The sequence below is a fragment of the Paenibacillus sp. Soil750 genome, from assembly GCF_001428045.1.
Lineage (GTDB): Bacteria > Bacillota > Bacilli > Paenibacillales > NBRC-103111 > Paenibacillus_E > Paenibacillus_E allorhizoplanae.
Genome location: NZ_LMSD01000020.1, coordinates 1 through 55,245 on the forward strand (window position 1 = coordinate 1; position 55,245 = coordinate 55,245).

The following is a 55,245-nucleotide window of genomic DNA, read 5'->3' on the forward strand; positions in this document are numbered from 1 at the left end:
GAATAGCACAATTGGTTACATGTCACCTGAGCAATTTGAGCAGCTATACTACCAGCAAGTCGCATAACTTAGTGACGTCCACTTTCTTGACAGAAGAGCAAACCTCCAGTTAATTTAATACAGTTTAGTCAATCTGAACAAAAGAGATAGTTTTACCTACATTTTTTACAGTTAAATCGAGTTTTCGAAGAAAAACCTCGGAAATAGTTGTATATTTTCCAGTTGATGCAACTCTGTATGCGCCGTGATCCTCTAAACCTACAAACAGCAAACACCGAGATTTTGTTCAATAGGAGTATTGGTTATGTCCCTTAAAAACTTTGATACATCCCATGAGGATGGTGTAGCTACGCAGAACCAGCGACGTACGTTAGCCCATAGGAGAGCCAGACGAAATGATACACATTGACGGCTGCATAAACGATAACGGTGAGGGTCAGGCAGGGCTGGACCCATAATTTCTGGCGAATATAGGGATATATGAGCATGAGTGCGAGAGGGAATATGAGTTTCACGAGATAATACGCGATGATGTGCCATTCGTAGAGATGGCGGATGAACGGATTGGCCTCTTGAATGAAGGCTAGCTGCAAGCCGATATCGGTGAATAGCGCGTCGAAAAAGCAGAGAATGAGCAGCAATACCAGCAGTTTGCTCTTAAACATGGATCGAAAAACAAGCATACGGTTCCTCGCTTTCCGTGGCTTCATTCGGATGCGTTCCCGAGCATCAGGCAGGTCAGAGATGAGGTGGACGAATCCTGCTATTGATACATAACGTATCATCTTAAGGTCAGTTTGTCCAGTTCACAGCGTCGTAAGAGAAAATCCCCCTGCGATCCGATGAAGATCGAGGGGGATTCATTATAGGCCCGGTGGGGGTCGAACCCACAACCTACCGGTTAAGAGCCGGTTGCTCTGCCATTGAGCTACGGACCTAAGATCTATTGATTGTAACATGCTACGTAAGATTGGGTCAATCTATTTTCCAGAACCTGTCATGAAATAAAGAGCTTACCCGTTCGTGATAGGGTAAGCTCTTCAAAATACGTGTGGATTAGAATACTTTCGTCGTCCATGACTCACAGTTCCAAGTCTCTGTCACAACATCGCGATAGAAGTCAGGTTCATGGGAGATCAGGATGATGCTGCCTTTGTACGCTTTCAGTGCACGCTTCAGCTCTTCCTTCGCGTCGACGTCCAAATGGTTCGTCGGCTCATCGAGTACGAGTAGGTTCGTTTCGCGATTGATCAACTTACATAGGCGGACCTTCGCTTTCTCTCCACCGCTAAGCACGACAATCTTGCTCTCGATATGCTTGGTCGTTAGTCCACAGCGTGCAAGCGCCGCGCGAACCTCGAATTGGTTCAAGGAAGGGAACTCATTCCAAACCTCATCAATACACGTATTGTTGTTGGATTCCTTAATTTCCTGTTGGAAATAGCCAACTTGTTGGTTTTCACCCTTATGCACGGAACCTGACAACGCAGGGATTTCGCCTAAAATGCTGCGTAGCAACGTCGTCTTCCCGATGCCGTTGGCACCGACGAGTGCAATTTTCTGCCCACGCTCCATGCGCAGGTTAAGCGGACGGGATAACGGTGAGTCGTAACCGATAACCAGATCTGTCGCCTCAAAGATGAGCTTCCCGGCTGTACGTCCTTCTTTGAAGTTGAACTGTGGCTTCGGTTTCTCTTTGGCAAGCTCAATGACTTCCATCTTGTCGAGCTTCTTCTGTCGGGACATCGCCATATTACGAGTGGCGACACTCGCTTTGTTACGTTGAACGAAGTCCTTCAACTCCGAAATTTCCTGCTGTTGGCGTTTGTATGCGGACTCCAGCTGGGATTTTCTCATTTCGTGAACTTCTAGGAAATGATCGTAGTCGCCGACATAGCGGTTCAAGGCTTGATTTTCCATGTGATAAATCAAGTTGATTACGCTATTTAAGAACGGAATGTCATGGGAGATAAGGATGAAGGCATTCTCGTACTCATTCAGATAGCGTTTCAACCATTCGATATGCTGTTCATCCAAATAGTTCGTAGGCTCATCGAGGAGCAGGATGTCTGGCTTTTCCAAAAGAAGCTTCGCCAACAACACCTTCGTACGCTGCCCACCGCTCAAATCATTCACATCTTTATCTAAGCCGATATCTGTCAGACCCAGACCGCGGGCCGTTTCTTCGATTTTGGCATCGATCATGTAGAAATCTTGATTCGTTAACGTATCTTGAATCGTTCCTACATCCTCGAGCAAGCGCTCAAGCTCTTCAGGCGAAACGTCGCCCATGCGGCCATACATATCGTTCATTTCTTGTTCCATATCGAACAGATACTGGAAGGCACCTTTCAACACGTCGCGCATCGTCATGCCTTTGCTAAGTACCGCATGTTGATCGAGGTAACCAACGCGCATGCGCTTGGACCATTCGACTTTCCCGTCGTCTGGCTGCAGCTTGCCGGTAATGATGTTCATGAAGGTCGATTTCCCTTCACCATTTGCGCCAATAAGTCCGATGTGCTCGCCTTTCAACAGGCGGAAGGATACATCGTTGAAGATCGCGCGATCCCCAAATCCGTGACTAAGTCGTTCTACGTTTAATATGCTCATGAATGACACCTTTTCTATTGAACTTTTTTTGCTTCTTACATTTTATTATAAACGATAGGAAGCAAACAACTCCCCCAGGTGAATAAAAAAAGGAAATTAAGCTTCATCCATCAGGATATGCCCATAGCCTGGCTCAATTTCGACGAAGCCAGCCATATGGCGCATGTGGCGGGTGATCGGCTTATTTTGACCCATCAGGATCATATTCTGCAGATCGCGGCGTCCCTCAGAGGGGAGAGCGAATGCTTTAACATGATTAAACACTTCACTAAGTGTTGTGTGAATAGCGGCTAAGAGCGGGTCATGCTCACCTTTACCCATTAAGTTCAGAAGAATTGCGCCGCCCTCGTCGAGCTTTGTGAGAGCGATTTGGAAAAAGGTTAATGACGTTAATGACAGCGGTGTGCCCTTATCAGTAAAAGCATCAACAAGGATGTAATCATACGTTCGAGGAGGCTCGTTGCTTAGGAGCTCCCTGCCATCACCGATGTGCACATTGTCCTGGTTGTAACCGAAGTAGCGCCTGCTCAGCGCCACGACATGTTCATCCAACTCCGCAACGGTGAAGCGTTTCTCTCTCAGGTGGGAAGCGATCGTGCCGATCCCGTGACCGATGAGGAATACACGCTCAAAGCTAGGGGCATTAATCTGCATGAGATGAATCATAGCTCGTGGATATTCGAAAAGGATACGATCTGGATGCTCCAAATCCATCGCACCTTGCATGGCTTGATTGGAAAACTCCAAGACGCGAAAGCTCCCTTTTTCATCAGAAAAGGTGTTGGTGTCATATATGGAGATGTCATGGTGGGCGGTTTGTTCCTTGTATAGCACGTTCAACGATCGGATCTCCTTCGATAATAAGTATGTGGATAGTATATCATAGCGCGGCAAGCAGCAGAGCTGGAGCTCCATGTCAAAGATACGAAGGCCCTTCGGATCTATGTGCAAGGGGATAGAAGCATTGTAGGTGAGCCGATGTTAGGGAAATGATCGTTGATTGACGGGCAATGAATGGATATAGAATTAACCTCCTCAGCAGAATAGGCTGGGAGGTTTTTGGTCTGGGTTGTGTTCGATAGGGATGAAGTTGTGTTCAATCCTCTCATTTTCTTGGGGAGAGGGCTCTTTTATACTGATGATAGATGAAATTACTATTAGAAAAGGGTGAGCCCCAATATGCGCACACAACCTACGACAAATGCCAGTAAACAGGCTCAAAAGCGGTTCTCCGCCTTTAATTGGAAGGGCCGTTGGGAATCGCCTGTAGCAGGGTATTTGTTCATCTCCCCATGGCTGCTTGGCTTCTTGCTCTTAACCTTATGGCCGATGATCCGATCGGTTTATTATTCCTTTACCAAATTTACTTTGCTGGACGCTCCTGACTGGATCGGCTTGAGAAACTATGAACGCATCTTCGCCGACGATGAAACGTTCAGACAGTCTCTCACTGTCACGCTGTTGTTCGTTGTCATCTCTGTGCCAATCAAGCTGGTGACTGCCCTGTTGGTCGCTATGCTGCTTAACAAGAACATAAAGGGAATTTCCATTTACCGTACATTTATATATTTGCCATCTCTAATCGGAAGCAGTATCGCCGTTGCGGTTCTATGGAAAAACATTTTTGGGATCGACGGATTTATCAATAAGTTTTTGGGTATTTTCGGAGTGGAAGGGATCAGTTGGATCAGCAGCCCTGGTACGGCTCTGGGTACATTAATTATTTTGGTGGCTTGGCAGTTCGGCTCTTCGATGGTCATTTTCCTTGCAGGGTTAAAACAAATCCCTTCGGAGCTCTATGAAGCTTCATCTGTCGATGGCGCGTCGAAGCTCAGACAATTTTTCAACATTACGCTGCCAATGCTTTCCCCGGTGCTGCTGTTCAATCTGGTGCTGCAGACAATTGGTTCGTTCCAAATGTTCACACAGGCATTCATCATTACAAAAGGCGGTCCGATTAACTCTACGTATATGTATGCCCTATATTTGTATGAGAGAGCCTTTGCTCGCTATGATATGGGGTATGCTTCAGCATTAGCTTGGATTCTGCTTGTTATTATCGGGATCGCAACTGCCCTGATCTTCGCATCGTCCCGTTACTGGGTATTCTATGAGACTGAAGGAGGCCGTAAGAAATGACACTAACGCAACGCCGGACTCTCGGCTCCCATATTTTTTTAGCCCTATTCAGTATCGTGATGGTCTATCCCATTTTGTGGTGGGTTGGAGCGGCATTCAAATCCAATGATGAGATGAGCTCACCTAATTTGTTCCCGAAGGTATGGTTGTGGAGCAACTTCACCGACGGCTGGGTTGCGCTTCCGAAATTTACATTCACACACTTCTATATAAACTCCTTCGAGCTTATTGCAGGCGTGCTAATTACATCGGTGCTTTCTTGCAGTCTCGTCGCTTTCGGGTTTGCCCGACTGGATTTCCCGCTCAAAAATTTCTGGTTCTCTATCCTAATGGTCACGTTGATGCTGCCTAGTCAGGTGACGTTAGTCCCGCAGTATATTATGTTCAATACATTCGGCTGGATTAATACGTATCTGCCGTTCTATGTCCCGCATGCCTTAGCTGGCGGTATCGGCGGACCCTTCTTTATTTTCCTGCTTATTCAGTTCATTCGCGGACTTCCGAAGGATCTGGACGAATCGGCCAAAATCGATGGCTGCAGTTGGTTCGGCATTTATTGGCGCATCATCCTCCCACTGACCAAGCCTGCACTAGTCACGGTAGCCATCTACTGTTTCCTATGGAACTGGGATGATTTCTTCGGACACTTGTTGTATATCAACTCGGTAGATAAATATACGGTAGGGCTGGCACTCAAATTGTTTGTAGACAGTCAATCTGCCTTGCCTTGGGGTCAATTACTGGCGATGTCACTCGTATCCATTGTTCCTTCGTTAATTATCTTCTTTATGGCTCAGCGTCATTTTGTAGATGGCATTGCGTCAGGTGCAGTGAAGGGGTAAAATTTGATGAGTTGCTTGAAAAGCTGCGATATTGTGCAGCTTTTTTGGCTTTTAGGATTGCCGCCTGAGGGGAGGACCTTGATGAACTTATTCAAACGTGTGCGGATTGATCGGTTGTTTTTCAGTAGTTTCGCTTCTTTCTTATCGATCTTGCTTCTCGTCTTTACTTGGATCAGCTACAGTGTGACAGCTAGGGAACTTGCGGATACATCATCGTACTACCAGCAAGATATGCTTAATGAGCTGAATAAACAGATTGATATCCAGCTGAAATCGATTGAACAAATGTCGCTGGCTGCTTCCCGCAATATGAATACGATCGGCTATGATCCCTTTGAAAAGGATCCTTTCGAGTTATTTCATCGCAGGGACGATATGCTGCGGATGCTGGCAAGCATTACGTACAGCACGACGATGGTTCAGTCCATCTATTTATATATAGACAATCCAACTAAGACCGATCCGCAGGCTCCTGTGCAAATTCTGGATATGAAGCATGTTCGGGAGGAACCATGGTACCCGGAAATCCAGAATTCAGACTTCGCCTGGGTCGGGGAGCGGACGCTCCCCACTAATAAAGGGCCGCAACAATTTATCAGTTTCGCTCGTAAGCTATATAACAATTCGGATAAGTACTATGGGATGCTGATGCTGAACGTGAAGGCGACCGCAATCGAAAGTATGGTTCGCGGGGAGTCCGAGGGAAAAGAGAAGAACCGGCTGCTGTTGGATGCCAGCGGCAGGACGATTGCCACGATTGGAAAGCCGACATTGAGCGAAGAGGATCTTGGGCTGATCAGCAGTAAGGAGATCGCATCGAATTATATACATCTTCCTGACAAACAAGGCGAAGGGGCTCTGCTTGTATGGAGTAAGGTGCGATCGGATTGGATGTTGATTGAAATCACGCCATGGAATGACATTGTACACGGGAGTATCCGGTTGGCTTATATTCTAGTCACTGTCGGTCTGACGGCCATCTGCATCACGGCCTTCTTCACGCTGTTCCTGTCTAAGCAATTCACGAAGCCGATTCGCTTACTGCTTGCGCGAATGGGAAGAGTGCCTGCTGCAGGAGCTGCAATGGATCTGCCTACCGATTACGAGAACGAGTTCGGGAGTTTATTCAACGGTTACCGCCGGCAAATGGAGCGGATTGAAGAGTTGCTGCAATCGCTGCAATCTCAGCATAAGCGTAAGCGAGAAGCGGAGATATTGGCGCTGCAGGCGATGATAAATCCCCATTTTTTATACAATACCTTGGATCAGCTGAACTGGATCGCTATTGATTCTGGACAAGAGAAGATCAGTACAATCGTTTCCTTAATGGGCAAAATGTTCCGTATTGGTCTTTCCAATGGTGAGACGGTCATTCCAATTCGGGATGAGCTGACGCATGTAGAGTGCTACCTGCAAATTCAAAAAATTCGTTGGGGTGAGCGTCTTACTTACACCATTGAAATCGAAGAGGAGTTAAAAGAACTGTATATTTCGCGTTTAACGATACAGCCCTTTGTGGAGAATGCGTTCATTCATGGATTTCATGGCAGGAGGGCTGGGGAGGTTCATATCTCCATTAATCGTAAGGAAAACGAATTGGAAATTATCATTACCGATAATGGCGTAGGGCTGAGGCCAGAATGGGATGTACCGAAGCCGCGCAAAACCGGAGGCTATGGCGTTAGGAATGTGATGGACCGCATTGCTGCCTATTTCGGGGAGCCTTACGGAGTCACGATGCGAGGCAGAGAGGAAGGCGGAACGGAAGTGGTTCTGCGGCTCCCTGTTTTGCACGATAAATCCGAAGTGGAGGAGGCTTTTCATGTGGAGAGTACTTATAATTGATGATGATTTTCAAGTGCTGGAAGGGATGAAGAAATCCATCCCCTGGGAGCGGTTAGAGGCGGAATGGGTAGGAGAAGCGATGGATGGGCAGGAGGGGCTTCAAAAGGTTAAGGAAACGAGCCCAGACATTATCATTACCGACATCTATATGCCCGTGATGAATGGTCTCGAAATGATCGAGCAACTGAAGCAGGTAGGATTTGCGGGAGAAATCATTATTCTCAGTGGTTATTCTGATTTTCAGTATGCGCGCCAAGCGCTGCGATTGCAGGTAAGTGATTACTTATCAAAGCCAGTCACGATGGATGAGCTTAGTGGTGTGCTGGAGCGGGCGATCCATGAGTTGGAGACCAAGGAGCTGGCGAAGCTAGAGCAGGAGGAGACGCGGCGCAGGTTAATGATGTACGAGCCCTTCGTGCAGAAGGAATGGCTGAAGTCAGTCGTCACCGGTACGTTGGGTCGGGCTATCGCGGAGGAAAGCATGGAGCCGATCGACGAGAAATCGTGGCTCAAGCAGAAGCATCTCATCATGGGCATCGAGCTGATGGGGACAATCCGTGTATCGAACCTAACCTTAACGGACTGGAGCTTGTTCCGGTTCGCTCTGGCCAACATCATCTGCGAAGTGCTTGAGCGGGATTGGCCGCTTTCTGAGTTCATCGAGCTGCACAGCCATCATGCTGCTATCGTTTTTCATATCCCTTTGGAACAATCGGATGAAGAGGCCCGAGCGAGTATAAAGCGTATTGGAGCGTACATTTCGGAATGTACCCAGACCTATTTGAAATTAAGTATCCGTATCGGAATTGGAAGTGTGCAGGCGGACTGGAGACAACTCTCTGACTCAACAGAAGAGGCTTTCTTGGATCTCCTGCAGCAAACGCTGAACGAAGATCAGGGGACTCGCCTGTCCAATCCGGATGCTGCAGAGCCCGAGTTTACGATTCGCCCTATCAAGTTTTATCAAGAGCTAGCCGAGGCTATCGTCTATGCGAAGCAAGAGGAGACGCTTGCGATAGTGGATGCCTACTTGGCGCAGCTCCGCCAGATGCCTTCCGTAACGCCAGCGTATCTGCAATACTTATGTTCGGAGCTGTGGACGATTCTGGCCTATTCGCTATACAGCACCGGCGTGGTGCTCGACGATCTGTTCCCTGGTCTGCCGGCAAACCAGGAAATTACCAAGATTCAGACGATCGAGGAGCTCCGGGATTGGCTTGAAAATAAAATCTCCGGCATTTCCTCACAGCGTGGATGGAGCGAACACTCCAAACATAAGGAAGCCATTGATTTCATGATTCAATATGCGCATGAGCATTATGCCGAGGACATTGCTTTGGAGGATTTATCGAAACAGCTGTATCTAACCCGCAATTATTTGAACCGGATGTTTAAGAAAGCAACGGGAGAAACCTTTACGAACTATTTGATCCGTGTAAGGCTAGAGAAGGCCAAAGTACTTCTGACAGAAGGTAAGCACATGATTTACGAGATAGCAGAAAAGGTAGGCTACAAGAATGTGGCTTACTTCAGCTCCATTTTCAAAAAACATTATGGTATGAATCCCAGCGAGCTCGGAAAGAAATAGGTTGTGCTCGATTGTGGTAGAAATGTGTTCATTACCCTTATTTTGATTGTGTCCTTCGGTTTATATAATGAAGGTATAAGCGCGCTGCTGATGAATGGAGTTGCTACTGTACCTTCGTTCCTTTTATCGGAAAGGCGTTAACACATGGACCTGAATATGGAGTACAGGAAGGGGTTAGCAGAATGATGAACAAGCAGATAAAAAGATGGGGTTTACTGACAGTTACAGCACTTACAGCTGTAAGCTTGACCGCTTGCGGTGGCAATACCACAACCAGTACCAAAACAGGTGAAAGCGCACAACCAAGCAGTGGTACAGCAGCAACAGCAGCAGTGGTCGATAATAAGCCTGTGAAACTGCGCATTGTATGGTGGGGCTCACAAGCCAGACATGATGCGACCTTGAAGGCACTGGATGCTTACACGAAGAAACATCCAAACGTTACGTTTGAACCGGAATTTTCCGGGTTCGATGGCTATGCGGATAAGCTTGCCACTCAGGCTGCGGCGAAAAACGCACCAGACGTCATCCAAATGGACCCGGCTTGGTTAGCTGAATATAGCGGAAGAAACCAACTCGTGGATCTGTCCAAAGGCATCAATACGGCGGATATCGATAAATCACTAGTCGATTCCGGTAAATATAAAGACAAGTTGTATGCGATTCCACTAGGAAATAATGCTACGGGGATGTTATTCAACAAGAATGCAGTGGACAAACTGGGTATCACACCTCCGGCTAATGGCTGGACATGGGATCAATATTTCCAATTCGGCAGGGATGCGAAAGCAAAGCTAGAGAAGGACAAATATGCCTTAATGGATGCGACGAATGATTACACCGTTTACTCTTCCTACCAAAGCAGCCAAGGCAAGGGCTATCCGGTTACGGTAGATGGCAAATTCAATTTGGACAAAGATACGTACATCACGTATGCGAAGAAATATGCGGATCTTCGTAAAGAAGGCGTAGTTCCTCCACCTGATGTTGCAACGACAGATAAAGAATCCGATGCGAAGATGGATTTGATGAACAACGATACGGTCTTGATCAAGCGCAGCTTCGCGGCCCTATTGCCTGGCTTTGAGGGCGTGAAACCAGGTGCTTATAAGTTTGTTACACAGCCTAAAGGCGCTCAGGCTAGCGGCTTCCTGAAGCCGTCCATGTTCTGGTCCATTAGTGCGGATTCTAAGAACATTGAAGCGTCCAAAGCGTTTATCGACTGGTTTGTGAACGATACGGAAGCAGCGGACATTTTGACGACAACACGCGGTGTACCCGTTTCCAAAAAGGTTCTCGAGTATTTGACACCGAAGCTGACTCCTGCGGATAAACAACAAATCGAGCTGATCAAGAATGTCGCACCAGACGCTCAACCATTTAACCCTGGTGCTAAAGGCTGGAGTAACTACACAGCTAAGGATTTTAAGGATATTGGTGAAAAAGTGATGTTCGGCAAAATTACGCCGGAAGCGGCGTATGATGAACTGGTAAAGAAAGCGAAGGATTATCAATAAACTGCGGGATTAGAGCAATTCATGAAAACTCAGGTTGTCGGGACTTTCTCGATAACTTGAGTTTTTCGCGTTGGTAACGTTCCAACCTCGCTTCTGTCGCGAATTGGGTGATTCATACGGGTATCGTGTATAATCAATGGAAGAATCACATCATAGCTAATAAGGAATAGGTGAATAGTATGGTGGGGAAAGCAGTACTCCGGCAGATGGGCAGTTCGTCCTTAGCTTTATCGCCACTCGGACTTGGCTGCTGGCAATTCAGCAATGGTCAAGGAATGGTTGGCAAGTTTTGGCCAGTTCTGAAGAAAGCGGATGTGCGCAGCATCGTTCAGACCAGTCTCAAGGGTGGGATTAATTGGTTTGATACAGCGGAGGTTTATGGAAAAGGTCAATCCGAGCAAATGCTGGCGGAAGCGCTGCGCGAAGCGGGACCTTTGGCTGACGGAGCACATATTGCGACGAAGTGGTGGCCGTTCCTTCGCACGGCAAGCAGTATCACGAGTACGATTGATGAGCGCATACGGCTGCTGGAGAATCGGACGATCGACCTGCATCAGGTGCATCAGCCTTTTTCATTTTCATCTGTTCGAGAAGAAATGAACGCGATGGCAGGACTTGTGAAGTCAGGTAAAATCAAGAACGTAGGCGTCAGTAATTTTTCTGCTGATAAAATGCGTGAAGCCGACCGCGTCCTCCGCGAGCACGGACTTCGCCTCATTTCCAATCAAGTGAAGTATAGCTTGCTGGACCGCAGGATTGAGCACAATGGGATCATGAAGGCTGCCAAGGAGCTTGGTGTCGCGATTATCGCGTACTCACCGCTGGAGCAGGGGATTTTAAGCGGCAAGTTTCACAAGAACCCAGAGCTGGTGAAAGCGATCAAAGGCCCGCGTAAATTCACATCGGCTTTCCGTGCTTCGGGGCTGCAGAAGTCGAAGCCACTGATCGACAAGTTAGATGAACTTGCGCAGCTATATGATGCATCACCGACGCAGATCGCGCTGAATTGGCTGATTCATGCGCATGGGGAGACCGTGTTCGCCATTCCAGGTGCGTCGAAAACGCATCACGCAGAAGAGAATGTGAAAGCCATGCAATTCACACTGACAGATGAAGAACTGAAGCAAATCAGCGATGTATCGAACCGGGTGCTGAAGACATAAACGATCGGCAATAAGCCGTCATGTAAATGTAACAAGATTGAAATCTTATCTTCAGGTAGATTTAAGGAAACGAGCCTATACTTAATCTCGACCCCCTTTTTAAATATAGATAACTTGAGACCTGCGGCCCGTTGCTGTGGGTCATTTTTTTGTTAACCCTTGCGAACAGGCCTTGATTAGGTAAAATGGAACCATACATTTAGCATATCGGAAAAAGGTGAGAACATGGTGAAGACAAATGCTTGTCGAAAATTAGACTCGCTAAAAATTCCCTATACGTTGCATGAATACGAGTGGGATGAAAATCAATTAGATGTCCGCACGGTGGCCGAAAAGGTTCATTTGTTAGTTAGTCAACTTTATAAAACATTAGTTTTGAAAGGGGATAAGACGGGGGTGATCGTGGCCTGCATCCCTGGAGATCGAGAGCTTAATTTAAAAAGTTTGGCAATCCAAAGCGGTAATAAAAAGGTAGAAATGGTTCCTGTAAAGGATATTCAGAATCTTACGGGATATATAAGAGGCGGTGTCTCGCCGCTCGGTATGAAGAAAAAATATCCGTTCTTCTTGGATAGTTCCGTGACAAAGAAGGAGCTGGTCAGCATTAGTGCAGGCCGTCGTGGGCTGCAAATATTTATAAGCGGTGCTGATTTAGTTAAAGCTTCTGAGGCAAATCTTGTGGACATAACAAGTACATAGCTACCTGCAAAGAACCCGCAATTTGCGTAGTGCGAAATGGCGGGTTCTTTGTTCAACAGCTACGTTACCGCACGCCCATGTTCAACTCGCCTATACTCCTTCGGCACAATGCCCTTACTCTCTCGGAATATCCGCGAAAAGGTTTTGTACGAGCCATAGCCAACTTCCAAGGCGATCTCCGTGACGCTCATATCGGTGGAGACAAGCAGGCTGCAGGCATGGCGCAAACGCAGATCGTGAAGGAAATGGACGAAGGTTTGGCCAGTTGTTTGCTTAATCACTTCGCTGATACGCGACACGCTCATCGTGAAGCGAGCTGCCAGATCGGACAGTGCCAGGTCCTCTTGATAATTCCGATGGATATAATGAATAATCGGCCACACGGCGTGGCTGGACCTTGAAGGGGATTTGGCCAACGTTGCAGCTTCTTCCTCCTGGCCTGCGTGCTGGAAGCGATGCCGATCAAAGCGGATCAGAATTTCCTTCAGTTTGGCCTTCAGCAGAGTTTGCCTGTACCGCTCGTCGCCGTGATACTCTTTCACCATCTCTTCGATAAGAGATGACATCATCTCTTGCTCGGTCCCTTCGAACTGTACATATGCCGGCAATCCATTCGAATCATTAAACAGATCAGAAAGACCTTGATCGTTCCCAGTCTCCATAAGCAAATCCATACTGAACATGCCGTTGAGGAGAACTAGTTTTTGACCCGGATCCGTAAAAATCTCATGTACTTGATAGGGCAGCACAAAGGTGAACGTGCCAGGTGCCATCGTATGTTTTACATCATTTATCGATTCTGCGCCACGTCCTTCGACCACATAGGAGAACTCGAGGTAATCATGGCGGTGCGCGCGAAAACCGTGCTCCAATGTATTTCTACTAAGGTGGAACGGGAAGGGGGAATGCATATTTGGGTACGTTTTCAGATAATCTGGAAAATACGTCATGATCAGTCAGGGCTCCTTCGAAAAAATGGGACGTTTTCCGAATATACGGTACGACTTCTTAGTGATCTTATTTTATCATAAAAGCAGAGTCAACAGCGTGTACTTATGAGGAGGAACGAGTCGTGGAAAGCGTTAACAAAATTAGAATTGGGATTATTGGTGCAGGCAATATTGGCGGGGTTCATATTCGGGAGTTTTCAAAGCTGGCGGAACTCTGTGAGATTACGGCGATTACGGATGCGTACTTGCCTTTAGCTACAGCGAGGGCTCAAGAGCATGGCATTGCTCATGTGGCTGCTACACCAGAAGAGCTGATTCAAAGCACGAACGTCGACGCTGTCATTATTGGCGTGCCGAATCAATACCATGCTTCCCTTGCTGTACAAGCGATTGAAGCGGGCAAACATGTACTTATTGAGAAGCCAATGGGCATTAACGCCGAAGCGGCTAAACAAATATATGAAGCAAGTAAAGCATCGAATACGATCGTGATGATCGGTCACCAAATGCGTTGGGAATCCGTTCCTATGCAGATTAAAGAGCAAGTTGAAGCAGGCGAGCTAGGCAAAATCTACACAGCCAAAACGGGCTGGTTCCGCCGCAAAGGCATCCCAGGTTGGGGAACATGGTTCACGAGAATGGATGAGTCCGGTGGCGGTCCTTTGATCGATATCGGCGTTCATATGTTGGATCTTGCCCTCTATTTAATGGGGAATCCGAAACCAGTTTCTGTTGTTGGTGCAACGTATGCGGAATTCGGACCACGTCGCAAAGGGATTGGCACATGGGGCAAGCCGAATTGGAATGGTACGTATGATGTAGAGGATTTGGCGACTGCGCTGATTCGTATGGAAGATGGCAGCACGCTGACGCTTGAAGTGAGCTGGGCAGTTCACATGGACACGGATAACACGCCTTTCGTACATCTGATGGGCACGGATGGCGGAGCTAGTTACAAGGGACCTACGGGGAAATTGCTGACAGAGAAATTCAACCGTCCAATCGAGACTGAATTGAAAAAGCCTGAGAATGATGAAGGCGAGCGCCTACGTCTAAGCCTACATTTCCTAGATTGTATTCGTGAAGGCAAACAGCCGATTACATCGGCGCTTTCCGGTTATACGAACAATTTGATTCTCGATGCGATTTATGAGTCTTCGCGTACAGGTAGCGAAGTGAAGTTGAACTGGGATTAGTCGCGGATAGAGCGAAGAAAAGACTGCAAAAAAACTATAGCAGAAACCATTTGGAGGGATTATCAGATGCTTAGAGGGTTAACGAGAGCAGGGCTTGGCAAGATCGAGAGTAATGAGCAGTTCATCGAGTTAGCGGCAAAATATGGCTTCCAAGCGGTCGACATCGACGCTGTGGGCCTTGTAGAAACACACACCGTCGCTGGTGCTCGTGAGTTATTAGAGAAGAATGGACTCGTCATCGGGTCCATCGGTCTGCCCGTGGAATGGCGTTCCACGGAAGAAGTGTTCCGCGAAGGGCTGCCGAAGCTAGCCCAAGCCGCGGAAGCGGCAGCAGCGCTCGGCTGCACGAGCTGCTGCACGTATGTGCTGCCCTCGACGGACCTCGGGGCAGCGCACTTCATGGCGCTCGCGACGCGCAGATTGCGCACGTGCGCCCAAATCCTAGGCGCCTACGGCATCCGCCTAGGGCTGGAATTCGTCGGTCCGCATCATTTGCGGACACGTTGGCAGAATCCGTTCATCTGGACCATTGATGAAACTTTGGATTGGATCGATGCGATCGGCGAGCGCAACGTGGGCTTACTGTTCGATTCGTACCACTGGTACACGAATGGCGGGACTGTCGCGGATATCGAGAAGCTCCGCGTCGATCAGATCGTGCATGTGCACATCAACGATGCACCAGATGTGCCGGTTGAGGAAGTGCTCGACAACGGACGTGTGTATCCGGGCGAGGGTGTTATTGATTTGGCAGGCTTCCTGCAAGGCCTGCAGCGTATTGGCTACACCGGCGCCGTGGCGCAGGAGATCCTGACGGCCGAAGCGCCGACAGATTCTCCGGAGAGCCTGGCGGAGCGGTCCAAAGCTGGCTTCGACAAGGTGTATGCCGCGGCGGGACTGTAGGTTGTGTGTTGTGTGTTATGTGGAGAGTGAATCCTTCGGGATTCGCTTTTTTTGTTTCTGTGGGGCGGGATGGGTTGCCCGTGCTCCCAACCCCACCAGACCCCGTTTGATACAGGATTGGTCGAGGAGTGATAGGGGGGAAGGGGATTATTCTCTGGAAAATGCAAATAGGCAACCTTTTCTCCTCATTTATCCTCCAAATTGGCAAATGCGTGCAAATAGGCAACCTTTCTATCGGATTTCAAGGAAATCTCTTCAAATCACACTAAATTGATGCCTATTCGCATCAATTTCCAACATATGAGGGAATATCTCTGTCAAAACTGCAATTTTGCTTCCAACCCCAACCCCAACCCCAACCCCAACCCCAACCCCAACCCCAACCCCAACCCCAACTCGTACCTGCGCGTTCCTCCACGTCTAGAACTCGTCCACTTGTATGCTTAGCTGCTACCGTCACTAACCAGAACATAGTTCCATTGGACAACTCCAATGGATGGGGACTTAAAACTAGCTAAAAACAAATTTGAGTGGACAAATCCACTCAAAACGAACAAAAAGGGCCTTTTGGGCACGATATGGGGTTGCTTAAGTGGATAAATCCAATGTAGAAGAAAATTTGAGCCAATTGGATTGGAATACACTGTATTTGTCCAATGGGTAGGCCTACTTCGAGATTTTATCCAAATGCGCGGGGGAATCACGCGTGAGAGAAATAACTGGATTTCCTCCCGCTAATTCGGAGGAAATCCACGTCTTGGGACAAATAACTGGATTTCCTCCAGTTATTTTCCTCTCTTTTCCGCATCCACGCCGAAAAGCCGAAAATTAGCTGTAGGAAATCCATCTATTCGCAAATTCTCGGTGAATGCGCCAGAATTAGATGTAGTTTTTCCAGCTAAATGGAGCCACGCTAGTCACAAGCCACCTTCCGTGGCGATTCCCACCAACCAACGCATCCCATTCGACAAAAATTCCTACATTTCGTCCCTAAACTGTGACAAACTTCTCAGGGAAACTCGGGTACGATTTTAAAAAAGCGAAAAGGAGATAAGATCATGCAAATTAAGAATAAACAGGACATCAGCTTGATTTTGGACAACTTTTCAAACTTCGCAGAGTGGGACGCAGCAGGGAAGAAGCTTTACCTTGTTTTTGCTGATAAAAAACGTGGAGGTCAATGGACCTTAATGAGTTATGAAGACGAACGCATCAGTGTACATGGCGTGGGGAAAGATTATGAGGACGCAGAAGAGTTGTTCTTCGATGAGCGTAATCAGGTGCTCTCCTTCCTGTGGGACAACCGTGCCGCGCTTAAAGCTGCGGTTGAATCCAGCCAAGTGGTTTCCGCTTAATCGCGTAGAAACGCAGATCATATGGACAAGCCTCCTAGAGGCTGTCCAATAATCCCCGGTACACTAGCAAGACGAACAACAGCCTGCGAAACCACCAACAATCATGTGGTGGCTTCGCAGGCTGTTTGCTTTTCGCCTTATTCGCTCTTCGTCCTCGCTCCAGGCAACCTACCCCTACGTACTAGGCGGCAAGCCCTCCCTCTGCTTATCCCGGTACTGACCGGGTGTAAGCCCTTCCTGCTTCCGGAAGGAGCGGATGAAATTCTGTGAGTTGTTGTAACGCAGCTTCGAAGAGATATCCTTGATCGGCATATCGGTCTCAGAGAGCCATTTTTTCGCCATATTGAAACGATAGTTCGATAAGTAATCGCTGAAGGAGCAGTTCGTCTCTTTGCGGAAAATGCTGCTCAAATAATTGGCATTGTAATGCAGGCGAGAAGCGCATTCTTCGAGTGTCAGATCCGTATCGTAATAATGCTGCACGAGATCAATAATTTTCTCGGAAATGTTGTGGTACTGCGCGTCCTGCCTGTCACGATAAATACGGATCAGCGGATGGATGACCTCCGTCCAGAACCAGTCCTCGATCTCCGGGGTCGTATGCAGGCCGAGCACTTCCTCGAACAAAGAGCCTTGGTTCGGATGAATCTGATTCAAGGCGATGCCGGATTCCTGCATCATCATGAGCAAGTTGTTGAGCAGCCGTGCCAACGGGATTTGATACTCCTGCGGGGTGAGCTGCGCCGCGAAAACAGCATGCAGCAGCTGCTTCAACAGCTCGCGGGATTTATCCTTTTCGGCTAGCTTAATGCTGTCGATCAGTTCATTCTCAAGAGGCTTCGGATAGTTCAAATTCAAGTAATGCTTCCCTGAGTTGATATTCTCATACTGAATGATGATGCCCTCGCCAAGCTTGATACGATGCTTCAATGCCTCGAGTCCTTCTTTGTAGGCCAGCGACATCTGGGTGAACGCATGAATCGGCAAGGAGATCCCAATAGAGATGTGCAGCTTCAGGAAGTTATAAATATGTTGTTGAACCTGCTCGGTTAGGCCGTACACCATCGTACGGAAGTCACTGTCGACGCTGTCTGAACTCCCGATCATGGTCACAATGGTCTGGTCAATTAGGATCGGCGCTAAGCGCTGCTCGGAAGGGATGAGCTCCTCCATCATGTTGTGCACGGCGAAGAGCAGCAGCTCCATGTCCTTTTTCTCATAGCGAGTGTGGTCGATGGCGTCGATTTGGATGGTGATGACGGACATCGTTTTCCAAGCAGCAATATGGTCGGTGTAGCCGAATTGGGCAAGCTTCTCTAATAGCTCAGTCGGCTTAATATGCCCTTGAAAAGCCTTGATCAGAAAGAAGGTCCGCACCTGACCGATATGTTGATGGACTTCTTTTTCGAGCTGTGATTTCGATTGGAACAACGTGTGCACATGCTCACTGATCATCTGAAATTCATTCGCTTTGCGCTTCTGATTCCCGCTCACCAAGCCTCCGATTTGATTCAGAAGAAGCTGGATCGGTGAGTACATTTTACGCGAAACGAGCCATGCGAGTACCAATGCAAGAAGCAGCATCAGGACGCAAATATAGATCGTATAGGTTCCAATTTTACTGGATTCCTTGGTCAAGCTGTCAATCGAAGTCAGAGAAAGATAGGTCCAGTTGTTCAGATTCGAACGCAGATAAGTAACGGAATAAGGCTTATCGTGAATACTGGCGCGGAACTGTCCGCTCACGTCTTCTTCAAGGTGTGTCAGGTCGGTCAGGCCAGCAGCTGTGATTGATTTTCCGATGAGACCCGGATCTCGATTCATCACAATTCGCTTGTGTTCATCCATGATGACAATGTCATCGGGATGTTCGCTATCACTTTGAATCATATCCTTAAGGGAGCAGGCAGGAATATTAGCTAAAGCGAGGCCGAATTTATCGAGTCCAGTGGTCGGCAGCTTTTTAACTAGCGAAATACTATAATCACAGGTCACGCTTCGCGCATTTTCTTCGGTGTAAAACCACTCGGATGGATTCAAGATCCACGTGCTATTATCTTGCGTGTTCATCAGGGAAATCAATTTATCAGCAAACGGATAGTTGTCGAATTTGTACAGCCCTGAATTTTTGATCATCCAATTCTGTTTCGCATTAATTAAGAGCACATCTTCCAGTCTCGTGTCAAAAGATTGCATATACCGAATCTCACTTCGCAGATCATCGTACATCATGAAATCGGTTACAGTTAGCGGCATTTCCATGGCCTTTTTGAGAACGGTGGAATTGATGACCTGATTTAGTGTATGGTTGACAGTGGTTAATTTCTGCTCTACATTGGAGTTAATTTGGGTGATTAACTGCATTTTTCCTTCGTTTACATTTTTTTGGATTTCACTTGAGGACGTAAAGAAGGCGAAAGCGCCGATAAAGATTACAGGCAGCGTACTAAGCAAGAAGCTGAATATCGTCATTTTGCTAAGAAAACTTAAAGAGCGCATCGTATCCAACACCTTATCTGTTCAAAGAATCATTCGTCAGACTATCTATGTATTGTAGTCAAGAGTGCGGTTCAGATCAATAATCATCTGCAAATGGGATAATCATTATCTCATATTTGCCGCCAAAACACAGCTGTTGCAAGGAGGAGTTAGCATGAGAAGTAGGATTGTTGGCCAGCGGTTTAAGTGGACAGGACGTATGAGTATAGTCTTTATTGTCATCATGTTGATCAGTGCCTGTCAGAACGACAACACGCCAAAAGCAGAAAATGATAAAGGCGCAAGGCCTGTTATTTCTATTATGGCACCTCTTCATTTTCCGCATCCGCCGATACCAGAGCTTGTCCAAGCGATTGAAAATAAGACGCAAACGAAGTTGGAATTGAATTGGGTTCCGGATGGCATCTACACGGATAAAATGAATACGGCCCTTACGACGAACTCGTTGAAAAAGGCGACTTACGTGAAATATACGGACTACATGCTGATGAAAAATTCGATCCGTTCCGGCGCATTCTGGGATATTGGACCGTATTTGGCTGCGTATCCGAATTTGAAAAAGTTGAATAAAGAGATTTTGGGGCAAGCAGCAGTCGATGGCAAAATTTATGGCTTATATACCGAGCGCCCGTCCTCTCGGCAAGGCATTATTATTCGTGAGGATTGGCTGAATAATCTGAAGCTGAAAAAGCCAACGAATCTTGATGAACTATATGAAGTGCTCAAAGCGTTCACTTTTGGTGATCCTGATCGCGACGGGAAGGACGATACGATCGGATTAACGGACCGAAATGATCTGGTGTTCGGCTCTTTTAAGACGCTCAGCTCCTATTTTGGGACACCGAATAATTGGGGTGTTTCGGGAGGCAAGCTTGTACCGGAGTTTGAAACGCAGTCCTACGTAGATGCGATGAATTTCATGAAGAAACTGTATGATGAGAAGCTGATTAATTCGGATTTTGCCGTAACGAGTAAGGAAGTACAGCGAGATAAGCTGATTCGTGGCACGGCCGGCGTGTACATTGGCAGTATGCAGGATGTGCAGCGTCTTTCCGATGAGGCGCAGTTAGTGAATCCGGAGGCAAGACTGACGTTGGTGAATCATATTGAAGGGCCGCAAGGGTTTCATATTTGGTCCATTCCTAACTATAGTGCGCTATATCTCTTTTCGAAAAAGGCGATAAGAACTGAGGCGGAATTGAAGCAGATGCTGCAGTTTTTTGATCGGACGATGGATAAAGATGTCGCCAATCTCATGAAGTATGGCCTAGAGGGACGGCATTATACGGTTAAAGATGGGCAAATCCAGCTCTCCGAAGAGACATCGAAGATTCGTGTTAATGAAGTCAACGCGCTATATGCGCTAATGATCGCCGATTTGAACAATCCGAACGTTATTCCTGTTGTGGAAAGTGAATCTTTGTCCCAACTGGCCGATACGCTTAGCTTGGATAATGAGAAATACGTCGTCAAGGATCCGACATTAGGCGTTGAGTCGAAGACTTATGACGAGCGAGGCGTCGAGCTGTACAAAATCATTTCCGATGCGACATACAATTATATCCTGGGCAAGCTGGATAAAGCGGCTTTTCAGCAAGAAGTCGAGCGTTGGAAGCGCGGCGGCGGGAATCAGATGATACAAGAGTATAATGAGGCGTATGGGAAGAAGGGGTAAAATCGGGGAATCACCTGCAAACCCTGGGATATCGAGCGAATAACTGGATTTCCTACAGCTAATTTTGGCGGATTTCGTTGAAAAATACGATTAGATGGAAAAAGGGTAGTTAATTTGAGCTATTATCAGCCATATGAGTAATTTAGCTTAAATTAGATGGAGGTTTTCCATCTATCTCGGAAATTAGGCGCATGTCGGTGGAAATAGATGGAGGTTTTCCAGTTAAACTTTCGTGGAGGCAATCATCAAAGTACTTAATCAAAATAACGAGTCTACCAACCGGTAGGCTTTTTCTTTTGTCGTTTTAGGCCTAAAGACTCAACCCCACGGCCAGGAAAGCCTCCTCAATAATCATCTCCCCTCCCGATAATCATCATCTCACATCCCGCGTCATACGTGGGGTATATGAGTAAATGATTGTTTCGGTACCCATCCCGAACCGTGTAATGTGTGAGTTGTAGCACACAACATTTTCACGGAGGTCAAACCGATATGAAGAGAAATTTAGTTACGATTCCACTAAGCGTACTACTCGTTTCGAGCTTTGCTTTGGCAGCATGCGGAGATAAAGAAACACCTGCATCAACATCAGTAGCAGCATCAACAACGGCAGCAACGACAACAACAGCACCGAAGCCGACAGACAATACACCGACAGCAATCACAATCATGGCACCACTCAATACGGCACAAACACCACCAGATACGATTATTAAAGAACTTGAAAAGCTGACGAACACGAAACTGACGTATCAATTCTTCCCGGCAGACACGTATGAAGAGAAGTTGAATACGACGTTTGCAACAGGTGCGCTGCCACAAGCAACGTATTTGAAAAACCAAGCAACGTTCATTCAAATGAAATCGGCGATTCGTGACGGACAGTTCTGGGAGATCGGACCTCTATTGAAAGACTTCCCGAACCTTAGCAAATTGAAATCAACAACGAATGACAATACGAAAGTCGATGGCAAATTGTACTCCTTGTACCGCGGCGTAGACATCGCTCGTCAAGGTCTCATCTACCGTAAGGACTGGGCAGACAAGTTGGGGCTGAAACCTCCTGCTAATTTAGATGAATTGTTCGCAATGGCGAAAGCATTTACGGAGAACGATCCGGATGGCAATGGTAAAAAAGATACGATTGGATTAACAGATCGGAACGATCTCATCTACGGAGCGTTCAAAACCATTGCTGCTTGGCAGGGCACACCAAATAACTGGGGCGTAAAAGACGGCAAGCTAGCTCCTGAATTCATGTTCCCGCAATATGTAGCGACCATGGATTATTTCAAAAAAATGCGTGATGCCGGCTACATCAACAAAGATTTCGCTGCTACAAGTAAAACAGATCAACAAAAGCTGTTCACTAGCGGTGCAGCAGGTATGTATATTGGCGCGATGACAGACGTTTCGACATTGAACAAGGACTTGGTCAAAAACGTACCGACAGCTGTAGTTGATGTCCACAGTATGGTAGCTGGACCTGACGGCAAATTCGCAGCATGGGCACTGCCTGGCTATGCAAACGTTGTTCTATTCCCGAAATCCGCGAATAAAACGGAAGCTGATCTTCGCAAAGTACTCGCTTACTTCGACAAAATGATGACACCAGAAGTAGCTAACATGGCGAACTGGGGCATTAAAGATGTGAACTACAGCGTAACAGATAACAAAGCGAAGAAGCTGGATGAAGAAAAATGGACACGCGAAGTGAAACCATTCACAGATGCAGCAATTGGTGATGAGGATACGTCCGGCAGATTCTTGGGTATTCCAACGATCCCAGCGCAAGGAAAAGCAGATGAGTTGAAAATTGCTAACCTGAAGTTCGCAGTTCAAGATCCAGTAGCTGCACTTGATTCCAAAACAAACCTTGAAAAAGGTGTTCAAGCGCAAGCCGTTATCACGGATGCAACGAACAAATACATTTACGGAACAATCGATAAAGCAGGCTTTGATAAAGCAATTGAAGATTGGAAAGCTCGTGGCGGCAGCAAAATCATCGAAGAATACAACGCACTTAAAAAGTAATTCTGCAACAAGTGTCTGACAAGTCAAGGTGAGAGGGCTGCTGAAACCGCGGCGGCCTTCTCCTTTTAAGGAAAGGAAGAAGTCCTATGCAAGAAGTGAAAGTTGCGCAAAACATGGTCGCTAGGAAGTCAAAGTCAAGCAGTGAGCTGAGCAGACGTCTTTGGAAAAATAAATGGATCTATGTCATGTTGCTGCCGGGGATTTTGTACTTTATCGTTTTCAAATACATTCCGATGTACGGATTAATCATTTCCTTTCAGAACTACAAGCCTTTCAAAGGCGTTACCGGAAGTGAATGGGTTGGTTTGGAGCATTTTAAGCGCTTGTTTACAGAACCGGATTTTCTAAATATTTTGAGCAATACGTTAATCTTGTTCGTTATGAATCTCTTATTTTATTTTCCGATTCCGATCATTTTGGCGCTCATGTTGAATGAAGTCAGAGGGGATCTCTTTAAGAAAGTGTTTCAAACAATCGTGTACCTGCCTCACTTTATGTCTTGGGTAATTATCGTCTCGATCAGCTTCGTCATGTTGACTATGGATGGCGGGATTATTAATGAACTTATTTCATATTTTGGCCTTGAAAAGATTAATTTTTTACTAGCTCCAGAATGGTTCAGACCGATTTATATTTTGCAAGTCATTTGGCGTGAAGCAGGTTGGGGAACGATCATTTATTTAGCGGCGATTGCTTCCATCGATCCAGGTTTATATGAGGCTGCTCGTATGGATGGTGCAGGACGTCTTAGACAAGTGTGGCACATTACGCTGCCCGCGATTCGAAGTGTCATTATTGTTTTATTAATTTTGAAAATTGGTGCGGTTCTCGAGCTCGGTTTTGAACATGTGTATTTGCTTCTTAACTCCATGAACCGAGAAGTTGCTGAGATCATTGATACTTATGTATATACAGCGGGTCTTAAACAAGGGCAATTCAGTTACAGCGCAGCGATTGGTTTGTTCAAATCATTCATTGGACTTGTACTGGTGATGCTAGTGAATCGAATTGCGAAGAAAATGGGCGAAGAGGGCGTTTACTAGGCCCTGTAAGCGCAAAGCAGCTAGGAGGTTGAAGTCGTGGTAGAAGATAAATCATTAGCCGGCAGAATGTTCGGTATCATCAACTATTTGTTATTAACCATCATCGGATTGATTACAATCATCCCGTTCGTACACGTGGTGGCAGGATCTTTCACGACGAGTGCGGAGATGGCGACGAAGAAATTCGTCCTCATTCCAACGGATTGGAGTATTGAAGCCTATCGCTTTATTTTTTCAACGAACACCATATTTAAAGCCATGGCGGTCTCGATTGGGACGACGGCTATCGGCACAGTGATTAGTATGTTCATCACAGCGTTGATGGCTTACGGTTTGGCACGCAGAGATGTAGATGGGCGTAAAGTGATCATGTTCCTCGTTGTTTTTACAATGCTCTTTCATGGCGGCTTGATCCCGACGTTTCTCGTAGTAAAAGAGCTTGGTATGATCGACACCTACGCGGCGTTGATTCTTCCAACAGCAGTTAGTGCATTTAACTTAATTATTTTGAAAAACTTCTTTCAAAACATCCCGGAAGGGCTCGAAGAGTCGGCGAAAATCGACGGCTGCAGTGACTTCGGTATCCTATTCCGTATTGTTCTGCCATTATCAATGCCTGCGATTGCAACGATCTCGTTGTTCTACGCGGTAACCTATTGGAACACGTACTTGAGTGCGATTCTTTACATCAATGAAAGTGCCAAATGGCCGATTCAAGTCTTGCTGCGCCAAATTGTCGTTCTTGCCAGCGGTCTGGACGTGAGCTCTGACTTGGACAGCGCGACACCACCACCAGCGCAGTCGATCAAAATGGCCGTTATCGTCGTAGCTACGATTCCGATTCTGATTGTGTATCCGTTCTTGCAGAAGCACTTTGCTAAGGGCGCGATGATTGGATCCATTAAGGGGTAGTCTGTAAAAGGACAAGACATCACATTAAGCGGGGAAATGCGCATGACAGATGGGGAAAATCAGAGACAAGATAAGATACAAGATCAAAGTGTGGAGATCAGCAAACTCCTTGGCGAAATGGATCAATTGTTTGATGGTTTTGGAGCGTGGCTTGGTGGGCAAAAGGATGCAGAAAGCGGCGGGTTTTATTATGCTGCAAGCTCCAGACGCATACCAGGCGGCGCTCCAGACATTGAATCTACGGCGCAAGCACTGAACATTCTGGAGCGCTGCGATTGGCTGGATGCGATGTCGACAGACATGAAGCGCGGGTGTATCCGTTTCTTTCAAAGCAAGCAAGAGGCATCGTCAGGCTACTTCTATGATGACAATCCGCTGATGCGTGAAGATGAAGTGATGGTTGCCCGCGCCATCTCCTATAGCTTGAATGCGTTGCGCAAGCTAGGTGGGCAGCCGCTTCATGCACTGCCTTACGAAGCCCAGCAAGCGCCATCGTATATGTCCTCACCGGAGGACTATCTCGCGTGGCTGAAGTCGGTTGAGCTAACGAACAGCTGGCGAGGCTGTGATCGTCTTTCAACCTCCAGTGTGTATGTGAAGCAAGTGGAGCCGGCGAGCCGAAGAGCTGAGTTTGCCCAAAAAGCATTCGATTTCTTCGCTAATAAACAGGATCCTTTTACCGGTTTATGGGGAGAAGGGTCCTATTATGTGCGGATCTCGGGCACGTTCAAACTGCACATTTTCTATGACCACTTCAATGTTCCGTTACCAAGAGAGGAACGAATTTACCAAAGTATCCTCTATGCCTTGCGGCATGAGGAAGCCGTTGATATGTGCTATATTCGTAATCCGATTCACTTACTATCGTATATGAAGTTATCCATTCCGGCAGAAGAATTGCGAGAAATCATTTCGATTACAATGGCCAATATGAAGCGTTTGCTTCGTGCAGACGGGGGCTTCTCCCGTGAGCTGGCCCACTCGCCAACAGCACCTAACGTGGCTCAAGTGAAGGAAGACGAATATTACCCCGACATGCCGAAGGCAGTCCATATCGGGGGTGGCGAAGTGGAAGGCGATATGAACGCTGGTACACAAGCTTTGTTGATTCGTTCGGTTTGCTACCAGTTAGCTGGCAGAATGGCACCTCCTTTGATCAAAGCTCCGATGTTCACCGTGCTGGAAAACAATTGAAACGTTTAAATTCATTGTTTAAATGAAAGGGGACCTTTGTATGGCTTCTGTTCAGAGGAAAACACCACTAGAGTGGGCACAAGCTGCCTGCGACTCGATCATGGACACGCATACGCCGATGCAGCTTCCGCCCGCTGGGCGTTGGCATTATCATCAAGGCGTATTCTTGTGCGGCATGGAGATGCTCGCACAAGCAAATCCGGATACGCGCTATGACGCGTATATCCAAGGGTATGTCGACGGCTTAGTCGACGACAACGGCAATCTCTACTTCGCGCGCGACGAGCTCGACGCGATGCAAGCTGGGCTGTTGCTGTTTCGCATCGAACAGCGCACAGGCCAGCCCAAATACCGCGCAGCTGCGGATAAGCTGCGCAATCTGCTCAAAACCCTGAACCTCACCTCCGAAGGTGGGTTCTGGCACAAAGACAAATACGCCAACCAAATGTGGTTGGACGGTCTGTACATGGCCGGCGTATTCTCGCTGAAATACGCGAACGCCTTCGGTGAAACAAGCTTGCGCCAAACGGTGCTGCACCAAGAGCAGCTCATGCGCAAGTATATGAAAGATGAGCGCACAGGTCTACTGTACCATGCATGGGACGAAAGTCGTCGCATGCCGTGGGCGAACCCGGAAACCGGCTGCTCGCCGGAATTCTGGGGACGTTCGCTTGGCTGGTACGGCCTAGCCGTCGCGCAATTCCTCGATGAATTGCCTGCGGACGAGCCTGGGCGCGAAGCGTTGGTGAAGTCGCTGTGTGACTTCGTCTATACAATCATCCACTATCAGGACGCGAAAAGCGGTCTCTGGTATCAGGTGATCGACAAGGGTGATCAGCCGGACAACTGGCTTGAAAGCTCCTGTACTAGCCTGTTCGTCTACACGATTGCCAAAGCCGTAAATCTCGGCATTGTTGGCCGTGAATGCGCGGCAGCGGCGTTGAAAGGGTATGAAGGTCTGTTGCATACATTGAAATTTGATGAGCAAGGTAGGGTTATTCTGCCGCTGATCTGTATTGGAACATCGGCTGGAGATTACGAGAATTATGTAACGCGTCCAACGAGTGAGAATGATCTGCATGGTGTGGGAGCTTTTGTCATGGCATGCGTTGAAATTCAGGCATTGAATAAGTAAGGTACCGAAGGAGCTACCTATGGCGATAATTAACATAACAACATTCGGCGCTGTTGGTGACGGCGAAACGGATAATACGCAGGCCATCGCAGCAGCGATTGAGGCCTGCTCCCTGCAAGGGGGCGGTACAGTTTATGTACCTGCTGGGACGTATCTCACCGGCCGGATTGAGCTGCGCAGTTACATGACGTTGGAGCTTGAGACGGGCGCAAAGCTAATGTTTATCAACGAGTTCGCCAAGTATCCGCTTGTACAGACGCGCTGGTCCGGTTACGAATGCTACGGGTACTCTCCGCTTATTTATGGGAGAGGCTTGAAGAAGGTGTCTATCAAAGGTGATGGCATCATCGACGGTCAAGGCAGTGCTTGGTGGCAAGCGTACCGTGAGATTCGCAAAGGCGGCACGGTGGACTCGGCACAAACGCAAGAACTCAAGGTGAAGAATCAGACTTTGCTGGAAACGGTGAAGAGCAATATCGTGGAGTGGTCCTCCCAATTTCTAAGACCGCCGTTGCTGCAATTAATTGATTGTGAAGGCGTTAGACTGGAAGGTATAACCTTGCAGAACTCTCCTTTCTGGAATACACATTTGGTCTATTGCTCAGATGTTCAGCTTCACGGGGTTTCGATTAAGAACCCGAATGATACGCCTAATGGCGATGGGCTGGATATCGACTCGTGCCAAAATGTCCGTATTTCCGATTGCTTCTTCGATGTTGGCGATGACTGTTTGTGCATTAAATCCGGCATCGATGAAGATGGCCGACGGGTGGGCAAGCCATCCGAGAATATCGTGATTACCAACTGTACGATGTTGAGAGGACATGGCGGTGTCGTGCTCGGCAGCGAGATGGCTGGCGGTATTCGCAATGTGGTTATATCCAATTGTATTTTCACAGGGACGGATCGCGGCATACGGATGAAAACGAATCGCGCCCGCGGCGGGTATATCAAGAATGTTTTAGTTAGCAATATCTACATGGAAGATGTGTTCTGTCCATTAACGATCAACTCGTTCTATCGGCACGGGGTTGACGAAAGCGATCCGTTGATCAGCAGTCCAGACGCCGTTCCCGTAACGGAATGCACACCTGTGATCGAACACATTCGGATCCATCAAGTAACATCGAAAAGGACTCGCGCAGCTGCTGGTTTCCTCTATGGATTGCCAGAGATGCCGATTCGTGACGTGCAGTTATCTCATGTTCACATCGAGATGACGACGGATCCTGCGGAGCAGGGAGATGAGCCTGACATGGTGCGCGAGAAGTTAATCATGGCTGGCGACGGCATGTTGTGCAAGCATGTAGCGGATTTGGAGCTTCATCATGTGCGTATCGAAACGCGTCAAGGTCCTGCTCTTTGTTTGGAAGATGTGCGTGGCGTTGATGTTCATTCGCTTTCGATGAAGGAGAGGCATACGGCGACGCCGGTTGTACAAGCAACGCGAGCCGAGGGGTTGTTCCTATCTGGAAGGCAGTCGACAGAGTCAGGCTATCTGGGTTGAAGTGAGTGGGATCTGGAGGTAATGGGCGCTGGATGGCGTCCTTTTTCTCGCCAAAAAGTAAGCGCATACAAAGAATGTTGGAGGGATGTTACTTGAAACAACATAAACGGTTGTTGGCAATGGTTTTGTCACTTGTTTTAGTATTATCGATGATTCCTTTTGGCGGATCCGCTGCAGCAATTGGGGATTGGCAATTTAGCGCTTTCGGGAATAGTACAAGTGCAGCAAATAATCCTAGTCCTACTGTAAATCAAGATGGTTCCATCACGTTAGAAGCTAAAAACGGCAAATTTGCATCAGATAACGAAGGCTTATCTTTTTATTACAAGACATTAGACGTACCTGCGGATGCCAATTTTGAAATTTCGGCGAAAGCAAAAATAGTGAACTTTAACAGTAATGCTACCCCAAACTCTCCAACCCAAAAATCTTTTGGATTAATGCTGCGCGGCAGTGTGGGGTCTAGTAACAGCTCACAAACATCCAACTATGTAGCAGTGGGTGGTTTTGGTGTCACGGCTACGACAAGCATTATGCAGGCAGTTTATAAAAAAGGCGTTGTTGGAACATCAACTACCACAGGTACTCAAACAAAGCTTCCATTTAGCGATTTGAATGCTCCAACTGCAGATGAAGAGTATGTGCTGAAAATCAGAAAAACAGGGGATGCCTATGTCGTAACAGCTAACGGCAAAAGTGAAAAATTCAAGCTGGATAGTTTATTCGGCAGCCAAATCTATGTCGGTATGTATGCGGCAAGAGATGCAAAAATCACGTTCAGTGATTTCGACATTAAAGTAGATCCTAGAGCTCCAATTCAATTAAAACTAGACACGACTTCAATGAAAACGGAGTATTTGAAAGATACAAGTTTAGATACAAGCGGTTTAAAGGTGACAGCCGTATATACGGATAATAGTGAGGAAGTTCTTTCGACAAACGATTATGTGATTACGGGTTTTGATAGTAGTCAATTAAGAACAGTCCCGATTACGATTAGCTTTAACGGCGCGTTCCAAACGATTAATCTTACCATCGTGCCTTTAACAGCTACGGCATTGGGAATCAAATATTTTCCTGCCAAGACGGAATATTATGTAGGAGATCTATTTGATCCTGAAGGTTTCGTTGTTGCGGCAGCCTACAATTCAGGGGTCATGACAGATCTAACAAGTGATAAATACACGTTCTCCATTCCGGAAGCAACGGTAACAGGTTCCACGTATGCCTTCGATACTCCCGGAACAAAGATCGTTACAGTCAGATCAACGGAGACGCTTTCAACGATCACAACATTTAACGTAACTGTAAATGGCGCTCAAATGACTGGTTTGGAAGTTGCACAGCCTCCACAAAAAACACTTTACTATCTAGGCGATTCGTTTAAACCTAACGGGATGGTTGTGTATGCACGCTATAGTGACAATTCGAAAGTAAGACTTTTGTCCAAAGATTATACAACCGCACTCGACACAACCACTGCGGGTTCGAAGCCAGTTGTCATTTCGTACAGAGGACAACAAGCTAATGTCGCTGTTACGGTCAAACAAAAAGAATTAACGGGGATTCAAGTTACGCAATATCCTAAAACAACCTATCGAGTCGGTGAAGATGTAAACACTAGCGGATTAACGGTTTCAAAATTGTACGACAACAAAGATGAAGAAGTTCTAGCACCAGCTGACTATACAATCGATAGCTCGAATTATTCAAAGAACATAGCTGGCGTCTATGACATTAAGATCATTCCTACCGATGGAAGCATTGGGCATATCGTCTATAAAGTAACAGTTAGAGAGCAGATGGCCTATACATGGAATCCGATTAGATTCGGCCAATCTTCGTCTGCAGGCAGTAATATCATTACGCCTAAAGTAGATGGAAGCGTACAACTAGTTGCTTTAGACGGCGGTGGTAAGGTTACTGGCGATCATGATGGTATTTCCTTTTACTACGTAGAATTGGACGCTATGAAAGATAACTTTGTCTTATCGGCAGACATTAAAGTCAATGCTTATGCGAAAACACCTTACGACGGCCAAGAATCTTTCGGGATTATGGCGAGGGATGCCATTGGAACTGCAGGTGATTCTAGTGTATTCGCCTCCAACATTGCAGCTGTTGGTGGATACAGCGGTGGCACAACCAAAGACAATGGCACACAATTATTCGTAAGATCAGGTGTCGAATCTAGTGATGGCAAAGGCAGCAAGGGCATTCAAAACGTGATGTTAAGAAATGAAAGGCCTTCATCGAGTAACACACCTTATAAGCTCACGCTCACCAAAACGAATAGCGGATTCACTGGAAAGATTAACAATGAGCAGGAGCAAAAGATTTTTGTTCCAGACATTATGAGTGTTCAAGATTCCAAAATGTATGTAGGGTTTTATACGGCTCGTCTTGCAACAATTGATGTTAGTAATATCGAACTGAAAGTAACGGCAGCAGAAACGGATACGCCTAAGATTGAGGCTCCTAATCTGCCTGTTACACCTGATTTCCAGTTTGTCTCTCTAGATAAAACTTCAAAAATGGATTATTCCTTATCCGTAAAGTCGAATGCAAAAGGCACGGTAACGATTAAACAGGATCAACATGTCATCGCAACAGAATTGAACGTTGAAGCAGGTAAAATGATTACCTTACCTACAACAGTTACCCAGAATACATACACGAACTTTAGCGCTGTGTTTTTACCAAATGATACGCAGCTGTTGACGTCGTATGATAAACGGGTAGCCAACTTTTCAGTATCTATGAAGACGTTTGTTCCAGGCGGTGATATCTATGTATCGCCAACAGGTACAAGTGCTGGTACAGGTACAATAGATAGTCCACTTGATCTTGACACAGCTATTGCTTATGTGAGCACAGGGCAGAAGATCATCCTGCAAGATGGTAGATATGTACGAAATGCCAAGCTTGATATTAAGAAGGGCAATGACGGTACGCCTACAGCCAACAAATATCTCGAGGCAGCTCCAGGTGCGACGCCAATTATTGATTTTGATAAGAAATCCGAAGGTGTCGTGTTGAGCGGGAATTATTGGCATATTAAAGGCATTGATTTTACGCGCACAGGTCCTAACACGAAGGGTTTTACAGTAGGCGGCAATTATAACATCGTGGAGCAAAGCAGATTTTATGCTAATGGTGACACAGGGCTGCAAATTAGCAGTACGGACGGATCAACTGACAAAACAACATGGCCGTCTTATAACCTGATTTTGAACAGTGAATCCTTTGATAATATAGATCCATCCAATAACAATGCCGATGGTTTTGCAGCAAAACTGACAGCTGGTCCAGGCAATGTGTTCCGTGGTGATATTGCCCACAATAACATTGATGATGGTTGGGACCTTTATACCAAAGTGGGATCAGGTGCGATAGGCGCTGTAACCATTGAAGATAGTATTGCCTACAATAACGGGACGTTAACGAATGGCAGAGTAGGCGAAGGGGACAAGAATGGTTTCAAGCTAGGTGGCGAAGGCATTCACGTACCACATATGATTCGCAACAGTATTGCTTTTGGTAATGGTGCTAATGGTTTTACAAGTAATAGTAATCCTGGTGTCAGAGCTGAAAATAATATTGGCTTTAACAATGCCAAAGGCAACTTAAGTTTCACAACGTATTCAGGCATACCTACTGATTTCACAATTAATGGCTTTGTATCCTATCAAAAAACGGTATCTGTCAAAGATAGTTACCCAGCAGAATTAAAAGCCGACAATAACTATATGTTTGACGGTTCCAAATCTGTTAACAAATCAGGTATTCAACTTACAGATGCAAACTTTACAAGTCTAGAACCGGTTGAATCATACACGAGAAATGAAGACGGCAGCATAAACTTGGGGACATTCCTTCAACTTATCGCACCGCTTTCTGCTCCGACAAACCTGACTGCATCCGCAAGTGACGCAAAAGCGATATTAACATGGAGGACCGTTACTGGTGCTACTTACTATAACGTTTATCGTGGAATGGCTGAAAATGGTTCATATGATAAAATTGCAACAAACGTTACGAATGCAACGTATACAAATAGCGAATTAACTAACGGCCTAACTTATTATTACAAGGTAACTGGAGTAAATGATTTGGGGGAAGGTCAATATTCGAATTTAGCAAGTGTAGTGCCTTATAAATCAAATGGTAGCTCATCTGGAGGTTCGGCAGCACCTACTGAGGCTCTAACAAGCAACGATGGTGGTGTGCAAGTATTAATCCCTCCAGTGAATCAAACGATTAATGGAAAAATTGTTGCGGTCGTTACGGTAGATGGCGGCACATTGGGGAAAGCATTTGATGCACTCAAATCCAATGAATCCAAAAAAATTACGATTGATGTAAAAAGCAATGAAGGGACTGCTAAAGTTCAGATGGATGCTAACGCCTTATCGGCAGGTCTGAAAAACGCGCCAGATACAGTGTTGTCCATTAAAAGTAATGATGTTACTTACGATCTCCCTGCCAAATCGTTGGATCTTGGGAATATAGCGACAGCGCTTGGTACCGATGTAAGTCATGTGAAAATTAATATCTCTATCGAAAAGGTAACCGGCCCTACGGCTGAACTGATTAACGCTAAGGTGAAACAAGCTGGATTAATACTGCTTTCAGGTGCAGTTGATTTCACCATTACCGCAGAAGGCAACGAGAAGACGGTAAAGGTGGACAATTTTGGGAATACGTACGTGCCAAGAACGATTACCTTGGTTAAAACAGTACATTCCAATCAACTAACTGCGGTATTGTTCAACCCGGAAACCGGGGAGATGTCTTTCGTTCCTGCGATAGTAACAACCGTAAATGGTAAGGCCGAAGTCACGATCAAGCGTCAGGGTAACAGTATCTACACCGTTGTTCAAGCTTCGAAGACTTTTGACGACGTAAAGGGACATTGGGCGAAGAATGAGATCGAATTGTTGGCTTCCAAATTAGTGATCAAGGGTACTTCGGATACTACTTTTGGACCTAACAATCACATTACGCGTGCCGAATTTGCGGCTCTTCTGGTTAGATCACTTGGTTTAAAAGAAGAGGCATCAACACGTTTCACGGATGTACCTGCGAGCAGTTGGTTTGCGGGGACAGCGGGTGCATCGGCTAAAGCTGGTTTGATCGAAGGATTAGAAGATAGTACGTTCAGACCGAATGAAAGAATAACGAGAGAGCAGATGGCGGTCATGATCACGCGAGCGATGACATTTGCCGGGAAGTCAGCTGCAGTTGACCTCAAGCAATCAGACAAATTTACGGATAGCGTGGGTTTGAGTGCGTGGTCCAAAGATGCCGTAGCTAGGGCGGTGAGCGCTGGTATTGTAAACGGCGTAACCGAAACAGAATTTGTCCCTGCAGCTCCAGCGACTAGAGCGGAAGCAGCGGTCATGCTGAAGAGATTCTTACAATTTGTTCAGTTTATCAATTAGTTTCTTGTTGAAGGACGTCCTTTCAGGGCGTCCTTTTTAATGCTTCTATATGGATTTCCATAATTAAGGAAGCTCGTACGTGACGAAATATGCTAAAATAAGCTACATATACATGGGAGTTTTGACAAGAGAACATCAGGGGGAAACGTCTATGAAACGACTGCTAGCTGTTAGCGATATCCACGGCTGTGCTGAGGAATTTAAGGAATTACTAGATAAAGCAAAGTTTAATGCGGAAGAGGATCAGCTTATTTTGCTAGGAGATTATGTAGACCGGGGACCAGCGAGTCGGGAAACTGTGGAGCACGTGATGTTCCTTGTGCGTGAAAAGGGAGCAATTGCGCTCAAAGGGAATCATGATCAGCGCTTTTTGGAAGTCGTGAGCGGGACCGATGACTTGACGGAAATGAAGTTTTTTGAGCATGGCGGCATACAGACGTTCCAAAGCTTTAGCGGAGTCAGGGACTTTGATTTGAAAACGGCGAAAGAGCGCATTCGGGTGAATTGCAGTGAGCATCTGGCATTTTTACGTGAGCTGCCGCTTTATTACGAAAATGACACGCATATTTTTGTCCATGCCGGGCTGAATCCCGCGTATGTAGATTGGAAAACACAGCCGGAGCGGGACTTTATTTGGATTCGTGCACCCTTTGTGCAACAGAGAACTGTTGTGAAGAAGATTGTTGTGTTCGGACATACGACGACGAAGGATATTCATGGGAAAGCGGAAGTGTGGTTTGATACGGACAAAATCGGGATCGATGGCGGTTGTGCCTACGGTCTGCAGTTGAATCTTCTTGAAATTAAGGGGAAGAATCAATACAAGACGTATTCCGTTGTTTCCAAAGGAAGTTGGAAGTGAGGAGCAAGAAATATCAAGAAGCGTAGTTCCGAATGACGTAAACTGAGATTACGAAGTTGAAGGGGGCAGACGATGGACACCAATTATGAGACGCGGATTCAGAGGACGCTGGATCATATTGAGGAGCATCTGTCGGGTCCACTGTCTGTTGAATGCTTAGCCGAGGTCGCCTGCTTCTCTGCTTTTCATTTTCATCGGGTTTTTCAGACGATGGTAGGCGACGCGGTGATGGAGTATGTGCGCAAAAGGAGATTAGCGAGAGCTGCTTACCAAATCGCACACACGGAACAGAAGTTGATCGATATCGCCCTCGACAATGGCTTCCAATCCCCGGAGAATTTCTCGCGGGCATTCAAAAAGGTGTTTGAACGTACGCCGCTTGCCTACCGCAAGCAAGGCATACGACCGCCTAACTATCCCAGAGTGAATGTGCTGGATCGGAAATTTAATCCCTATTTAGGAGGAATACGTATGAACTACGCTTTGAAAACGAAACCTAGTTTCAAATTAATTGGTTATGAATTGAAGACTTCTTGCAAAGAGGGACAGAATCACCGCGATATCCCGTTGTTCTGGCAGAAATATATGCAAGAAGCGTTAGGGCAACATATTCCGAATCGTGTTCACACAGGTGTGCCCGTTGAAATTGGAGTTTGTGCGGATTTCGACTTGGAAAGCGGGGACTTGACCTACATTATCGGGATGGAGGCAACGAGCTTCGAGGACGTTCCGGCGAATATGGTATGCCGCGAGTTTCCAGAGGCGAATTACGCTGTATTTACGACACCGAAGGTGAAGCTGGAGCAGTTTGTGGCATCCATTCAAAGTACGTGGCAGACGATTTTCACAGAATGGTTTCCGCATTCAGGGTACGAGCACGCGGGGAGTGCCGAGTTTGAATATTATGATGAGCGCTGTCATTCGAACCTGCATGAGCTTCTAGAGATGGATATTTATATTCCCATCAAGTCCAAGTTGGCTGAGTAAACATACGAAGTGCAAGTTGTAATGAATAACGAATGAATTGTCACGCAAATGACATCTGAATTTCATCTAGCTTTAAGGTTCGGAACCTATAATGAAATTCGACCCCCTTTTAAATATATATACTTTAGACCTGCGGCCCGTTGCTGTGGGTCTCTTTTTTTTTATTGGTTGCTACGTTAGAGATAGTTGGAAATATAGTATTGACTCATATAATATGTGATGATATTATATGTATAAATACTATATAGGGAGTGTTAAATAATGTGGAAATTTGAGCACAGTGTAACGACAATGGCAAAAGCGGAGACAATTTGGAGTCTGTATAGCGATATCTCAACTTGGGTGGAGTGGGACAAGGGGATTGTACACGCTTCATTAGAGGGGGCGTTTGTCGCAGGTACACGCGGGTTGCTGCAGCCAGAAGGCCAGGACCGCCTGAATTTTGAATTGAAGGAGGTCAATCCTCTGAGCGGCTTTTCGGACGTTACCGATATCCCGGACGCAGGGATTCAAGTTCACTTCACGCATCATTTAGTGGAGACTGCAGAAGGGACGAGGGTTACGCACGAGGTGACGATCACGGGGCCAAATGCGGAACATTTAGGTCCGGTGATTGGAGCTGGTATGGCCGAAGGCATACCGCATACGATGGAGGGGCTTGTCGCATTAGCGTTGGAAAGAGAGCTTCGGCATGCTGTCTGAAATATTGAACGAACAAAGCCGTTATTGGATCGGTGTTGTGTCGGCTTCGCATGTGAGACGAGGTGTGCAGGGCGGTTTCGCTCAGCTCTGTCATGGAAAGGCAGCACCTTTAAGACGCATGCGATCCGGCGATTGGCTTATCTATTACTCGCCTCGAACGGAGATGAAGGATGGGGAGCCGCTGCAAGCCTTCACTGCTATCGGGCAGGTTTTGGATGACAGGGTATATGAATATCCGATGTCAGATTCTTTCATACCTTTTCGTCGTGACATTCGCTATACTGATTGTAAAGAAACGAAGATTAGCTCCCTGTTGGAGCAGCTTAGCTTCACACGCGGAGTGAAAAGTTGGGGTTACCCGTTTCGTTTTGGGCACTTTGAGATATCGCAGCAAGACTTTCGGGTCATTGCGAATGCCATGTTGAACAGCTTTGGAGGAAACGTAAATGAGTTCGAAATACAGTAATGCAGAGGAAAGCCCCGGCTTTATGCTGTGGCAGGTGACGAATATTTGGCAAAAGGCGATACGAAAGGCATTGGATCCTTTTGAGTTGACACACCCGCAATTCGTGCTGCTCTTTTCCTGTAAATGGCTAAATGAAAAGAATGACCACTCTGGCATTACACAAGTTCAATTAGCCCAGCATGCACAGATGGATGTCAATGTTACGTCACAGGTGCTCAGAACTCTGGAGAAAAAAGGATATATCGAACGCCGGCCTCACCCGACGGATTCTAGAGCGAACGTCATTTCGGTAACTAAGTCTGGAGATGTGATCGCTTCACAAGCCGTTCGGGCTGTAGAAGAGGAGGATCGGGCTTTCTTCTCCGACCTTGGTGATGATATCGGGCTTTTGAACCGAATTCTAAAACGACTTGCACACCATTGACATCTTCTGGCGATATAAGTGAGTTCGAGAAGATATCATGCACTAAGAAGTTTATAAAAAGCGTGCAGGCCCAGAGGCTTGCACGCTTTTTATAAACTTCTTAGTGCCACTCTCGTGCTCGTTCACGCGAGTTTCTGGCAACGAGGAATATCGCCATCGCAAGGAAGATCAAAGGCGGAATAGAGGTCCGCATCCCCTCATGGGAGCGGATGTGGGTCAGCATCGCGCTCGCCATAATCATGGCGATGACACCTGCGGAGAGCAGCGCAATTCGCGGGTGCCATAGGCCGATGATAAGCCCGATGCCGGTGATGAGTTCGACGACTCCGACGATGTACATGAAACCTACACTGTACCCGTAGGTCGAAGTGAAGATTTTCATTTGCAGGTCATGGGTAGACAGCTTCAAAATCCCGAACATGACAAATGCTGCTGCCAATAAGATTTGAATAGTGCGAGTCGTCCATGTCAATGCTTGAGCACCTCTGTTTGTTGAAATTAGTTATGGTTAGCATGTGCAACCTAACCAATTTCATACGGGGCGCTACACATGCAGCTCTAATTAGAATGAAACGGACAAATAGCTCAGCGATCCCACCTCGTAGCTACGGTGGATGATCTCGACTTGCCGCTCAGGATCGCCGCTCCCCATCGCGATGTAGAGCGGGATGAAATGCTCAGGGCGTGGCACGGCCATCTTCGCATTAGGGGCTTCCGCGGCGTAGTTGAACAACGCCTCAAGGTTCTTGGCTTGCATATTCGCAGCAAGCCAATCGTCAAAAGCTACCGCCCAAGCATCCGGCTCGGTCGCGTTCCAATTCAACGCGCGCAGGTTATGCACGGTGGCGCCGCTGCCAATGATCAGGATATCTTCCTGATCCAAACCGCGTAGGGCTTCGCCAATTCGGTACTGCTCGGCTGGCGGTAAATATGGATTCACCGAAATTTGAATGACGGGAACTTCAGGTGTAGGGAACATTCTCAGAAGCGGTACCCATGAGCCGTGGTCTAGGCCGCGTGTGCTATCGAGTTGAACAGGAATGCCCTTCGCTTGAAAGCGCTCCGCGATCGATTGAGCCAATGCAACATCCCCTTTGGCTGGGTATTTTAATTGAAAAAGCTCATCAGGAAAGCCGCGGAAATCATAGATAGTTTCATATGCATCATTCGTGGAGGAAATGGTAAGCACTTCGGTTTCCCAGTGCGCGGTGAAAATGACGATGGCTTTGGGTGACAGCTTTTTACCGTACTCGAGTAAAAATTGCGTACAAGCAGTATCCTGCAGTGCCATCATCGGTGAACCGTGCCCTACAAATATCGGTGAAATCATGGAAAAACATCTCCTTATTTATAATTAATGTACTTAAATATATTTAATTACTTTATGTAACTAATAATACGCCTTCACTGGTTCTCCGTCAAGTAAGTAAATTACTTTTTGTAAGCTAATTGGGAGTGGTGTAGGAGTTTTTTCCATCCATTCAATTTCGCCACCCATCACATCCGATCACAGCTCATCGCAACTCCAACGGCTCCGCAACGCAAAAGAGCCTCCCCAAATCGGAAGACTCTTCGCGCAATTCATCTATTTCTCTGGATCCACCACTTCAAGTGGGGTGAATGTGAGCTCAGCTGCATCATCATCCTGCTCAACGAAACGTTTGAGCACATTGAGTTTATTTTCCCAATAGCGCTCGTAATAGGAAAGCCAACGTTTGAGCTCCATCAGTGGCTCGGCCTCCAATCGGTAGCGGGTCTCGCGGCCGACTTTACGTTCTTTCACTAAACCGGCTTCGGCGAGAATGCGAAGATGCTTCGATACCGCTGTACGGCTCATAGGGAAATGGCCTGAGATGACAGTGACCGGCATTTCCTGATCACCCAGAAGCTGCAGCAGGTGTCGTCGTGTGGGATCGGCTATGGCCTGGAAGACGTCATGCTTTTGCGAGGGAATGGCCATCTTAAGCCTCGATGTAAGCAGATAGCCTTTGGACGATGCCTGCCCAGCCTTGTGACATCGTATCACGAACCGTATCATGCGGTTGGCCGAATTCGGTAACTTTGTCGATATCCCAACCGCCATGGATAAGGGTGAACTGTGTTCTGCCATCTAATTCGCTCAATTCAAAAGATAAGAACCAATCCTTGCCCCAAGAGAACCTTAGGCGATTCGGGGGATCTAATTCTGTAACCTTACAAGGGGAATTGCCGAAAGGGCCAGCTTCCAAATGAAATTCATAGCCGATTTCTGGCTTGAAATTATTCGGCATGAACCAAACCGCGATGCCTTCAGAAGTGGCTACAGCGTTCCACACTTTTTGTATAGGTGCGTTAAAAACCAGTGTCTGTTTAATATCAGGTAGTGATTGCATTTGATTTTCCATTGTCGAAAACCTCCATTGTTTAGTGTTGTTATTTACTTTTTACTTTACTCTTATGACGAAAACGCAGCGCTGACCATGTATCATCTACCGCGACATTGCTGACCGCTCGATAGTCTGTTGAATCGCCAACTAACCCGAATAAGCTATCGCGGTTAATATCCGTTTTGATCTTCGAGCTTTGTTTAGGATAGGTGATCCAGAATAGGGCATCCTCGTTCAAATGGGCAATCGCTTTAGGGGCCCATGTTTCTACTTCAGCAGCGTTATGAACAAAAAGCTGAACAAAATCATAAGTTCCATTCGGCTCCGAATTTTCCTCGACACCGAGTGCATAGCCTTCAGGTGCCTTCATAACGAGTGCTCGTCCCTGCTTGTATCGCAACTTTTTCAGTAATTCCTCTTGCATCAGGTAATCTCCTTTCGAATGGATACCCATCGACATCCACCTAGTTTTCCCGCAAAATTACTTTTCCATCGGACTCGCCAACGCGAAACCGTTTGGTTATATGTCTTATTATATGAAACCATTTGGTTTCGTGTCAAGGTGTGTGGCCAAGCGCAACTTTTGGGCGAAATGGAATATTTTAAGCGTAACTGCTCAGAATAATGGAAAGCTCTAGCTGGAGGGGATCATGCATGGCCATATGGGATCGTTTGTTGTTTTCCTTCTCACGGCAAGTAGACAGAGAGCCTACACGATTTGAGATACCGGCGTTTACGGAGACGGCCCAGACAGATGAGTCGATATCATTAGCTCATATTTTGGAGCAATTTGAGGATTGTATTGATGTGTTTCATCGAAACATACCCAGTATCCAGGTTGATATTGTTTATATTCCTCATATGATTGATCACACGCAATTGTCTAGGGAAGTCATGGATCCATTATCGAATGCACAAACGGATGATTTAAGCCCCATTTTGGATCAGTCGCAGTTTGAACAATCGGATGACCCTAAGAAAATTGTCGTTGGTATTTTGTCGGGGCAAGTGGCGATTTTTCATAATGAAAAGGTGTATTTATTTTTTGTTTATGGTCCTGAAGCAAGGAGTGTGCAGCAGTCTGAAACCGAGACTGTTATTACGGGGCCGCATGATGCGTTCACAGAGACAGCGGGCACGAACCTCTCTTTAGTGCGAAGACGGGTGAAAAGCTCACATTTAAAAGTCATTAAGCTAGAAGTTGGTGAAGTCACCAAAACCATTGTATTTGTCCTGTACATCAAAGGCATTGCGAATATGGATCTGGTAGATGAATTTGTTCGCCGTATTCGTGAAATTGAGATTGATGCCGTCTATGATGGCAACATGTTTTCTCAGTATATCGATGATTATCCGTACTCGTTATTCCCACAGTTCCTAATTACGGAGCGTCCAGATACAGCCGTTTCCAAATTGGTGGGAGGGCGCATTCTGGCAATTGTAGATGGGAGTCCGGCCGTGGTGAGTGCTCCGACAGCTTTCTTCGACTTCTTCTCTTCCGCGGATGATTATTATCAAAGATGGTCGATCGGGACTGCTACAAGGATGCTCCGGTTTATCGCCTTCTTGATAACCATTACGTTTACAGCCGTTTATGTATCCGTGACTACGTATCATTATGAGATGATCCCTGAAGCGTTGATTTTAACGTTGAGAGATTCACGAAGTAAGGTGCCTTTTCCCCCGGTTATTGAAGCGATGTTAATGGAAGTAACGATAGAACTACTGCGAGAAGCAGGGGCACGTCTGCCGACCAAAATCGGACAAACCATCGGCATCGTTGGCGGTATTGTTATTGGTCAAGCGGCTGTTCAAGCAGGGCTTACAAGTAACATTCTCATTATTGCAGTCGCTTCATCAGCGATATCGTCCTTTGTTATTCCGAGTTACGTGATGAGTGCATCGATTCGTCTTATCCGTTTTGGTTTGATATTGCTAGCGGGCATATGGGGGAATTTCGGGTTGATGGCGGGCATTGGTTTTATTGTCATCCATTTATGTGGGTTAACCAGTTTGGGGACGTCCTATCTTTCACCCTTTGCTCCTACAAAATGGGCTGATTGGAAGGATGTTTTCATTCGTAGTCCTTTCTCTATGCTGACAGCACGGCCGAGTCAGGTGAAAACGACCAATTCCAAGAAGAATAAAATGAGAAAATAAGGATGATCCGTGCGTGAATGAGAAACTGAACGGTTTCCATATCTTCATTTTGATTCATATGATACAAGTTGGGGTGGGGATCTTTGCTTTACCGCGTATTGCAGCTGAATATTTTGGCTATAACGGTTGGCTTATGTTAGTTATCATCGCTGCTATAGTTGCGTTCAATATCTACCTGATTGGGGTCGTTTGGAAGTTGGGGAACGGAGCAGATATATTCACAATTTTTGAAAGCTTCCTGCCCAAGTGGATCGTTTATCCATTATATGTCATTGTAGGGCTCACTTGGGCACTTACGGCTAGTCTGGTTGCTAAGGAATATGTCTTTATTTTCCAAGTTACCGCATTTCCAACGGCAAACCCGATGTCTTTCATGTTCGTTATCAGCCTGCTTGCGTATTTACTGCTCGTTAAAGGTGTGTATACGATTGTGAAGGCAGGTACCGTATTTTTCTTTTTGCTATTGTGGATGATGCCATTGGAAATTCCATTTTATAATGATTTGCAATTATCGCGATATACGCACTATATATTCCAAGAGGGGAAAGAGCACTGGACAGGTTTTTTTAATCTATATGGTTCTTTCTTGGGGTATGAGCTCTGCATGTTGTTGTTCCCCTATGTTCAGCAGAAAACGCGATTTATTACAGGAGTACAGCTATCTAGTGCGTTTAGCTTTATTATTTATGTGAGTGTGTGCCTAATTTGCTTCGGTTTCTATAGTTTGCAGCAGTTGAAATTAATTATGTTTCCTTTTATCGACTTACTTGCGTATATTAAATTTCCTTTTATCGAGCGAGCGGAGAATATCCTCTTTAGTTTTCTTGTCTTTCGGGTTCTCATTACGATTGTCATGTATCATTGGGCGGCGAGTTTATGTATGCAGCGAATTTTCATGAATTGTAAGCTTATGCGGATTACGCTATTTATGATGGTTATCACTTTTCTCATTTCGTTAATGCCAAGTGTGTTGGATGAAGTGGGTAAATGGTTGACTATTTGTACGTATTTGAATATTGCTTATTGCTTCGTCCTACCGATCTGTTTAATTGGTATTCTTTCTATTCAAAGGTGGCGAAAACAGCTTGCATAAGACGCGGTTTCAATGGCTGATTACTTGTATGCTACTGATGACGATCACAGGATGTGGGAATGACCAGCGGATCTTAGAGAAGATTGGACTAACCCATACCACAGCTTTCGACTTAATGCCTGGCGGTATGCTCAAGGTGACCAATAGCATTCCTCTGGCTGTGGGTGAAGGTCGCAGACCAAGGGAAGTGTTAACAACCATTTCAGATAGCAGCAAAGGTGCAAAAGTAGATCTCTCTAGGCAGACCCAGCTGGTTCTGGTTAGCGGTCAGATGCGTAATATTTTGTTCGGAACGACACTAGCTCAGCGAGGGTTTTGGGATGATATCGATACCTTGGTGAGGGATCCTTCTGTTTCACCGCGTGTCAAAGTGACTGTTGTAGATGGAGATGCCCATGACTTATTAGTCAAAAACTACAGCAATTACTTACGAACAGCACAGTATATTGATCGAATGATGGAATCTGAAATGAGGTTCCAGAGCATACCGAAGATTACTTTATACGAGTTCACTAGAGATTATTATGATGATGGTATTGACCCTGTTGCACCGATTATTAAAGATATTGGTGACCATGTGAAGGTGAATGGCATTGCCTTGTTTCAAGATGATCGCTACGTGATGAAAATAGCAGACAAGGAATCGATTTTTTTCGCCATGTTAAGCAAAAATTTCAAGTTAGGTTCCTTACCCATGCGTCTAAGTGAAGAGGGAGATAAGAAAGAGTTTGTGTTGTTCGATTCGTTAGTTAGCAAACGACAGGTTCACGCGGCACGGACGGACGGAAGCTCGTTTAGAGTGGATTTCGAGATTTCAGTAAGTGGTGTTATTTTGGAGTACATGGGAGGTTTGAAAATTAGCAAAGAAGAAGATCGGCATGCATTAGAGGGTAAAATTGGGGAGAAAATCACCTCGCACATGGAGACCATAGTGAAAGATATGCAGAAGCATAATGTAGATAGCCTCGGGCTGGGAAACGTGATTAAGAAAATCGTTCCCTATAAGGAATGGAAAGCGATGGACTGGCGTGAGGTATACCCCGAGATAGAGATTCATTGTCAAACGAAAGTAAGGATCAAGCATTACGGGAAGTTTCAATGATTGTGTGGAAATCAGAAAGGCGCTGAGATTGAATTCGGAGGGTGAATTTGGTAGGGTAGAGGTCAAAGAATATAGCTAGGATGAAGGAGTCATGGGGAAAATGATACGAATCGCAGTTATTGGTACGAACTGGATCACAGAGGAATTCATTCATGCGGCGCTCGAAACAGGAGAGTTCGAATTGACCGCTGTTTACTCACGCACGGCGGAAAAAGCCGCAGAATTCGCAGGGAAATTTGATGTGGTACATCAATTTACAGACTTAACGGCATTTGCGCAAAGTGATGCGTTTGATGCTGTTTATATTGCAAGCCCGAACTCCTTACATGCGGAGTATGCTGTTCATTGTATGAAGCATGGGAAACATGTGATTTGCGAAAAGCCTGCAGCTTCCAATAGTGTGGAGCTTGCCGCTATGATTGACACAGCGCGCAGCCATCAGGTTGTGTTCATGGAGGCTTTGAAGTCAACGCTTATGCCTAACTTCAAAGCGGTACAAGAGAATTTACATAAGCTTGGCAAAGTGCGACGTTATGTTGCGAGCTATGGTCAATACTCGTCCAGATATGATGCTTATAAGCAAGGTACTGTGTTGAATGCGTTTAATCCGGAGTTTTCAAATGGTTCGATGATGGATTTAGGTGTGTATTGTATTTATCCATTGGTTGTGTTGTTTGGTGCGCCTGAGCAGGTGCAAGCGAGTGCGGTGATGCTGGAATCAGGTGTTGATGGCGAGGGGAGTTTGTTACTAAGCTACAAAGAGATGGATGCTGTGATTCATCATTCCAAAATCGCTAGCTCTTACCTGCCGACCGAAATTCAAGGCGAATTGGCGACCATGGTCATTGATAAGATTAACCAACCAGAGAAAGTGCAAATTCGTTACCGCGATGGCTCCGTAGAGGATTTGACGCGTGAGCAAAGCACAAGGACGATGCGCTACGAGGCGGAGGAGTTTAGCCGGCTGATTAAGGCGGGCGACCTGGAGTCTCCGACGAACTCACATGCGAATTCCAGCGCGGCGATGGCTATTATGGATGAGGCGCGGAGACAGATCGGGTTGGTGTATCCAGCGGATCGGAAGTAACTTGGCTAGGATGAATCAAGTGAAGGTGAGCCAAGCCGGGCTAGCTGAACCCACCCAGGCCAAGCTGAGCCAAACCACGTCAAGCCAAGCCGAACTCACCCAGGCCGGGACTTTCTCACGACCGGCTGGCCGTTCTTAACTGGAAATGATGTAGTTAATTGCACGCGTTTAGCCCATTTCGCTAGAAAAGGTTGGAATTAATTGGAGGTTTTACAGTTAATGTTCGTGAGAGCTGAATATGAAAGAAAATAGCTGGGGTTTTTCCAGCTATTTTTTTGCGTTGCGTTGCAGTGGGGCAATGACTTGCTAGTTGGAGATGGAAATGGAGTGGAGAAGGTGGAGAGTGAAGTAGCGGGGTTGTCGGGGACAAAGTAGTGAATCTCTGCATAAGAAAAGAAGAACCTGAGGAAATTCTCAGGTTCTTCCTAGTTCTGTGCTAGCTAGTTTAGAGGTGTAGACCGTGCAGCACGCATGGCCAATGCAGCATCTTTGGTTTGAGCGGTACGCTTTTGAACGAGATGGTAGACCACCCCAACCAGCAGCCATGTTACGCCCATCCATATCGCGTCCTTATCCAGCAACGACAATAGATAGCCGATGAATCCGGCGCCTAGCAACGGAAGTACGAGATACAAGATCGTTTGCTTCGGCGAGCGTTGGCGTTCTTTCATATACTTTTGTGCGATGACAGATACATTTACGAAGAAGAAGGCGGAAAGGGCGCCGAAATTAACGAATTTCACGGCGTTATCCAGAGAAATCACAAGCGCGAGCAGCGAGACGACGCTAACGATCACAATGTTGATAACTGGTGTATTGAACTTTGGATGAAGGAACGCAAACACTCGCTTCGGCAGCACGTTATCTCGACCTAACACGAAGAGGAGGCGCGACACGCTGGTAACGGACGATAATCCTTGTGTGAAGATCGCAAGAATCAAGACGGTGAGAAACACGGAACTCAATGCGGCTCCGCCTACCATTTTCACAATTTCAAAGCCTGCAGAGTCAATATGAACAAAAGTTAAATGCGGATACACGAGCTGTGTTAGGAATGATGGCACTAAGTAAAGAACGCTGGCCGTAATGATGATGATCATGATAGCGCGCGGAATGGTTTTCTCCGAATTGACCGTTTCTTCGGCCATTGTTGTCACTGTATCAAAGCCTAAGAAAGAGAAACATATAATGGAAGCGCCAGCGAGAATAGTGGAGAAGGGCACATCTGTTTGCAGAAAAGGCTGAAGCGGGTGAATCTCACCAGCACCAGATAAGTTGCGAAATAGAAAGAAGCAGAACACTGCGATAAAGATAATTTGAATCCAGACGAACAATTTGCTGATATTTGCAGAGAATTTGATGCCGATGATATTGATGAGACTGAGGACGATGTTAAGTCCTATGATCCACACATAAGCAGGAATGGACGGGAATTGAGCATGCAGGTAGATGCCGAAGGTTAGGCACGCGATGATAGGGGAGAAGAAATAATCCAGGAGCAAGACCCAGCCTACGAGAAAGCCTAGATAGGGATGGATGCTTTTTTTTGTATAGGTGTAGGCGGAACCGGAAGTTGGGAAAACCTTGGACATCACACCATAGCTATACGCGGTGAAGAAGATGGCGATGAAAGCGAGCAGGTAGGCTTGTGTTAACATGCCATGTGCATTCTCATAGGCGATCCCATAGATGGAGAAATAAATCATAGGAGTCATCCAAGCGAGTCCCATATAAACAACTTGGTACAAGCTTAGGGATTTACGTAGTGTGCCTTCAGTGGTCATAGTGATAACACTCCCTCATCAGTGATTTATGTGAACACAGAAGAGGTTTGTATGCAAAAAAGCCAAGGCGATATCTAGATTACAGATATCTCCCGGGCTTTTATCCCTCCGTGAACACAGTCTTTAGCTGTGCGTCTTCTCTTGGTCCAGACCGGGAAGCAGGCCGCCCGCGGAACCCTAGAAAACTTTGTATGTGATGTTTCATTACTTATATATAAGGATATTAACCTTTTTATTAATGATGTTAGATATTCGTTGCTTATGTAAGTTAATATAACACATTATTGGGTTCGTGAGAAGTATTTTGTGCCGATTAACTAAAATGATTAGAAGTTATTGACACAAAACATCAACGATGTTATGTTTAGTAACACAAACGAATACGATTGTTTACTAGGGTTCCGCCGGTCACGTACCGGGCTGGTCCGAGAGTAAACCACTCTTGTGAAAGAGTGCCACGGAAGGATAAAAACCTGGGAGATATCACCAAGACAATGGGTCTTGTGATGTCTCCCTTTTTGTTTAAGCAAAAAGCGAAGGAGAGCGATAGCATGGGGAACATTTGGAGCAAGGACATAGGGCCGGGAGGCAAATGGTCAGGGGTAATTGGCAAAGGGAAGTTGATTCGCTTGACTGCACTGGAAGCAGGTGCGAATGTGTCAATCCAGTTGTACCACGCGAAGGATCTGACGGAGCGTTACAATATGCCGGATACGTTGAAGGCGCAGCATACAGCGCATTTGACCCGTGGGAATGTACTGATGAGCGATAACGGTCGTGCGATGGTGAGTATCGTGGAAGACAGCCTAGGGTGGCACGATCCACTTAGCGGGTACACAAGCCGTGCAGCGACAGATGCCAAGTACGGAACGACGAATTATCAGGAGCTGCGTAACGATTGGCTGCGGAGCGGTCAAGAGAACTTTGCAGTTGAGCTTGTACGTAATGGCCTGAGCATGCGGGATATGATGCCGGTCGTGAATCTATTTTCCAAAGTAGTGGTGGATGACAATGGGGATATGCGCCTCAGCTTAGATCACTGTCCAGCAGGGGCGACGGTTACCCTACGGACGGAGTTAGACACACTAGTCGTTCTGTCCAACACGCCGAATCCGCTTGATCCAAGAGGGAGTTACCCATCTGTGCCTGTCAAAATCGAAGTGGAAGGCGCCACGCCAGTTAATGAAGACGATTTTTGCTTGAATTATCGCCCGGAGAATCGCCGAGCTTTTGAAAATACATGGGAATATCACACACTGTTAGGTTCTTAGTAGAAACGATTAACAGGAGGAGGAACGAAAATGGCCGTTTTTAATCGAGTAGAAAGCCCTCGTTTAGTGGAGGATGCGATATATAGTGAAGTGGTTCAAGCGGGTGATGGCTGGATGCGTGTCCTGAAGCCAGGGCAAGTGATGCGGATCGTGGATCTCGAAGGGAATCAAGCAGCAGACACGTTGTTCTATGATGCGGAGAATCCAGAGGATCACTACAGTGCGGTGGCGACGATCACAGGGCAAAGCAACATTTACTTAAGCACAGGTTCCATCCTAAGAGCAGAGTCAGGTAAGGAATTGCTGAAAATCGTAGCTGACACCTGTGGACGTCATGATACGGTAGGCGGCTCTTGTTCGGCGCAGAGCAATACCGTGCGGTACTCGCACGATAAGCTGTCGATGCACAATTGTCGCGATACGTTCATGCTGCAGTTAGCTGGGCAGGACGGCGTATATACGAAGCGGGATCTGGCACCAAATATCAATTTCTTCATGAATGTACCTGTGACACCGGATGGCGGTTTGAAATTCGATGATGGCGTATCCGCGCCAGGCTGCTATGTCGAAATGCAGTCCATTGGCAGCACCATGGCACTGATCAGCAATTGTCCTCAGCTTAACAACCCATGTAATGCCTATAACCCGACACCGATTCAGGTGCTCATCTGGGATAAATAACGAACATACACATGAAGGAGTGGTTACGATGTTTACAAAAGTGCTAATTGCGAACCGTGGAGCCATCGCTGTGCGTATCGAGCGTACATTGCGCAAACTGGGGGTCCAATCCGTGGCTGTTTATACGGCTGCAGATCAAGATAGTTTACATGTGGATGGAGCCGATGAAGCCGTGCTGATCGGTGAGGGGCCAGCGAAGTCGAGTTACTTGAATACAGAGCTGATTCTCCAAACGGCGCTCGAAACTGGTGCCCAAGCGATCCATCCCGGCTATGGCTTCTTGAGTGAGAATGCGGACTTCGCCCGTGCTTGTCGCGAGCATGGCATTGTATTCATCGGACCGACTCCGGAACAAATGGAGATGTTCGGACTGAAGCATTCCGCTCGTGAAATTGCCGAACGTGCTGGCGTTCCGATGCTGCCAGGTACTCCGCTAATCACGGAGCTGGAAGAAGCATTAACCGAAGCGAAGCGTATTGGCTATCCGGTCATTCTGAAAAGCACAGCAGGCGGCGGTGGTATCGGCATGCGTGTATGTGCAGATGAAGCGACATTGCGCTCTGCTTACGATGGCGTACGCCATTTGGCCGAAACAAATTTCAAAAACGGAGGCATGTTCCTCGAGAAATATATTGCCCGTGCTCGTCACGTTGAAGTGCAAATTTTCGGTAACTCCTTGGGTGAAGTCGTAACTTTGGGTGAACGCGATTGCTCTATCCAACGCCGTAATCAGAAGGTAATAGAAGAAAGTCCTGCTCCGAACCTGTCAGATGACGTGCGTGAAGCGATGTTTGCTTCGGCGAAGCGTTTGGCAGCAGAGGTTGGTTACCGAAGTGCGGGAACGGTTGAATACCTTTATGATCCAGAAACGTGTGAGTTTTATTTCTTGGAAGTGAACACGCGCCTTCAAGTAGAGCATGGTGTTACAGAGGAAGTACTCGGCATTGACCTCGTGGAGTGGATGGTGCGTGAAGCGGCACTTGAGTTGAATGATATTCAATCCCTAATCCGCAAACCTGAAGGCCACAGCATCCAAGCGCGGATCTACGCAGAGGATTGCTTGCAACAGTTCCGCCCGAGTGCGGGGCAGTTGGATCGTGCTGTGTTCTCAAGCGAAGCTCGTAATGAGACGTGGGTTCGAGATGGTCTAACCGTAACGACACTCTACGATCCGATGTTGGCGAAAATTATTGTTCACGGCAAAGACCGCTTAGACGCGATCCATAAACTAGTAGAAGCGCTGGCTGAAACGCGCATGTATGGGTTAACGACGAATTTGCAGTATGTGCGTGCGCTTTTGCAAGAAGAAGCTTGTTTGAGCGGAAACGTGTACACACAGCTGCTTAACACCTTCGAGCCTACGGAAAGAGCGCTAGAAGTCGTCGATGGCGGTATCCAAACGACTGTGCAAGATTTCCCAGGCCGTATCCGCCATTGGGATGTAGGAGTGCCTCCATGCGGACCGATGGATCCTTTGTCGTTCCGTATTGGGAATAAATTGCTAGGCAATGCGGACGATGCGCCTGGTCTTGAAATGACCCTGCGTGGCGGTTCCTACAAGTTCCGCAGTGACATGTGGTTCTGCGTAACCGGTGCCGATATGCAAGCGGAGCTCGAAGGGGAGACGGTTGCTACGTACCGTCCGATGTTTGCATCGAAAGGGCAAGTGTTAAGCTTTGGCGAAGCCAAAGAAGGCATGCGCACGTATTTGTTAATCGGCGGCGGGCTTGATATGCCGAAGCTTCTAGGCAGCTCATCCACGTTTACGTTGGGTGGCTTCGGTGGGCATGGCGGACGTGCGCTTCGTACGGGTGATGTGCTTGGTGTTAATGAAGGAGGCGAGAACCGTGTGCAGGACGTGTTTGAATTAGCCCCAGATCATCGTCCTGGCATGACACGCGAGTGGACGATTGGGGTCGTTCCTGGACCGCATTGTACAGGTGAGTTTTTGCGTACAGAGTATCTGGATCAACTGACAGAAACGAGCTGGGAAGTGCATTTTAACTCCTCGCGGACAGGGGTTCGTTTGAAAGGGCCTGCGCCGCTTTGGACACGTGAAGATGGCGGGGAAGCGGGACTTCACCCTTCGAATATCCACGATAATGCCTACGCGATCGGTACGCTGGATTTGACAGGCGATATGCCGATTCTGCTTGGGCCTGATGGACCGAGTCTTGGTGGATTTGTGTGCCCGGTGACGACGGCATCCGCTGAATTCTGGAAGTTAGGTCAATTGCACCCTGGTGACTCAATCCGTTTCCACCTGCTGACGCTGCCAGAAGCTGAAGCACTGCGTGATCTGCAAGAGAGCAACCTGCGTGCGATTGGCGAGGGACATTTTGACCAATTGGTGCATGTGCAGCTGCCTGCTGTAAATGAGGAGATCACACCGGAATATCCGCGACTTTTCCATGAAGTAGAGAACCGTCGCTTCCCAATCACGATCCGTTGTTGCGGAGATCAAAACTTGCTCGTCGAATACGGTGAGCTAGAGCTGGATTTGCTGCTGCGCTTCCAAGTGCAGGCTTTGATGCAGGCGATTGTGGAAAGTGGCTCGATTCCAGTACTTGATCTGACGCCGGGGATCCGCTCTTTGCAAATTCATATTGATCCGTCGCAAATTACGGTGACAGAGGCATGCAAAAAAGTTGTGGAGATCGACGCTGCTCTTCCTCCTTTAGAACAGTTCCGTGTGCCATCACGTATCGTGCGCTTGCCTTTGTCATGGGATGATCCAGCAACACAGCTTGCGATCGAGCGTTATCAACAGGGTGTACGCCCGGATGCGCCTTGGTGCCCGAGTAACCTTGAATTCATTCAAAGGATTAACGGCCTAGACACCATAGATGAAGTGAAAAAAATAGTATATGAAGCGAACTACCTCGTACTAGGGTTGGGTGATGTGTATTTAGGGGCTCCTGTGGCAACGCCGGTTGATCCCCGTCATCGTCTAGTCACAACGAAATACAATCCAGCTCGTACATGGACACCAGAAAATGCCGTCGGCATCGGCGGAGCTTACATGTGTGTCTATGGGATGGAGGGTCCAGGTGGCTATCAATTCGTAGGACGCACCATTCAAATGTGGAATCGTCTGCGCTCAACGGAGAGCTTTCAGGCGGGTAAGCCTTGGTTGCTGAGATTTTTTGATCAGATTCAATTCTATGAAGTGAGTGCGGAAGAGCTGCTGCAACTGCGTGAGGATTTCCCTCGCGGACGTTATGAGGCTGACATTCAAGAGACGACGTTTGATCTAGGGGAATATCTACAATTCCTAAGTTCTATAGAAGAAACAACGGATACGTTCCGTACCCAGCAGCGTGATGCGTTCAAAGAAGAACGTGAGAGCTGGAAAGCGAAAGGTCTTGCGGAATATGTCTCCGAGCAGGAGACAGGCGATGCTGCGCCGGAGGATGAGTTACCTGCAGGAACGATCGCTGTGCGTGGTATTATGCCAGGCAGCGTTTGGAAAGTGTTGGTATCCCAAGGTGAGCAAGTGAAGAAGGGTGACCAACTGGCCATTCTCGAAAGTATGAAAATGGAATTCCCGCAGCACGCACCTTGTGACGGCTTTGTTTCGATGATTGGCGTTAAGCCTGGCGATCAGGTGCATGCCGGACAATTAATTCTGGGTATCGCACAATCTGCATAAGGGAGAGGTGAAGAGGTTATGGGAGAGCGAATAGACGGAGAACGAATTAGTAGTGATGAGTTGGAAAAAGAATTGACCCTATCTTACTTGCGTGAAAAGTATGAAGCGGGCACATTATCGCCACAGGAAGTCATGGCGACCATTGTAGAGCGTTCCATCGCGGATGCTGACATGAACATTTGGATTACGCAGCCGACGATGGATGCGATTCAGCCGTACTTGGATCGTTTGTCCTCACTTTCCTTGGCAGACGCACCGCTGTGGGGGATTCCCTTCGCAATTAAAGATAACATTGATCTAGCTGGCGTCCCGACGACCGCAGGCTGCGTAGAATATACGTTCACACCGGATGAACATGCGGGTGTCGTCGAGAGATTGATTGCAGCAGGCGCCATTCCTGTAGGCAAAACCAATCTTGATCAGTTCGCGACGGGCCTAGTCGGCGCTCGCAGTCCTTACGGGGACGCGCATAACGCGCTGCGTCCGGAACTGATCAGCGGCGGCTCGAGTTCTGGCTCAGCCGTCAGCGTAGCCCGTGGCCAAGTGGTTTTCTCGCTTGGCACAGATACAGCAGGCTCCGGCCGTGTGCCGGCAGCGCTGAATCGCCTAGTCGGCTATAAGCCGAGTCTCGGTGCGTGGCCGACCAAGGGGGTCGTGCCAGCCTGTGCGAGCCTCGACTGTGTCACGGTCTTCGCGCATTCCCTAACGGATGCGCTTGTCGTAGACAGCGTGGCACGTGGTATCCACGCGGAAGATCCTTGGTCCCGCAACGTCGTGCGGAAGCCGGCGGGCTTGCCTAAACGAGTGTGTCTCCCTGCAGGGGAGCTAGATTTCTATGGGCCTTACGCTGCGGAGTACCGCATAGCATGGCTGCGCGCTGTTGAGCAGGTGCGTGAGGTAAGTCGGCGTGAGGGTATTTTGATTGAAGAGGTAGATGTTGAGTTATTCGCACAAGCTGCGGCGATTTTATATGAAGGTCCATGGGTGGCTGAACGCTGGGCCGATATTGGACCATTCATTGAAGCGAATCCTGGTGTAGCTTATCCGGTTACGGAGAAGATATTGCGTTCGGGCGCAGCTGGCGAATATGATGCGGCATCGGTATTTGTAGCGATGCATAAGCTTCAACAGTATAAGCTGGAAGCTCGAAAGCTGTTGCAGAATGCTGTGCTTGTGATGCCAACTTGTGGAGGCACATGGACGCGAGAGCAGGTCCTCGCTGACCCGATCAGCACGAATCGCGATATGGGTCGCTACACGAACCATTGCAACCTGCTGGATCTGTGCGCAGTAGCTGTGCCTGCGGGCGATGCGGCACCGGAGACGCCTTTTGGGATTACCCTCTTTGCTGTAGCGGAAGAGGAGGGACTGATTTGTGGGGCGGCGGAGTTGTTTGCGGCGGGCGCTGAGAGCAAAAGTTCAAGAGCGGATAGCGCCGCTGCTGCGCAAACGACGCTCGTGGCGGTTTGCGGGCTGCACATGCGTGGCTACCCGCTGGAGAAACAAATGCAAGGCTGTGGAGCACGGTTCATCCGGGAGGATGAATCTGCGGCGAAGTACAGCCTTGTGAAGCTGCCGACATCCCCTGCGAAGCCGGGGATGATCAAGCAACAGCAGGGTGGCGCAGCCATCCAGCTGGAGATTTGGGAGATGCCGCTCGAGGCATTCGGCGGCTTTGTTGCAGCGATCCCGGCTCCGCTTGGGATCGGCAAGGTTGAGCTCCGGGATGGCACGGAAGTCCCGGGCTTCGTTTGTGAAGCTTACGCGGCCGAAGATGCGGAAGATGTTACGGCGTTGCGCAGCTGGCGCAACGTGGTGCCTTTGTAATTGACTGCGAAAAGTAGGGAGCGGAGAGCTCCCTACTTTTCTTTCTTTTTCCCTGTTGCGATTGAAAGTAGGCTAGGGAGAATAGAAGGAAAGATGCACATTTCAGGTTCGTTTAAGGTCGCGAGCTTATACTATATCTTAACCCCCTTTATCATATATAAATGCTAGACACCTGTAGCTTGTTGCTGCAGGTTCTTTTTTTTGAATATAAAACAATTCAAAACAATGGCAATAATGGAACTATTCCAAAGGGGTTGTAATTGATTTCTAGGCATGGTACATTAGTCCTCGTTGTTCTGAAGCAGGCAAACACAAATGATGCGAAATGAACTTCTCGACAGACATCGACACCAATCGAAAAAAAAGAACTTGCATTGGTGAAACGATCTGTGGTATATTACTTCTCGCTGCTTCGGTAACACGGTAGCGAACGAAAGAAATTGATCTTTGAAAACTGAACAACGAGTGAGTAAGCACAGTCGAGTAATCGACTATAAAAGAGATTGCAAAATCTCGCTAGCTTCAAAT

At 47.1% G+C, this 55,245-nt stretch carries 43 protein-coding genes, 1 tRNA gene and 2 riboswitches; of the genes, 31 read left to right on the forward strand and 13 right to left on the reverse strand.

Annotated elements, in window-relative coordinates; translation table 11 throughout:
* Window positions 1-347: 347 nt before the first annotated feature.
* From ASL11_RS19785 to ASL11_RS19800, 4 genes are all read right to left on the reverse strand, one after another.
* Complete coding sequence (locus ASL11_RS19785; protein WP_157256976.1) at window positions 348-710, reverse strand: DUF5658 family protein; 363 nt, start codon at window positions 708-710, stop codon at window positions 348-350.
* A gap of 156 nt (window positions 711-866) precedes the next feature.
* A tRNA-Lys gene (locus tag ASL11_RS19790) sits at window positions 867-938 on the reverse strand.
* A gap of 118 nt (window positions 939-1,056) precedes the next feature.
* Window positions 1,057-2,613, reverse strand: coding sequence for an ABC-F family ATP-binding cassette domain-containing protein (locus tag ASL11_RS19795; RefSeq protein WP_056618568.1), 1,557 nt, complete (start codon window positions 2,611-2,613; stop codon window positions 1,057-1,059).
* A 96-nt stretch (window positions 2,614-2,709) separates the two neighbouring features.
* The gene (locus ASL11_RS19800) at window positions 2,710-3,453 is read right to left on the reverse strand and encodes a spermidine synthase (RefSeq protein WP_056618571.1); all 744 of its coding nucleotides are present in this window, start codon (window positions 3,451-3,453) and stop codon (window positions 2,710-2,712) included.
* 339 nt (window positions 3,454-3,792) lie between these two features.
* Between ASL11_RS19800 and ASL11_RS19805 the strand changes: the two genes are divergently transcribed.
* The 7 genes from ASL11_RS19805 to ybaK all read left to right on the forward strand — a co-directional run bounded on the left by ASL11_RS19805 (window position 3,793) and on the right by ybaK (window position 12,406).
* A complete protein-coding gene (locus ASL11_RS19805) occupies window positions 3,793-4,752 on the forward strand; it encodes a carbohydrate ABC transporter permease (protein WP_056618574.1) in 960 nt (319 codons plus the stop codon).
* Window positions 4,749-5,594 carry a carbohydrate ABC transporter permease gene (locus ASL11_RS19810; RefSeq protein ID WP_056618577.1) on the forward strand — a complete coding sequence of 282 codons (846 nt, stop codon included), beginning with the start codon at window positions 4,749-4,751 and terminating at the stop codon, window positions 5,592-5,594. Before ASL11_RS19805 ends, ASL11_RS19810 begins: the two co-directional genes overlap by 4 nt.
* 81 nt (window positions 5,595-5,675) lie before the next feature.
* A complete protein-coding gene (locus ASL11_RS19815; RefSeq protein ID WP_056618580.1) occupies window positions 5,676-7,439 on the forward strand; it encodes a sensor histidine kinase in 1,764 nt (587 codons plus the stop codon).
* The gene (locus ASL11_RS19820) at window positions 7,417-9,027 is read left to right on the forward strand and encodes a response regulator transcription factor (protein ID WP_056618583.1); all 1,611 of its coding nucleotides are present in this window, start codon (window positions 7,417-7,419) and stop codon (window positions 9,025-9,027) included. The genes ASL11_RS19815 and ASL11_RS19820 overlap by 23 nt, the downstream gene beginning before the upstream one ends.
* Before the next feature lie 182 nt (window positions 9,028-9,209).
* Entirely contained in the window at window positions 9,210-10,544 is a 1,335-nt protein-coding gene (locus ASL11_RS19825; protein WP_056618588.1) for an ABC transporter substrate-binding protein, read from the forward strand.
* A gap of 179 nt (window positions 10,545-10,723) precedes the next feature.
* The gene (locus ASL11_RS19830) at window positions 10,724-11,707 is read left to right on the forward strand and encodes an aldo/keto reductase (RefSeq protein WP_056618590.1); all 984 of its coding nucleotides are present in this window, start codon (window positions 10,724-10,726) and stop codon (window positions 11,705-11,707) included.
* A 225-nt stretch (window positions 11,708-11,932) separates the two neighbouring features.
* The gene (gene ybaK / locus ASL11_RS19835; RefSeq protein WP_056618594.1) at window positions 11,933-12,406 is read left to right on the forward strand and encodes a Cys-tRNA(Pro) deacylase; all 474 of its coding nucleotides are present in this window, start codon (window positions 11,933-11,935) and stop codon (window positions 12,404-12,406) included.
* Between the two features lie 59 nt (window positions 12,407-12,465).
* On the opposite strand, the gene ASL11_RS19840 is transcribed toward ybaK, so the two are convergent.
* A complete protein-coding gene (locus ASL11_RS19840; protein WP_056618597.1) occupies window positions 12,466-13,356 on the reverse strand; it encodes an AraC family transcriptional regulator in 891 nt (296 codons plus the stop codon).
* A gap of 122 nt (window positions 13,357-13,478) precedes the next feature.
* On the opposite strand from ASL11_RS19840, the gene ASL11_RS19845 reads away from it, so the two are divergent.
* Entirely contained in the window at window positions 13,479-14,552 is a 1,074-nt protein-coding gene (locus ASL11_RS19845) for a Gfo/Idh/MocA family protein (protein ID WP_056618600.1), read from the forward strand.
* Between the two features lie 66 nt (window positions 14,553-14,618).
* Window positions 14,619-15,455 (forward strand): sugar phosphate isomerase/epimerase family protein, encoded by an 837-nt coding sequence (locus ASL11_RS19850; RefSeq protein ID WP_056618603.1) that lies wholly within the window; start codon window positions 14,619-14,621, stop codon window positions 15,453-15,455.
* A gap of 286 nt (window positions 15,456-15,741) precedes the next feature.
* Here the strand turns inward: ASL11_RS19850 and ASL11_RS36560 are convergent, their stop codons facing one another.
* Window positions 15,742-15,927, reverse strand: a complete 186-nt coding sequence (locus ASL11_RS36560; RefSeq protein WP_056618606.1) for a hypothetical protein — start codon at window positions 15,925-15,927, stop codon at window positions 15,742-15,744.
* Between the two features lie 586 nt (window positions 15,928-16,513).
* On the opposite strand from ASL11_RS36560, the gene ASL11_RS19860 reads away from it, so the two are divergent.
* The gene (locus ASL11_RS19860; RefSeq protein ID WP_056618609.1) at window positions 16,514-16,810 is read left to right on the forward strand and encodes a hypothetical protein; all 297 of its coding nucleotides are present in this window, start codon (window positions 16,514-16,516) and stop codon (window positions 16,808-16,810) included.
* A gap of 174 nt (window positions 16,811-16,984) precedes the next feature.
* Here the strand turns inward: ASL11_RS19860 and ASL11_RS19865 are convergent, their stop codons facing one another.
* Window positions 16,985-19,309: a response regulator transcription factor gene (locus ASL11_RS19865; protein WP_056618612.1), complete on the reverse strand. Its 2,325-nt coding sequence runs from the start codon at window positions 19,307-19,309 to the stop codon at window positions 16,985-16,987.
* A gap of 154 nt (window positions 19,310-19,463) precedes the next feature.
* On the opposite strand from ASL11_RS19865, the gene ASL11_RS19870 reads away from it, so the two are divergent.
* The 13 genes from ASL11_RS19870 (at window position 19,464) to ASL11_RS19930 (ending at window position 37,694) form a co-directional block, all read left to right on the forward strand.
* Window positions 19,464-20,984, forward strand: coding sequence for an extracellular solute-binding protein (locus tag ASL11_RS19870; protein WP_056618616.1), 1,521 nt, complete (start codon window positions 19,464-19,466; stop codon window positions 20,982-20,984).
* A gap of 492 nt (window positions 20,985-21,476) precedes the next feature.
* Window positions 21,477-23,018 carry an extracellular solute-binding protein gene (locus tag ASL11_RS19875; protein WP_056618619.1) on the forward strand — a complete coding sequence of 514 codons (1,542 nt, stop codon included), beginning with the start codon at window positions 21,477-21,479 and terminating at the stop codon, window positions 23,016-23,018.
* Window positions 23,019-23,104: 86 nt separating this feature from the next.
* Window positions 23,105-24,061, forward strand: coding sequence for an ABC transporter permease (locus tag ASL11_RS19880; protein ID WP_082595619.1), 957 nt, complete (start codon window positions 23,105-23,107; stop codon window positions 24,059-24,061).
* A 36-nt stretch (window positions 24,062-24,097) separates the two neighbouring features.
* The gene (locus tag ASL11_RS19885) at window positions 24,098-24,973 is read left to right on the forward strand and encodes a carbohydrate ABC transporter permease (RefSeq protein WP_056618622.1); all 876 of its coding nucleotides are present in this window, start codon (window positions 24,098-24,100) and stop codon (window positions 24,971-24,973) included.
* A gap of 42 nt (window positions 24,974-25,015) precedes the next feature.
* On the forward strand, window positions 25,016-26,167 hold the full coding sequence (locus ASL11_RS19890; RefSeq protein WP_056618625.1) for a hypothetical protein: 1,152 nt from the start codon (window positions 25,016-25,018) through the stop codon (window positions 26,165-26,167).
* Window positions 26,168-26,207: 40 nt separating this feature from the next.
* Entirely contained in the window at window positions 26,208-27,302 is a 1,095-nt protein-coding gene (locus ASL11_RS19895) for a glycoside hydrolase family 88/105 protein (protein ID WP_157256977.1), read from the forward strand.
* A 19-nt stretch (window positions 27,303-27,321) separates the two neighbouring features.
* Entirely contained in the window at window positions 27,322-28,809 is a 1,488-nt protein-coding gene (locus ASL11_RS19900; RefSeq protein ID WP_056618629.1) for a glycoside hydrolase family 28 protein, read from the forward strand.
* Between the two features lie 92 nt (window positions 28,810-28,901).
* Window positions 28,902-34,253, forward strand: a complete 5,352-nt coding sequence (locus ASL11_RS19905) for an S-layer homology domain-containing protein (RefSeq protein ID WP_063795633.1) — start codon at window positions 28,902-28,904, stop codon at window positions 34,251-34,253.
* Window positions 34,254-34,404: 151 nt separating this feature from the next.
* Window positions 34,405-35,115: a metallophosphoesterase family protein gene (locus ASL11_RS19910; RefSeq protein ID WP_056618632.1), complete on the forward strand. Its 711-nt coding sequence runs from the start codon at window positions 34,405-34,407 to the stop codon at window positions 35,113-35,115.
* Window positions 35,116-35,187: 72 nt separating this feature from the next.
* Complete coding sequence (locus ASL11_RS19915) at window positions 35,188-36,102, forward strand: AraC family transcriptional regulator (protein ID WP_056618635.1); 915 nt, start codon at window positions 35,188-35,190, stop codon at window positions 36,100-36,102.
* A 261-nt stretch (window positions 36,103-36,363) separates the two neighbouring features.
* The gene (locus tag ASL11_RS19920) at window positions 36,364-36,804 is read left to right on the forward strand and encodes an SRPBCC family protein (RefSeq protein ID WP_056618640.1); all 441 of its coding nucleotides are present in this window, start codon (window positions 36,364-36,366) and stop codon (window positions 36,802-36,804) included.
* Complete coding sequence (locus ASL11_RS19925; RefSeq protein WP_056618643.1) at window positions 36,794-37,270, forward strand: EVE domain-containing protein; 477 nt, start codon at window positions 36,794-36,796, stop codon at window positions 37,268-37,270. Before ASL11_RS19920 ends, ASL11_RS19925 begins: the two co-directional genes overlap by 11 nt.
* The gene (locus ASL11_RS19930) at window positions 37,251-37,694 is read left to right on the forward strand and encodes a MarR family winged helix-turn-helix transcriptional regulator (protein WP_056618645.1); all 444 of its coding nucleotides are present in this window, start codon (window positions 37,251-37,253) and stop codon (window positions 37,692-37,694) included. Before ASL11_RS19925 ends, ASL11_RS19930 begins: the two co-directional genes overlap by 20 nt.
* Window positions 37,695-37,794: 100 nt before the next feature.
* Here ASL11_RS19930 and ASL11_RS19935 read toward each other — a convergent pair whose 3' ends face one another.
* The 5 genes from ASL11_RS19935 to ASL11_RS19955 all read right to left on the reverse strand — a co-directional run bounded on the left by ASL11_RS19935 (window position 37,795) and on the right by ASL11_RS19955 (window position 40,484).
* Window positions 37,795-38,166, reverse strand: coding sequence for a DoxX family protein (locus ASL11_RS19935; protein WP_056618648.1), 372 nt, complete (start codon window positions 38,164-38,166; stop codon window positions 37,795-37,797).
* Between the two features lie 90 nt (window positions 38,167-38,256).
* A complete protein-coding gene (locus ASL11_RS19940) occupies window positions 38,257-39,024 on the reverse strand; it encodes a DODA-type extradiol aromatic ring-opening family dioxygenase (RefSeq protein ID WP_056618650.1) in 768 nt (255 codons plus the stop codon).
* A 255-nt stretch (window positions 39,025-39,279) separates the two neighbouring features.
* A complete protein-coding gene (locus ASL11_RS19945) occupies window positions 39,280-39,654 on the reverse strand; it encodes an ArsR/SmtB family transcription factor (RefSeq protein ID WP_056618652.1) in 375 nt (124 codons plus the stop codon).
* A 1-nt stretch (window position 39,655) separates the two neighbouring features.
* Entirely contained in the window at window positions 39,656-40,078 is a 423-nt protein-coding gene (locus tag ASL11_RS19950) for an SRPBCC family protein (RefSeq protein WP_056618654.1), read from the reverse strand.
* A 28-nt stretch (window positions 40,079-40,106) separates the two neighbouring features.
* A complete protein-coding gene (locus tag ASL11_RS19955; RefSeq protein WP_056618681.1) occupies window positions 40,107-40,484 on the reverse strand; it encodes a hypothetical protein in 378 nt (125 codons plus the stop codon).
* Window positions 40,485-40,714: 230 nt separating this feature from the next.
* Here ASL11_RS19955 and ASL11_RS19960 point away from each other — a divergent pair, with 230 nt between their 5' ends.
* From ASL11_RS19960 to ASL11_RS19975, 4 genes are all read left to right on the forward strand, one after another.
* The gene (locus tag ASL11_RS19960) at window positions 40,715-42,220 is read left to right on the forward strand and encodes a spore germination protein (RefSeq protein ID WP_082595623.1); all 1,506 of its coding nucleotides are present in this window, start codon (window positions 40,715-40,717) and stop codon (window positions 42,218-42,220) included.
* A gap of 13 nt (window positions 42,221-42,233) precedes the next feature.
* Window positions 42,234-43,313, forward strand: a complete 1,080-nt coding sequence (locus ASL11_RS19965; protein WP_056618658.1) for a GerAB/ArcD/ProY family transporter — start codon at window positions 42,234-42,236, stop codon at window positions 43,311-43,313.
* Entirely contained in the window at window positions 43,306-44,415 is a 1,110-nt protein-coding gene (locus ASL11_RS19970; protein ID WP_056618663.1) for a Ger(x)C family spore germination protein, read from the forward strand. Before ASL11_RS19965 ends, ASL11_RS19970 begins: the two co-directional genes overlap by 8 nt.
* Before the next feature lie 100 nt (window positions 44,416-44,515).
* A complete protein-coding gene (locus tag ASL11_RS19975; protein WP_056618687.1) occupies window positions 44,516-45,502 on the forward strand; it encodes a Gfo/Idh/MocA family protein in 987 nt (328 codons plus the stop codon).
* Window positions 45,503-45,942: 440 nt separating this feature from the next.
* On the opposite strand, the gene ASL11_RS19980 is transcribed toward ASL11_RS19975, so the two are convergent.
* On the reverse strand, window positions 45,943-47,286 hold the full coding sequence (locus tag ASL11_RS19980; protein WP_056618666.1) for an APC family permease: 1,344 nt from the start codon (window positions 47,284-47,286) through the stop codon (window positions 45,943-45,945).
* 87 nt (window positions 47,287-47,373) lie between these two features.
* Window positions 47,374-47,478: riboswitch (guanidine-I (ykkC/yxkD leader) on the reverse strand.
* Between the two features lie 190 nt (window positions 47,479-47,668).
* A riboswitch (guanidine-I (ykkC/yxkD leader) is annotated at window positions 47,669-47,768 on the forward strand.
* 69 nt (window positions 47,769-47,837) lie between these two features.
* Here ASL11_RS19980 and ASL11_RS19985 point away from each other — a divergent pair.
* Genes ASL11_RS19985 through atzF form a run of 4 tightly spaced genes read left to right on the forward strand, consistent with a single transcriptional unit; the run spans window position 47,838 to window position 54,717 of the window.
* On the forward strand, window positions 47,838-48,557 hold the full coding sequence (locus tag ASL11_RS19985) for an urea amidolyase associated protein UAAP1 (RefSeq protein WP_056618691.1): 720 nt from the start codon (window positions 47,838-47,840) through the stop codon (window positions 48,555-48,557).
* A 30-nt stretch (window positions 48,558-48,587) separates the two neighbouring features.
* Window positions 48,588-49,238, forward strand: coding sequence for an urea amidolyase associated protein UAAP2 (locus ASL11_RS19990; RefSeq protein WP_056618671.1), 651 nt, complete (start codon window positions 48,588-48,590; stop codon window positions 49,236-49,238).
* Between the two features lie 28 nt (window positions 49,239-49,266).
* Window positions 49,267-52,890, forward strand: coding sequence for an urea carboxylase (uca, locus tag ASL11_RS19995; RefSeq protein ID WP_056618674.1), 3,624 nt, complete (start codon window positions 49,267-49,269; stop codon window positions 52,888-52,890).
* A gap of 18 nt (window positions 52,891-52,908) precedes the next feature.
* Window positions 52,909-54,717, forward strand: a complete 1,809-nt coding sequence (gene atzF, locus ASL11_RS20000; RefSeq protein WP_063795634.1) for an allophanate hydrolase — start codon at window positions 52,909-52,911, stop codon at window positions 54,715-54,717.
* Window positions 54,718-55,245 lie beyond the last annotated feature (528 nt).

Coding starts and splice junctions, on each gene's coding strand:
- ASL11_RS19785 (WP_157256976.1), bottom strand. CDS start 710: ATGAAGCCACGGAAAGCGAGGAACCGTATGCTTGTTTTTCGATCCATG.
- ASL11_RS19795 (WP_056618568.1), bottom strand. CDS start 2,613: ATGAGCATATTAAACGTAGAACGACTTAGTCACGGATTTGGGGATCGC.
- ASL11_RS19805 (WP_056618574.1), top strand. CDS start 3,793: ATGCGCACACAACCTACGACAAATGCCAGTAAACAGGCTCAAAAGCGG.
- ASL11_RS19810 (WP_056618577.1), top strand. CDS start 4,749: ATGACACTAACGCAACGCCGGACTCTCGGCTCCCATATTTTTTTAGCC.
- ASL11_RS19815 (WP_056618580.1), top strand. CDS start 5,676: ATGAACTTATTCAAACGTGTGCGGATTGATCGGTTGTTTTTCAGTAGT.
- ASL11_RS19820 (WP_056618583.1), top strand. CDS start 7,417: ATGTGGAGAGTACTTATAATTGATGATGATTTTCAAGTGCTGGAAGGG.
- ASL11_RS19825 (WP_056618588.1), top strand. CDS start 9,210: ATGATGAACAAGCAGATAAAAAGATGGGGTTTACTGACAGTTACAGCA.
- ASL11_RS19830 (WP_056618590.1), top strand. CDS start 10,724: ATGGTGGGGAAAGCAGTACTCCGGCAGATGGGCAGTTCGTCCTTAGCT.
- ybaK (WP_056618594.1), top strand. CDS start 11,933: ATGGTGAAGACAAATGCTTGTCGAAAATTAGACTCGCTAAAAATTCCC.
- ASL11_RS19840 (WP_056618597.1), bottom strand. CDS start 13,356: ATGACGTATTTTCCAGATTATCTGAAAACGTACCCAAATATGCATTCC.
- ASL11_RS19850 (WP_056618603.1), top strand. CDS start 14,619: ATGCTTAGAGGGTTAACGAGAGCAGGGCTTGGCAAGATCGAGAGTAAT.
- ASL11_RS36560 (WP_056618606.1), bottom strand. CDS start 15,927: ATGTTCTGGTTAGTGACGGTAGCAGCTAAGCATACAAGTGGACGAGTT.
- ASL11_RS19860 (WP_056618609.1), top strand. CDS start 16,514: ATGCAAATTAAGAATAAACAGGACATCAGCTTGATTTTGGACAACTTT.
- ASL11_RS19865 (WP_056618612.1), bottom strand. CDS start 19,309: ATGCGCTCTTTAAGTTTTCTTAGCAAAATGACGATATTCAGCTTCTTG.
- ASL11_RS19870 (WP_056618616.1), top strand. CDS start 19,464: ATGAGAAGTAGGATTGTTGGCCAGCGGTTTAAGTGGACAGGACGTATG.
- ASL11_RS19875 (WP_056618619.1), top strand. CDS start 21,477: ATGAAGAGAAATTTAGTTACGATTCCACTAAGCGTACTACTCGTTTCG.
- ASL11_RS19880 (WP_082595619.1), top strand. CDS start 23,105: ATGCAAGAAGTGAAAGTTGCGCAAAACATGGTCGCTAGGAAGTCAAAG.
- ASL11_RS19890 (WP_056618625.1), top strand. CDS start 25,016: ATGACAGATGGGGAAAATCAGAGACAAGATAAGATACAAGATCAAAGT.
- ASL11_RS19895 (WP_157256977.1), top strand. CDS start 26,208: ATGGCTTCTGTTCAGAGGAAAACACCACTAGAGTGGGCACAAGCTGCC.
- ASL11_RS19900 (WP_056618629.1), top strand. CDS start 27,322: ATGGCGATAATTAACATAACAACATTCGGCGCTGTTGGTGACGGCGAA.
- ASL11_RS19910 (WP_056618632.1), top strand. CDS start 34,405: ATGAAACGACTGCTAGCTGTTAGCGATATCCACGGCTGTGCTGAGGAA.
- ASL11_RS19915 (WP_056618635.1), top strand. CDS start 35,188: ATGGACACCAATTATGAGACGCGGATTCAGAGGACGCTGGATCATATT.
- ASL11_RS19920 (WP_056618640.1), top strand. CDS start 36,364: ATGTGGAAATTTGAGCACAGTGTAACGACAATGGCAAAAGCGGAGACA.
- ASL11_RS19925 (WP_056618643.1), top strand. CDS start 36,794: ATGCTGTCTGAAATATTGAACGAACAAAGCCGTTATTGGATCGGTGTT.
- ASL11_RS19930 (WP_056618645.1), top strand. CDS start 37,251: ATGAGTTCGAAATACAGTAATGCAGAGGAAAGCCCCGGCTTTATGCTG.
- ASL11_RS19940 (WP_056618650.1), bottom strand. CDS start 39,024: ATGATTTCACCGATATTTGTAGGGCACGGTTCACCGATGATGGCACTG.
- ASL11_RS19945 (WP_056618652.1), bottom strand. CDS start 39,654: ATGGCCATTCCCTCGCAAAAGCATGACGTCTTCCAGGCCATAGCCGAT.
- ASL11_RS19950 (WP_056618654.1), bottom strand. CDS start 40,078: ATGGAAAATCAAATGCAATCACTACCTGATATTAAACAGACACTGGTT.
- ASL11_RS19955 (WP_056618681.1), bottom strand. CDS start 40,484: ATGCAAGAGGAATTACTGAAAAAGTTGCGATACAAGCAGGGACGAGCA.
- ASL11_RS19960 (WP_082595623.1), top strand. CDS start 40,715: ATGGCCATATGGGATCGTTTGTTGTTTTCCTTCTCACGGCAAGTAGAC.
- ASL11_RS19975 (WP_056618687.1), top strand. CDS start 44,516: ATGATACGAATCGCAGTTATTGGTACGAACTGGATCACAGAGGAATTC.
- ASL11_RS19980 (WP_056618666.1), bottom strand. CDS start 47,286: ATGACCACTGAAGGCACACTACGTAAATCCCTAAGCTTGTACCAAGTT.
- ASL11_RS19985 (WP_056618691.1), top strand. CDS start 47,838: ATGGGGAACATTTGGAGCAAGGACATAGGGCCGGGAGGCAAATGGTCA.
- ASL11_RS19990 (WP_056618671.1), top strand. CDS start 48,588: ATGGCCGTTTTTAATCGAGTAGAAAGCCCTCGTTTAGTGGAGGATGCG.
- uca (WP_056618674.1), top strand. CDS start 49,267: ATGTTTACAAAAGTGCTAATTGCGAACCGTGGAGCCATCGCTGTGCGT.
- atzF (WP_063795634.1), top strand. CDS start 52,909: ATGGGAGAGCGAATAGACGGAGAACGAATTAGTAGTGATGAGTTGGAA.